Below are 55,351 nucleotides of genomic sequence, written 5' to 3'. Positions count from 1 at the left end.
GCGGGCTTGCTCCGCGAAGAGGCCGGCCTGGCCAGCCTCAGTTCCAGTCTGTTCCCCCTGGGCGCAAGGCCCGTGCATAGCAGAACAGAAACAGGTTCCGCACCAGCTCCTTGAGCACCACCGGCTCACTCGAATTCAGCCCGTACAGATCCAGGTCACCCTGGTCGCGCAGCTCGTCCAGTGCTTCTTCTTCGAGCACTGCGCACACCTCACCGGTTTCCCGATGGAGGATGCGCAGATAGGGGTGGGGGCGGTCCAGCCAGGCGTCGATCAGATAAGTCATGGCTATTCTCCTTGGAAAACATTTCCAATGAGAATAATTCTTATTATCGGAATAGCAAGCACCAATTGGCAGAATTTGTAATCAGACCTTACGCACGAATTCCGACTTCAGCTTCATGGCGCCGATGCCGTCAATCTTGCAGTCGATGTCGTGGTCGCCATCGCAAAGGCGGATGTTCTTGACCTTGGTACCGACCTTGACCACCAGCGAAGAGCCCTTGACCTTGAGGTCCTTGATCACGGTTACGGTGTCGCCATCCTGCAGGATGTTGCCGACCGAATCCTTCTTCACCACGTCATCGCTGGCCGCTTCGGCTTCACCGCTGGCAGACCACTCGTGGGCGCACTCGGGGCAAATCAGCTGGGTGCCATCCTCGTAGGTGTATTCGGAGTTGCATTTGGGGCAGGGTGGCAGCGTGCTCACTTCGGTTCCTTAATCAGACAGGCGGTTAAAGGCTCATATTGTATAAGGTTTTGCGGGTGAAGTGTTCCGTCCGCACAAAAGCTTCGCGGGGCAAGCCCGCTCCTACAGGGTGAGGTGTCTACCTGTAGAAGCGGGCTTGCCCCGCGAAGAAGATGTCTCGGTCTGTCAGTGAGTGCGCGCGACCGCAAACTCGCTCAGTTCGACCAGCGCATCGCGGTACTCACTGGCTGGCAGCACTTCCAGGCATCCGATGGCACGCTTGACGTAGTCACGCGCCAGCTCGGCGGTGTACTTCAGTGCGCCAGAGGCGTTGACGGCCTCGCGAATCTGCTCCAGGTCTTCCAGGCCACCCTTCTGGATCGCCTTGCGCACCAGTGCCGCCTGCTCTGGCGTACCTTCACGCATGGTGTAGATCAGCGGCAGGGTCGGCTTGCCTTCGGCCAGGTCGTCGCCGACGTTCTTGCCCAGGGCCTCGGCATCGCCTTCGTAGTCGAGCAGGTCGTCGACCAGTTGGAAGGCTACGCCCAGGTGGTCACCGAAGGTGCGCAGGGCTTCGCGCTGCGCTTCGCTGGCTCCGGCCAGTGCCGCGGCGCTGTGGGTCGAGGCTTCGAACAGCATGGCGGTCTTGCCGCGGATGACGTCCATGTAGACCTCTTCGGTGGTGCTGGCGTCGCGTACTCGCGACAGTTGCAGCACTTCGCCTTCGGCGATCACCCGGGTGGCCTTGGACAGGATCTGCATGACCGGCATCGAGCCCAGCTCGACCATCATCTCGAACGAACGCGAATAGAGGAAGTCGCCCACCAGCACGCTCGGCGCGTTGCCCCACAGGGCGTTGGCGGTGGAACGGCCACGGCGCATGCCGGACATGTCGACCACGTCATCGTGCAGCAGGGTGGCGGTGTGCAGGAACTCGATGGTCGCGGCCAGCAGGCGCAGGTCGGCGCCTTCACGGCCCAGGGCCTTGCCGCACAGCAGCACCAGCAGCGGACGCAGGCGCTTGCCACCGGCGGACGTGATATAGTCGCCGATCTTCGATACCAGCGGCACGCGCGAGGTCAGCTGCTTCTTGATGATCTCGTCGACGGCGCTGAAATCGTCAGCTACCGCGCGGTAGAAGGTTTGGGGTTGCATCGGCTGCTCCAGTGAGGTTGCGCGGCATGCTAGGTCGCGGGTCCCGGTGTGTCAAGGCGCGGTGCCCGCTGGCCGGGGGCGGGACTTGCAAGCAAAAGCGGGGTTGCGTACAATCGCGCACCCTAACTTCCTGGGCAGCACCTGCCTTACGCAATTGCACAGGGCCGTTCCAGCCCCATGCAGCCATGCCAGCCAATACTTATCTTATAAAGCGCTGGGTGAGCAGGATTATCGGAGAAATACCATGTCTTACGCAGTAATCGTTACCGGCGGCAAGCAGTACAAAGTCGCTGAAGGTGAATTCCTCAAGATCGAAAAACTGGAAGTCGCCACTGGCGAATCCGTGACCTTCGATCGCGTCCTGCTGGTTGCCAACGGTGAAGAAGTCACCATCGGCGCACCAGTCGTCGCTGGCGCTAAAGTGGTTGCCGAAGTCGTTTCGCAAGGCCGTCACGACAAGGTTCGCATCATCAAGTTCCGTCGTCGTAAGCACCACATGAAGCGTATGGGCCACCGCCAGTGGTTCACCGAGATCAAAATCACCGGTATCCAGGCTTAATCGCCTCGGTCCCCTGAATTTATTTGGAGAATTGAACCATGGCTCACAAGAAGGCTGGTGGTAGTACTCGTAACGGTCGCGACTCAGAATCGAAACGCCTTGGCGTGAAGATGTATGGCGGCCAGGTTATCAAGCCGGGCAACATCATCGTCCGTCAGCGCGGCACCGAATTCCACGCTGGCTACGGCGTTGGCATGGGCAAGGATCACACCTTGTTCGCCAAGATCGAAGGCGTGATCAAGTTCGAGAAGAAAGGCGAGTTCATGCGCCGTTACGTGAGCATCGTCGCCGCCTAATCGCGACGTCGCTCCAGAAGCCCCGTCATGCGACGGGGCTTTTTCGTTTGTGGTGAGCCTCTTGCAAAGCTGTTTGTATGGGCTGCCGGCGTGGGTTTCTACGGTCGTACGGGGCCGCCGCGCTCATTTTTGCAAGAGCCTCAGGTTTTTCAGTATTCAACTCGCCCGCAGGCGAGAGGCGGTTTTCAATGAAGTTTGTTGACGAAGTATCCATTCGGGTCAAAGCCGGTGACGGTGGTAACGGTTGCATGAGCTTCCGCCGCGAGAAGTTCATCGAGAACGGCGGCCCTAACGGCGGTGACGGTGGTGATGGTGGTTCGGTGTACATGGTTGCCGACGAAAACCTCAACACCCTGGTCGACTACCGCTACACCCGTCACCACGAAGCCCAGCGCGGCGCCAACGGTGGCAGCACCGACTGCACCGGCAAGAAGGGTGAAGACCTGTTCCTGCGCGTGCCGGTCGGCACCACCGTGATCGACGCCTCGACCCAGGAAGTGATCGGCGACCTGATCACTCCGGGCCAGAAGCTGATGGTCGCCCAGGGCGGCTGGCACGGCCTGGGTAACACCCGCTTCAAGTCCAGCACCAACCGTGCGCCGCGCCAGACCACCCCAGGCAAGCCGGGTGACCAGCGCGACCTGAAGATGGAAATGAAGGTATTGGCCGATGTTGGCCTGCTGGGCCTGCCGAACGCTGGCAAGAGCACCTTCATTCGTTCGGTCTCGGCTGCCAAGCCGAAAGTCGCCGACTATCCGTTCACCACCCTGGTGCCGAACCTGGGCGTGGTCAGCGTCGACCGCTGGAAGAGCTTCGTCATCGCCGACATCCCCGGCCTGATCGAAGGCGCGTCCGACGGTGCCGGCCTGGGCATCCGCTTCCTCAAGCACCTGGCGCGTACCCGCGTGCTGCTGCACCTGGTCGACATCGCGCCGCTGGACGAAAGCAGCCCGGCCGATGCCGCCGAAGTGATCGTCAATGAGCTGACCCGCTTCAGCCCGTCGCTGGCCGAGCGCGAGCGCTGGCTGGTGCTGAACAAGTCGGACATGGTCATGGACGACGAGCGCGATGAGCGCGTGCAGGAAGTGATCGACCGCCTGGAATGGGAAGGCCCGGTCTACGTGATCTCGGCCATCTCCAAGCAGGGCACCGACAAGCTCAGCCACGACCTGATGCGCTACCTCGAAGACCGCGCCGACCGCCTGGCCAACGACCCGGCCTACGCCGCAGAACTGGCCGACCTCGACCAGCGCATCGAAGACGAAGCCCGTGCCCAGCTGCAGGCCCTGGACGACGCCCGTACCCTGCGTCGCACCGGGGTCAAGAGCGTGCACGACATCGGCGACGACGACGATGGCTGGGATGATGATTTCGAGGACGACGAAGACGGCCCGGAAATCATTTACGTGCGCGACTGATCGGTTGCAGTACACTGAACGCCGCTCTCAGGAGCGGCGTTTTTGTATCCACGGTATCTACAGATTCGACATAGGTTGGAAGAAGATGCGAAGCAAGGTGACGGGCGCCAAGCGCTGGGTCGTGAAGATTGGCAGTGCCCTGCTGACCGCCGATGGCAAGGGCCTCGACCGCGGCGCCATGGCCGTATGGGTCGAGCAGATGGTCGCGCTGCGTGAAGCAGGCGTGGAGTTGGTACTGGTCTCCTCTGGGGCCGTGGCTGCCGGCATGAGCCAGCTGGGCTGGACTTCCCGACCGAGTGCGATGAACGAGTTGCAGGCGGCTGCCTCGATCGGCCAGATGCGCCTGGTTCAGGCCTGGGAAACGAGCTTCGGCGAGCACGGCAAGCACACCGCGCAGATCCTCCTGACCCACGACGACCTGTCCGACCGCAAGCGTTACCTGAATGCCCGCAGCACCCTGCGTACCCTGGTTGACCTGGGCGTGGTGCCGGTGATCAACGAGAACGACACCGTGGTCACCGACGAGATCCGCTTCGGCGACAACGACACCTTGGCCGCGCTGGTGGCCAACCTGGTGGAAGCCGACCTGCTGGTGATCCTCACCGACCGCGACGGCATGTTCGATGCCGACCCGCGCAACAACCCCGAAGCCCAGCTGATCTACGAAGCCCGCGCCGACGACCCGTCGCTCGACGCCGTTGCCGGTGGTACCGGCGGTGCCCTGGGCCGTGGCGGCATGCAGACCAAGCTGCGCGCCGCGCGCCTGGCAGCCCGCTCTGGCGCCCACACGATCATCATTGGGGGCCGCATCGAGCGCGTGCTGGACCGCCTGAAGGGCGGTGAGCGCCTGGGCACGCTGCTGTCGCCCGAGCGTGGCATGCTGGCGGCACGCAAGCAGTGGCTGGCTGGCCATCTGCAGACCCGTGGCACCCTGGTGCTCGACGCGGGCGCCGTGCAGGCGCTGCGTGAGGCGAACAAGAGCCTGCTGCCGGTCGGCGTGAAGACCGTGCAAGGCAGCTTCCGCCGTGGCGAGATGGTGGTCTGCGTCGGCCCGGATGGCGTCGAGGTGGCCCGTGGCCTGGCCAACTACAGCGCGCTGGAAGCGCAGAAGATCATCGGCCAGCCTTCCGATCAGATCGAGGCCGTGCTGGGCTACATCGCCGAGCCGGAGCTGGTGCACCGCGACAACCTGGTGCTGGTATGAAGCTGCTCAAGCGGGCGATGGCCCTGGCCGTCTTCGCCCTGCCAATGCTGGCCGGGGCCGAAGAGATTGGCCAGGTGTCCACCGTGTTCAAGTTCCTCGGGCCGAACGATCGCATCGTGGTCGAGGCCTTTGACGACCCTAAGGTCGAGGGTGTGACCTGCTACCTGTCGCGGGCCAAGACTGGCGGTGTGAAGGGTGGTTTGGGGTTGGCGGAAGATCGGGCGGAGGCTTCGATTGCCTGCCGTCAGGTCGGGCCGATCAGCTTCAAGGGTGACTTGAAGGACGGTGAGGAGGTGTTCAAGGAGCGCACCTCGCTGGTGTTCAAGACCATGCAGGTGGTGCGCTTCCTCGACAAGAAGCGCAATACGCTGGTGTATCTGGTGTATAGCGACCGCATGATCGAAGGCAGCCCGCAGAATGCGGTGACTGCGATTCCGATTCTGCCTTGGGCTCACTGATAGCCTGGTAGACCGCCGGGAGGCCTTCGCGGGTCAAGCCCGTTCCTGCAGGGGTATGCGATCCCTTGTAGGAGCGGGCTTGTCCCGCGAAGGGCCGCAAAGCGGCCCGAACTACCTCAGGCCAACTCTTCGGCCTGATCCTCACGCACAATCGCTTTCACTTCATCCAGCCGGCTGATGTACTTCCAGTCCGCCTCGTCGATGTAGATGCCATTAGGCCCGCTGCCACCTTCCAGGTCGATCGCCACGCGCGCCGACACCTGCGGCTTCACGCTCGCCAGAATCGGTACGAAGCCCAGCTGCAGGCTGGTCTCCAGCAGTGCCGCCTGGTTGCGTTCGTCGATGTCCGCCGCTTCGTCGAGGTAGTACGGCAGGCGAATGCGCCCGGCCAGGTCACGGTCCATCAGGTGCAGCAACAAGTACATGTTGGTCAGCGCCTTGATGGTCATGGTGGTGCCGTTGGACGCCGCGCCGTCGATGTCGGCGTGGATGATCGGCTGGCCGTTGACCTTGGTGATCTCGAACGCCAGCTCGAACAGGTCCTTCAGGCCCAGCTGGTTGTGGTTGGCCGCCACCAGCCGTGCCAGGTACTCCTTGGCCTCTTCGTTCTTGTTGTCCTGCTCGGCACTCTGGGTCAGGTCGAACACCGACAGGGTCTCGCCTTCCTCGTACTGGCCGGCGCTGTGGATGATCTGGTCAATGTGCTTGAGCGCTTCCTTGTTCGGCGCCAGCACCACGCGGAAGCTCTCCAGGTTGGACACCTGGCGCTTGTTGATCTCGCGGTTGAACAGGGCCAGTTGGTGCTCGAGGCTGTCGTAGTCGCTGCGGATGTTGCGCAGGGTCCTGGCGATGTCGGTGACCGCAGCGCGGCGCGCCTTGGCCAGGGTCAGGGCTTCGTCGGTGCGGTGCGCGTAGGCGTTGACCAGCAGCTGCAGGCGGCGCTCCATGTCGTCTTCGCTGTCGAACTTGGCCACGCCCTTGAGGCGCACCTGGGCGTACAGCGCCTCGATCTGGTTGTCGACGCGTTGCAGGGCCTGCCAGCTGTCCTGGTAGTCGTTGAGCATCGGCAGCAGGTTGTCCATGGAGTCGTCGACCGCTTCCATGAACGGCGTACCGTAGGGCAGGTCGGCCGGTAGCAGCTGGCGACGGCGCAGGGCGTCTTCCAGGGTGCGCTGCTTGGCTTCGAGGTCGCCGATCTGGCGGCCGACCAGCTGCAGCTTGGCCGACAGCTGCTGGACGCGCTCGGTGAAGGCGTCGCTGGAGCGCTTGAGCTCATCCTGGGCGGCTTCCAGCTGTGCCAGTTGCTCCATCTTCTCCGGCTCTTCGGCGCTCAGGGTTTCGCTGCGACGGAAGTCTTCAAGGGCCTTCTGGGCGTCCAGCACTTCCTGATACAGGGCTTCTGTCTGCGCCTTGGAGGCGGTGCGGTCGGCGGCGACCTGCTGCTGGGTCTTGAGCTGCTTCAGCTCCTTCTCAAGACGCTCCTTCTGGTCGCGCAGGGCTGCGCGGTCGGCCAGGGCCTGCAGGGCCGGCGGGTCGATGTTGGAGATGTCGATGGAAAGGCCTGGGGCCTCGAAGCGCTCGCCCTTGAAGCCGTCGAGCACCGCCTCCAGGGATTTCACCCACAGGTCGCTATCATCCAGCTCGATGCCGCGGTCGCCCAGCGGCAGGCTGAACAGCGCGCCGTTGAACAGGCGCATCAGGCGGTCCACGTCCTGCTGCGAGAATTCTTCGCGCAGGCGGGCGTAGCTGTTGTTGTCGGCGTGATCGAGCTGCTGCTTGACCTGCTTCAGGCGTTTTTCCAGGTCGCGCACGCGTTCGTCGAGGTCTTCGGCGCTGAACTGGCGCGACTGCGCCAGGGCGCCGGCCAGTTCGTCGTGGGCGTCCTTGGCGGCCAGCAGGCCCTGCTCCAGCACCTTGACGTCATCGACCAGGGCAAAGCGGTGCTTGAGCACCGACAGCTCGCCGAGCCAGCGCTGGATACCGGTGATTTCACGTTCCAGGCGCATCAGCTCCTGGGTGCCGCCACGCTGGTCGTTCTGCAGGCGGTCCTGCTCGCCACGGAAGTGCTCGGCCTGGATCACCAGCTCTTCCTTGCGCGCCATGGCGTATTCCTGCCAGGTGCCCAGCAGGTTGTCGAGCAGCGGCGAGAGACGGTGCAGCTTGCCGCGCAGGATGTCGCGCTGGGCCACGCCGCCGGCCAGGGCCTCGACCAGCGGTCCGGCTGCGACCAGGGCGTTGTAGTCCTGCTCCATTCGGCGCACGTCGCGGAAGGCTTCTTCGCAGGCGGCGATGTAGTCGACGCTGCCCGAGCGCAGGCTGTGCTCGAAGGCATCGAGGAACAGCTGCTTGAGTTTGGCAGCGGTGATCTCGCGCATGTGCAGCAGGTTGATGAACAGCGCACGGAAGGTTTTCAGGCTCTGTTCGCTGGTCGAGCGCAGCGGGATCAGGGTCAGGTCCAGCGGGCACGAGGTGTGGCCGCCGACCAGCAGCCGGCGCAGTTCATCGGGCTTGAGCTCATAGGCCTTCAGGCCCAGGCGCTCAAGGTTGGTGAACAGCTCTTTCTGGCGCAGGCAGGTGTCGTTCTTCTGGTAGTGGGCCAGGTCCAGCTCGCCCTTGTAGGCGAAGAACTGGTGGCCGAAACCGCCGCCCGGGCCGCGACCGACCACGCCGATCACGTGCGTGCCGTGGGGCAGGTTCAGTTCGCAGAGGATGTACGAGGTGTCGCTGGCGAAGTAGAAGCGGCGCGACTGCTCCAGGCTGTACTTGCCGAAGCTCATGTCGGACATGCGCGCCAGGATCGGGAACTGCAGGGCGTTGATCGACGCCGATTTACCCAGGTTGTTGGCACCGTACACCGACAGTGGGTGCTCCAGCGGGAACAGGCCGAGGCTGTAGCCAGCGGTGTTGAGCAGTGCGAAGCGGCGGATGCCGTAGCGTTCCTGGCTCATGCGTCAATCTCCTGTTGCTCTTCGCGGATGGCCCGGGCCAGGGCGTCCTCTTCGCTTTCCTCGCTGTCGAACGGGGTGAGGTCGAGCGGGTCGTCGGTGCGGTTGAGTTGTTCTGGCGTCTCTTCCACGACCAGTACCGGGACTGGCAGCGGCAGGTCACTGTGCAGTGTGGCGGCCAGGTCGCGGTCCTGTTGCACCGACAGGCACACGTCGAGGAAGCGGTGCATCGGCGGCAGGAAGCGGTAGATGCCGCCTTCTTCATGGGCAAAGCCGAGCTGGGTCATGCGGCGCATGATCTTTTCTTCCAGCTCGTCGACGGTCTGCACTTCGGCCTGCAGGAACAGGTCGCGGTACTTGTCCAGTAGCGAGGGCAGCTCGTCGCGGCCGATGCTGCCGCCATCGAGCACGGCCATCGGGTCGCGACCCTGGTCGGCCAGGTGCTCGACGATGATGAAGGTGAACAGCGACAGGCGCTGGGCGGTCTTGTTGACCTGCGCGGCGGCCTGCTCGGGGACGAAGTAGTAGAAGCCGCGGGTGTCGCACACCAGCTCGAAGCCCAGGGCCTTGAACAGGGTGCGGTACTGGTCCTGGAAGTTCGACAGCTGGGCGTACATTTCAGGGTCGCGGCGGCTGACGTGAAAGCCCTTGAACAGCTCGCGGAAGATCGGCGCGAGCTGGGACAGTTCGGAAAGATCAAGATGCATTGGCTGGGCTCGCGTTGGTTTCAGGTTGCGCTTCGCGGCTGGACGTCAGGGCGTACGAGCGCAGGCTGACCAGGTGTTCGTGGGTGGTGTACTCGCGCCGTTCCAGGCGTTCGCGCTTGAAGCGCTTCTCTCGCGACAGGCGCGAGAACCAGTACAACAGTTCGTCAGTGGCGCCTTCGGGCTCCTGGTCCAGCAGCCAGACCATGAGGTCTGGCAGCGGCAGGGCGTCTTCGCAGCGCTCGAGCATCTCTTTGACCGTGCGTGGTGCACGCGGCAGCGGGCCCTGCTGAGTCTTGTGCGCCTTGGGGAACTTGGCCGGCTTCGGCTCGAAGCGGGCCAAGGCATAGACGTAGGCCTCGACCTGGCTGGCACTGCCGAGGAAGGTGCTCTGCGGGCGGGTGAACAGCGGCATGGCCGCTTGCGGCACGGCGTCGATGCCTTTGCGCCGGATCACCGACAGCGCCAGCGCCGCACCGCGGGTCACGGCGTTGTGCCGGCGCGCTTCTTCACGCAGCGGCAGCAGCAGTTCGCGGGCGTGGCGCAGGGTCAGTTGGGCGCTGGTCTGCATTTCCAGGATGCGCGCGTGGGTGCGCAGCAGCATGTCGTCATCGACCAGGTGGCCCAGGCGAGCTTGCTCTCCGAGTAGTTTGAGCAGCACAGTCTCGACCTTGCGCACGCCCTGTTCGAAGGCGCCGTCAGCGTTGACCAGCTGGATCATCGGTTCGACGTATTCGTCCCAGGTCGCCAGCACTTCAGCATACCGCTGGCGCAGCGGGATCTGGCGATTGCTGGTCTTGGCCCGTTCGGCCACGGCGACCAGTGCCTGCTCGTCGTTGTCGAGCTTCTTGAGTACGTCGCGCACGCGCATGTCGAGCAGGCGCAGTTGGCGCGCCAGGTCGTCGCTGTCGCGGTTTTCAAAGGCGTCCTGGATGTGCCCGGCCAGGCGCTCCAGATGGCGCAGGTAGGCCTCGATCTCCAGGCACAGACCCAGCCGGTGTTCCCGGCGCAGATAGGCGAGGAAGTCGTGAATCTGGGCGTTGAGCTCGAAACGGTTCGGGCTTTTCGCCACGGGCACCAGGATATCCAGGCGGATCCATACATCGAGCAGCTGGGTGATGTCCTGCGGCGTGCTTTCGACCTGCTGGCGCCCTATGTGCTGGCGCAGTTCGACCAGGCTCAGGGTGCCTTGGTCAAAACGCTCACACAGTGGCTCGATCAGAGCCCAGTGTTCAGCTAGGGCGCGCAGGACGCGCTTTGGTTCGATCATTGGCGTCTACTCGTTGCCAAGTAAAAAAGGGGCGATTGTACTTCATCCGAGGGGGAGGATTTCACCCCTTGGTCTGTAATGTGAGATAACCTTGGCGCTTGTAGGGGATTCACTGGCTCGTTTGCAGGGCGCAGGCAGCAAATTTCCGCCGACCAGGTGCAGCACTGCCCGGCCAACAACGTTAGAATGTGCGACGTTTCGAACCCCGGACCCCGAGCCTTGCTGACCGAACCCCGCCGCCGCGCCTACCTTTCCGCCATGCAAGTGGTGCATTGGCTGCCGCGCGCCGAACTGCCGTTCGCCGCACCTTCGCGCCCCGAGCTGCTGTTGCCGCAAGCGCCGGTAGAGCAAGTCGACTTCGAGGTTCGGCCATCCGCCCCAGCGTCCAGCGAGGCCCTGGCCGCGCCCCAGGCGCGCTCCAGCGAGCGCCCGAAAATCGAGATTCCGCGTCCCGGCAGCACGCCCAAGGTCGCTGCCAAGCCAGTCGAAGCCGAGGAAGAGGCCCCCGCGCCGCGTCCGGCCCCGGTACCGCCACCGCGCTTCTCGTTGCAGTTGCTGCGTGCCGGCAGCTGCCTGTTGCTGGTCGAACTGGCAACCGGTCAGCCTTTCCAGAGTCGCGACCCCTCCTATCTGCTGCTCAAGGACATGCTGCGTGCTGCCGGCCTGCCCGACGCGCCGCAGATCATCGGCGAGCCCGTGCGCTGGCCGCTGCTGGTGCGCGGCAACATGGACCAGGGCCCGGATGCTGCACGCGACTTCGTCCAGGGCTTCATCCAGGCGCGCCTGGAAGAAACCCCCTGCAGCGTGCTGTGGCTCATCGGCTTGCCGGCCATGCGGTTCGCGGCCAGCGCCGACGATACAGCCTATTACCAAGTACTGAAGGTCGACGGCCTGGGCGATGCCTGGGCCTTGCCGGGCCTTGAACTGTTGATGGACGAGCCGCAGCGCAAGGCGGACGTCTGGCAAGCGATGCGCCAGCTGATGGCGCGCTGGAAGAGCGTTGAATGAGTGACTCGATCAGCTTCCGCCCGATGACCGAGGCGGATCTGGATGCCGTGCTTAAGATCGAATATGCCGCGTTCAGTCATCCCTGGACCCGCGGGATCTTTCAGGATGCGCTCAAATCCTACGAAGTGTGGCTGATGTTCGATGGCCAGCAACAAGTGGGGCATGGGGTGATCAATGTGATCATTGATGAGGCGCACCTGCTCAACATTACCGTCAAGCCCGAGAACCAGGGCTGTGGGCTGGGGCTGAAGCTGCTTGAGCACCTGATGGCGCGGGCCTATCAGCTTAATGGCCGTGAGTGCTTCCTTGAGGTGCGGGCCAGCAACCAGTCGGCCTATCGCTTGTACGAGCGTTACGGTTTCAATGAAATCGGCCGTCGCCGCGATTACTACCCGGTTGCCGGTGGGCGTGAAGATGCGTTGGTGATGGCTTGTACGCTGCTTGAGGACTGAGTAAACCTGTACCGGCCTCTTCGCGGGGCAAGCCCGCTCCTACAGCGATCGCCTCAGATTTGAAGGCCGGTGTTGAACCTGTAGGAACGGGCTTGTCCCGCGAAAGGGCCTGCAAGTCGCTCAAAGCTCTCGCGGCATTACCTCGACCGGCTTGCGCAGGTCCCGCAGGCTTCTGGTCATCTCCCCGGTATTGCACTTCGCCGCCGCCTGTTCCGGCGTGTAATTGCGCACGGTGCGGAAGAACAGCTCACAGGTCTGCTTCTTCTGTGTCACCTGCCACTTGGTAGAGCAGGCTTCCAGGGTCATCTTCGGTTCGGCCCCAGGGTTACGCCCCATCCCCGCCTGCCAGCAGGCCGCAGTCAAGTCCTGCCCCATCATCTTCAGCCCCGCCGCATCGGCTGCATCCTGATCGCCGCCATGGCTGTCCTTGTTCGCCGCGTACCAGATCGCACTCGGGTGGTTGGCGCCAAGCACCGGTACCTGGGCGCCCGCTTGCGGGCTGATGCTGACCAGGCCCAGCACATTCACCTGTGGCCCGTACTGTTGCTTGATCCAGCTGCGCACCGGTGCGCCGAAGGCGACCATGGGCAAGGGTTTGGCGGTGTTCTGCAGGGTCATCTCCTTGACCATGCGCAGCTGGTAGTCCTTGAAGTAGCCGTAGGTACCGGTCAGGGCATCGCCCGCACTGGCCGGGGCGGCGATCGGGGCGATGTCGATGATGGTCTGGTAGGCCGGGGTCTGGCTGGCGTCGACGCCGTTGAAGGTCAGCAGTTCGGCCCAGCGGTCGGTGGTATTGGAGCGCAGGTAGTCCTGGGCCTGGGTCAGCGAATAGTCTGGCGGGAAGTGCAGCAGCTCGATGCTGCGACGGTTCTGCAAGGCCATGCCCAGCGGCAGGAACAGGTACCAGTCGTAGGACCATTTGCCGTCCTTGCTCAGCTGGGTGGCACCGTTGTAGGCCAGCTCGCCACTGTCGAGCAGCTTGCGCAGGGGTTCGGCATAGTTGGCGGGCACTTCGCTGATGGTGGCATGCAGCCGGTCGTGCTCGCGGCTGACGTGCACCTGGGCGTTGGCATGGCCGTCACGGCGTACGCTTTGGGTCAGGTAGTGCTCCACGGTCTGCTCCAGCGTCCAGTCGCGGTAGCAGATCACGTGGCAATTGTTGGGGAAGGCGAACAGGCGGGTGACGCGCTGGGCATCGCCCAGGTCGATGCGTGCGTCGGCCAGGGCCAGGCCGCTGAAGGCGAGGGCGGCGAGGCTCGGTAAGGCAGTCTTGTGCATGCTTAACTCCTTGTCAGTGGCCTCCCGGGTTGGCGGCCGTGCTCATACTGAGGCAGGGAGCGTGGGGATGAGAAGAGCAAGCGGGCTGCTGCTGGCTGCAGGTGTGCTGTGGAGCACAATGGCACTGGCGGACGAGCGCGACGTGTGGATGTTCGCGCAGTGGGCGGGTGACCACCAGGCCCGGCCGTTTCGCGAGATGCTGGTGGATGCGCGTCTGTATGGAGTTGTGCCTATCCATCAGCTGCTGCGTTCGGCGTCGGACTGGAAGTTGTGTCATGCCTCGCCGTTTGCGGTACCGCCGGCCAGCAACTGGCCGGCGGTGCGTTCCACGTTGTCGTTGCTCAATACCCTCGACGGGCAAGGCATCTTGCGCCAGTTTGAAGTGGTGTCGGCCTATCGCAGCCCCGAGCTCAATCACTGCGCGGGCGGCGCCGTGGGCAGCGCCCATACCCACGCCTTTGCGGTCGATATCCTGCTGCCGGCCTGGGCCGACCCCAATCCACTTTGCCGCTTCTGGCAGCAGCATGGCCAGGCCTGGAACATGGGCTTGGGGCGCTACCCGAGCGGGCGCATCCACATCGATACTGCGGGTTATCGCACCTGGGGTGGTGATGGCGGTTCAAGCTCGTCGTTCTGCAGCAAGCCCAGGTGAGTGAGGCAGGCCTGGCATTCACTCATCACCCATTCGGCAAAGCGTTGGCGCTTGTCACCATCGCTCAGTGGCTGCGGGCTGAGCAGGTAATAGCCAGAGCCATCGCGCAGGAAGCCGAACGGGGCGCGCAACTGGCCGCTGTCGAGTTCGTCACGCACCATCAATGCCGAGGCGATGGCCAGGCCCAGGCCGGCGCTGGCGGCCTGTAGCGATAGGTAGAAGTGTTCGAAGTCGCTGCGTTCGCTGTGGGTTGCCTGCCGTTCACTCAGACGCAGCCAGGTGGGCCAGGCGTTGGGGCGGGTGCTGCTGTGCAGCAGGCGTTGGCCGTCCAGGTTGTCGCTGTTGGTGCGGCTGACCGGGCCAATCCACTCATCGCAGATTTTCATGCTGTGCAGCGCCGGTGGCCAATGGAAGTCATCCCGGCGTAGTGCCAGGTCGACCCCGCTCCGGGCAAAGTCCACCGGCCCGCCGGCAGCCACCAGATGCAGTTGCAGGTCCGGGTGCGCGGCATGGAAGCGTGGCAGGCGCGGGATCAGCCAGCGCATGGCGATGGTCGGCTCGCAGGACAGCACCAGTACGTTGTCGCGTTCCTGCTGTTGCAGGCGCTGCACAGAGCCTTCGAGCTGTTCGAAGATCGCCTGGGTGGTGCCGTGCAATGCCCGGCCAGCGGGTGTGAGGAAGATTGCCCGGTTGCGCCGTTCGAACAGTTCGATGCCCAGGCTTTCCTCGAGCAGGCGTACCTGGCGGCTGACGGCGCCGTGGGTGACATGCAGGCGCTCGGCGGCACGGACGAAGCTTTCGGTTTCGGCGGCGATGTCGAAGTAACGGAAGGCGGTGAGGGCTGGCAGTTTCATGGGGGTCCCTGTTTGCCCGCGAAGAAGCCGGAGCGGGTTTAGATATCTGTCAGGAAAACTATCAGATCTGCTTCACTTTAAATCGTTTTTTCCCCGCCAGGCAGCTCTCGATAATAGGTGTATCTGTGCTTTCTCATCGTCTATCGAGGCATTTCCCTTGACCGAACTCATTGCTGTCGCTCTGTTCACCCTCCTGGCCGTCATCAGCCCTGGCGCCGACTTCGCCCTGGTCACTCGCAGCAGTTACGCTCAGGGCCGCAAGGCCGGACTGGCTGCTGCGGTGGGGATCGCCTTGGGCGTCCAGGTGCATGTGCTGTACACGGTACTGGGGATCGCCGTGATCATCAGTCAGAGCCCGGTGCTATTCCTGGCCATGAAAGTGCTCGGTGCGGGCTATCTGATCTACCTGGGCTACCAGTTATTGACCAATACAAGCCGTATCAGCCTGGAAGGGGAGGTGGCACAATCCGGCGTGCTGGCAGCGTTGCGCACAGGCTTCATGACCAATGCCCTCAACCCCAAGACCATGCTCTTCGTCGTCAGTGCCTACACTCAGGTGGTGCGGCCGGGCAGTTCATTGGGCGTGGATTTCGCCTACGGGGCATTCATGTCGTTCGCTCACTGGGCCTGGTTCAGCCTTGTGGCGTTGTTCTTTTCCCGTGCGGGGTTGCGTGCGCTGATGATCGCAAGGCAGCAGCTGGTCGATCGGGTAATCGGCTTGGCGCTGATCGGCCTGGGACTGGCCGTGGCGGTCGCCGGGATGCGTTGATAGGGCGGGATTTTTTTGCAGGCAAAGAAAAAGGGCCTACCTTGCGGTAAGCCCTTTTACTTGTTTGGTGGCTACACAGGGACTTGAACCCCGGACCCCAGCATTATGAATGCTATGCTCTAACCAACTGAGCTATGTAGCCGATGGGGCGCATTATTCCCTTGTGATGGGCCTGTGTCAACACTCATTTCAAAAAAAATTGCACGCCTTTCAAAAACTTAGCGACCGACCCGGTTTCAGCGGACGATCAGCCACTGCCCGAGTACCCCGTACAGCTGCAAATGCTGCTCGGCAGCCAGTGCCGCCAAGGTTTCGCCTGGGCGGTCGAGGTTGAAGTCGCCACTTACGCGTCGGTAGGCGGTCTGCTCATCCATCAGCCAGACCCGGCGACCCTGATAGCTGGCCAGGCGCTCAATCACCTGTCCCAAGGGCAGGTCGCTGGCGCGGAGGAGGCCGGTGCGCCAGGCATCCGCCGTCTTCGCGTCGGCTTTCTGCACCGGGTTGATCCGTGCCTCGCTGAAGGTCACTCGCTCACCCGCCGACACCATGCGCTGGTCGCCGCCCTGGATGACCATGGCCTTGCCATTGAGCACCACCAGTTCACCTTGATCGGCATGGCGCGCCACCATCAGACGGGTGCCGTACACCTGGATACGGGTATCGTCGACTTGAACTTCCATGGCGCGGCCATCGAGCACCACCTCCAGGTACACCTGGCCTTGCACCAGATGCAATTGGCGCGTGCGGCCGCGCAGGTCGACGTTCATCGCGCTGGCGCTGTCCAGGTGCAGCGTTGAACCGTCAGCCAGGCGCACGCTGCGCCGCTCACCCACATCAGTAGCCAGTTCGCTGGCCAGGCGTTGTATCAGTGGCCAGTAAAGATATGCAACAGCGCCGAGCAACAGCAGGAACAGCACGGCCAATACCTTGCCCAGGTAGCTACGGCGGACCTTGAGCAAACGCGGCCGTGGCCGGGCGGGGGGCACCTGAAGTTGCTGCCAGCACGCTTCCAGTTCGGCATAGGCGTGCGCATTACGCGGCTTCTGGCACCAACGGCCGAATGCCTGGCGTTCACCATCATCACAGCCGGGCTGGCGCAGGCGGGAAAACCACTCCAGCGCTTCCTGCTGAGGATCGGCCTGAATCTGCGTGGCGGGCATCGGGCTCATGGGGCGGTGTGCTCGCGTGAGGGCGGTTTCGCCCAACGATTACGGGGAAGGAAGGTCGAGGATGCTAAATATATTGAGAACCATTTACAAGTGCGCAATTGCGCGTTAAACAAAAAGGTAGCTATGTATCTATTTGTTTCCCGATAATCGGATCCCAAACCTGCGGACGGAATTCAAGCTCATGGCCATCAGCAGCACCCCCACCGCCAGCACCGGTTCGGCGAACCAAGCCAATCCGCTGGTGATGCGCATCATCGCCTTCTGCGCCTTGGCGCACCTGATAAACGACCTTATCCAGTCGGTGCTGCCAGCGATATACCCGATGCTCAAGGCCAACTACGACCTGAGCTTCGCCCAGATCGGCATGATCACCTTGACTTTCCAGATCACCGCCTCGCTGCTGCAACCGTGGGTCGGCTTCTTCACCGACCGCAGGCCGACGCCCAACCTGTTGCCGCTGGGCACCCTGTGCACCTTGGTGGGGATCGTCATGCTGGCCTTCGTCGGCAGCTTCCCGATGATTCTGCTGGCCTCGGCACTGGTTGGCATCGGTTCGTCGACCTTCCACCCGGAGACTTCGCGGATCGCGCGGCTGGCCTCGGGAGGCCGTTTCGGCCTGGCGCAGTCGACCTTCCAGGTTGGCGGCAACACCGGTTCTGCCTTCGGCCCGTTGCTGGCGGCGGCCATCGTGATTCCATTTGGCCAGACGCATGTGGCCTGGTTCGGCGTGGCGGCGCTGTTGTTCTTTGCCGTGACCCTGATGCTGCGCCGCTGGTACAAGGAGCACCTGAACCAGGCCAAGGCGCGCAAGGCGGTGCAAGCCACCCACGGCATCTCGCGCGGGCGGGTGATAGCGGCGCTGGTTGTGCTCGGCCTGCTGGTGTTTTCCAAGTACTTCTACATGGCCAGCTTCACCAGTTACTTCACCTTCTACCTGATCGAGAAGTTCAGCCTGTCGGTAGCCAGCTCGCAGCTGCACCTGTTCCTGTTCCTTGGCGCGGTGGCGGCGGGTACCTTCTTCGGCGGGCCGATCGGTGACCGCATCGGGCGCAAGGCGGTGATCTGGTTCTCAATCCTTGGCGTGGCGCCGTTCACCCTGGCGCTGCCATATGCCGACCTGTTCTGGACCACGGTGCTCAGTGTGGTGATCGGTTTCATCCTGGCCTCGGCGTTCTCTGCGATCGTGGTGTATGCCCAGGAGCTGGTGCCGGGCAGTGTGGGCATGATTGCCGGGGTGTTCTTCGGGTTGATGTTCGGCTTTGGCGGCATTGGTGCGGCGCTGCTGGGGTACCTGGCTGATTTGCGCGGGATCGAGTATGTGTATGGATTGTGCTCGTTCCTGCCGCTGTTTGGCTTGTTGGCGGTGTTTCTGCCAAATACCGGTAAGCGCTGATACCGCTGGGGGCTGCTTCACAGCCCATTCGCAAGACAAGCCCGCCCCTACAGGTATTGCACATCGTTGGGTTACGCGGTCTTCTGTAGGAGCGGGCTTGTTCCGCGAATGGGCCTCGCAGAGGCCCCAGCGGCAATTGACGACTTGGTCAGGCTTGGCCTAGAGTGCCGCCTCTGTTTTCGACACCTGCGTAGTAGCCACAGCAATGCGCCGTATCCAATCCCTCCCACACGCCCGCCAGCCTGCCCTCCAGGCCATGCGTCGTGCGTGGCCGAGCGATACGGTGCTCAAGCGTCGCCGCAGCGTGCTATTCGCCTTCACCTTCTCGCCACACCAAGCCCTGAACTGACACCCCGCGCCTTTGCGTCGCCCGCCTTTCCGGCGAGCGAGTGGGCGCCTGTATCTGCGCGTCTTTTCAGTTTTGCTTGGAGTGGTACATGAACATGCGTTTGCTGGCGGGCCTTCTGTTCGCCGTATCGGTGGTGGGCTTCAGCCTGGGGGCCAGCCTGCCGCTGGTGTCGTTGCGCTTGCACGAGGCCGGTGCCGGCACCCTGGAAATCGGTGTCATCTCGGCCATCCCGGCCGCGGGCATGATGCTCTCGGCGTTCATGGTCGACGCCTGCTGCCGGCACCTGACCCGGCGCACCATCTACCTGCTGTGCTTCAGCCTGTGCACCGTGAGCATCGCCTTGCTCGATTCGGCGTTCGATACGCTGTGGCTGCTGGCCGTGCTGCGCCTGGGCCTGGGCATCGGCATGGGTATCGCGATCATCCTCGGCGAGTCCTGGGTCAACGAGCTGTGCCCGGACCACAACCGCGGCAAGATCATGGCCCTGTACGCCACCAGCTTCACCGGCTTCCAGGTGCTTGGGCCGGCGCTGATCGCGATGATGGGTGCCGACAGCCCGTGGATCATCGGCGTGGTCACCATCGGTTATGGCCTGGCCCTGCTGTGCATCCTCCTGACCGTGCCCAACGACCATGTCGAGCATGGCGAAGAAAGCGAGAAAAGCTTCGGCCTGGCGGGCTTCTTCCGTGTGGCGCCGGCGCTATGCGTGGCGGTGCTGTTCTTCTCGTTCTTCGATGCCGTGGTGCTGTCGCTGCTGCCGGTGTATGCCAGCAGCCATGGTTTTGCCGTGGCCGTGGCGGCGCTGATGGTGACCGTGGTGTTTGCCGGCGACATGGTGTTCCAGCTGCCGTTGGGCTGGCTGGCTGACCGCGTCGAGCGCACCGGGCTGCACCTGGTGTGCGGGCTGGTGGCAATGGCCATCGGCATCGCCCTGCCATGGCTGCTGCAGGTGACCTGGCTGCTGTGGCCGATGCTGGTGCTGCTGGGCGCAGTGGCGGGCGGCATCTACACCCTGGCGCTGGTGCTGATCGGGCAGCGCTTCAAGGGGCAGGACCTGGTCACGGCGAACGCCAGCGTGGGCCTGCTTTGGGGCGTCGGCAGCCTGGTCGGGCCGCTGGTGAGCGGGGCTGCGATGGATGTGGCGCCGCATGGCCTGCCGATGGCGCTGGCGCTGATGGCGGGGCTGTTCGTGTGCTTTGCCCGGCAATCGTACCGCCGGGTGGGGAAGTTGCGAGCCGTTGCCGACTGAGGAATTGGCGGCGCAAGATCCGGCGTTTGCCCGGTCAGCGGCTGGGCTAAGCTGGATCTGCCTTGAACCCACAGGAGCTATGGATGATCCTCGCCGACCTCTCGCCTGGCGCTTACCGCGAAGCCACTGAGTACCTGGCTGCGCTGGACCCGGACTGGGCGCGGCATATCGAGGTGACCGGGCCCTGTCTGCATCAGGCTACGCCCGGGCGTGAACCTTATGAAGCGTTGGTGCGGGCGATTGCCTATCAGCAACTGCATGCGCGGGCGGCGGAGGCGATCCTCGGGCGGTTGCTGGCGCTGTTCCCCGGGCAGGTGTTTCCGGCGCCAGAACAACTGCTGTCAGTCAGCCCCGAAGTCATGCGCGGGTGCGGTTTTTCGGCGAGCAAGCTGGCGACCATTCAGGGTATCGCCCAGGCAAGCCTGGAGGGCATGGTACCGAGCCGGGCGGAGGCTTTGGCCCTTGCCGATGATGTGTTGATAGAGCGCCTGGTGCCCTTGCGTGGGGTGGGCCGTTGGACCGTGGAAATGCTGTTGATCTACAGCCTGGAGCGTTCGGATATCCTGCCCGTGGACGATTTTGGCGTGCGTGAGGGGTATCGCCGGCTCAAGGGGCTGGACAAGGCACCGACGCCCGCGCAGATGCGCTCGCTCGGTGGTAGCTGGAGCCCATATCGGACGGTGGCTGCCTGGTACCTTTGGCGGGCCTGATTTTTTGCATGGGCTTGCCCGGCGAAAGGGCCGTAACAGACGAAAGAGATAGTCGAGGTAGACTGCGATGAATGCCTTCACCACTGACACCCAGCGCTGGCAAGCCGTGCAGACCCGCGACCCGTCTGCCGCCGGCCTCTTCGTCTACGCCGTGCGCACCACCGGCGTGTACTGTCATCCCGGCTGCAAATCACGCATGGCCAAGCGCGAGAACGTCGAGTTCTTCAACGATGCCAGCAGCGCCGAAGCTGCCGGCTATCGTGCCTGCCGCCGCTGCATGGCCAAACCAGACGCCAACCGTCGCTCCGATCTGGTCGCCCGCGCCTGCCGTCTGCTGGAAAGCAGCGACGCCCCGCCCAGCCTCGACCAGCTCGGCGCGCAACTGGCCGTCAGTCCTTTCCACCTGCACCGCCTGTTCAAGGCCGAAACCGGGCTCACCCCCAAGGCCTACGCCAGCGCTTTCCGTGCCCGACGCCTGCGCGAGCGGCTGGCAGACGGGCACAGCTCGGTGACCGATGCCATCTACGACGCCGGCTACAACTCCAACAGCCGCTTCTACGAAAGTGCCGACCAGCGACTGGGCATGCGCCCCCGTGAGTTTCGGTCAGGCGGCGCCGGGGCGAGCATCCACTTCGCCATTGGCCAATGTTTTCTGGGGGCGATTCTGGTGGCCCAGAGTGACAAGGGGATCTGCGCGATTCTGCTGGGCGATGATCCTGAGTTATTGCTCGAACAGCTACAGGACCAGTTCCCCAAAGCCCGGCTGATCGGCGGCGATGCCGATTATGAGCGCCTGGTCGCCGAAGTTGTCGGCTTTATCGAGGCGCCGGCTCTGGGCCTGGACCTGCCGCTGGATGTCCAGGGTACCGCCTTCCAGGAGCGTGTCTGGCAGGCCTTGCGCGAGGTACCGGTGGGCAGCCGGGTCAGCTATACCGACATCGCCGAGCGCATCGGTGCCCCCAAGGCCGTGCGTGCCGTGGCCATGGCTTGCGCGGCCAATCACATTGCCGTGGCCATCCCTTGCCACCGGGTGGTGCGCCGCGACGGCGACATCAGCGGCTATCGCTGGGGCGTGGAGCGCAAGCGGCAGCTGTTGGCGCGAGAAACGGCACTCTCCTGATTGGCGGAAGCCGCGTAGAATCCCCCGCCAAATCGATGTGTAAAGAGGAACATTCGATGAGGCGTGTCAGCCTTGCCCGATTCTACCTGGGTGTCATGGCCCTGATGCTGTCGCTGGCCACTCCGGCCTGGTCGGCACCGGCCACGCCGGTATCCAGCCTGGCGGCGGCGGAAGTACCGGTGCTGGAGGAAAATGCCAGCTACGAGCAACTGAGCGATCGGCTCGACCAGATCCGCCAGGGCGTCACCAGCAATGCCAACGACGACCTGCTGTCGCAGCTGCGCCTGTCGGCCGTGCAGGTGCAGCGCCAGGCCGAGGCGCTGAGCGCCTTGCGCACCGCCGATGTGGAAAAGCTCGACGACAAGCTCAAGGTGCTTGGCCCGGTGCAGCCGGAAGAAGCCGAAATACTGACTCGCCAGCGCCAGCAGTTGGATGCCGAAAAGAAGGCAGCGGTTGCCGAGCAGGAGCAGGCTGTCAAGCTGACCCAGTCGGCCCGCGACCTGTCCACGCAGATCGTCAACCTGCGCCGCAGCCAGTTCAACTCGCAGATCCTCAGCCGGGCGACCACGCCGCTGAGCCCGGCGTTCTGGCAGAGCCTGATCCGTCCTACGTCAGATGACGTATCGCGCCTGCGTGATCTGCGCGAGGAGGCCACCGACGCTGTCGCCAGCGCCTTCAGTGCCGAACATCGCTGGCTCTTCATCACCAGCCTGGTGGCAGCCATCCTGGTCTGGACCGTGGTCCGCGGCCTGCTCGAGCGCCTGCTGGCCAGTGTCATGGTGCACCGCCTGCCGGAGGGTCGCCTGCGCCGCAGCGCCCTGGCCTTGAGCGTGAGCCTGGCCACCCTGGGCACCATCTCCGGCTCGGTGTCGCTGCTGCGCTGGGGCCTGGAAAGCAGCTCCGAGCTGGGCTCCGATGTCGCCAGCCTGACCAATCACTTCCTCACCCTGGTGGTGTTCAGCGCCTTCATCACCGGCCTGGGCCGCGCCATGCTGATGCTGCAACGGCCATCCTGGCGCCTGCCGCCGATTCACGACGAAGTGGCCAACGCGCTGGGCTGGTTCCCCAAGCTGCTGGCCCTGGCGCTGATGGTCATGCTGACCATCGAGCGCATCAACAGCGTGATTGGCACCGGCCTGGCGCTGACCGTGGCCACCAACGGCCTGACCGCGCTGGTAGTGGCGGTGATCTTCTCGGTGGCACTGCTGCGTTATCGCCGCACCCTGCGCAAGCATGAGCTGGAGCGCCCGACAGGTTGGGTCGGGCTGATCCCGTTCGTGATCGTGGTGTGGGTCGGGCTGATCGTGCTGGCGCTGCTCGCCGGTTACCTGACCTTGGCCTACTTCCTCACCGCCAAGCTGCTGTGGATCAGTGTGGTGGCGGTGTGCGCCTACCTGCTCACCACCTTCCTCAGCGACCTGTGCGAAGCCCTGCTGTCGCCACGCCAACCTGGCGGCCTGGCGCTGGCCTCGACCCTGGGCCTGGCGCCGCGCCACCAGGCCCAGGCCAGCACCATCCTGGTCGGCATCAGCCGCACGGTGCTGCTGTTCCTGGCGATCCTGCTGGCGCTGATGCCCTCGGGCACCAGCCCCGGCGAGCTGCTGCTGAGCCTGGGTGACTGGGACGGTACCGGCGGCAAGCTGCTCGGCAACCTCAACATCGTGCCGCAGGACATCTTGCTGGCGGTGCTGATCTTCTTCGGCGGCCTGTTCGCCATCCGTGTGGTCAAGCGCTGGCTGAGCGAGCGCCTGCTCCCGGAAACCGACATGGACGCCGGCATGCGCGCCTCGCTGGTGACCCTGGTCGGTTACCTCGGCTTCCTGTTCCTGGCCATGCTGGTGATGTCGACCCTGCGCATCAACCTGACCAGCCTGACCTGGGTGGTCAGTGCGCTGTCGGTCGGTATCGGTTTCGGCTTGCAGCAGATCGTGCAGAACTTCATCTCCGGCCTGATCCTGCTCACCGAGCGCCCGGTCAAGGTGGGCGACTGGGTGAGCCTGGCCGGGGTCGAGGGGGATATCCGCCGGATCAACGTGCGCGCCACCGAAATCCAGATGTCCGACCGCTCCACGGTGATCGTGCCCAACTCGCAGTTCATCTCGCAGAACGTGCGCAACGTGACCATGGGTAATGCCTTGGGCGTGGTGGGTATCACCCTGACCTTGCCGCTGGAAACCGATGCCAACCACGTGCGCGAGCTGCTGCTGGCGGCCTATCACGAGCATGAGGCGATTCTTGATGCGCCGGCCTGTTCGGTGACCTTCAAGGACCTGACTTCAGCAGGTATGGTCATTGGTGTCAGTGGTTACGTGGCGGGGCCACGGCAGGTGTCGGGTACCCGCAGCGACTTGCTGTTCACCATTCTTGGCCGCTTGCGCGATGAAGGCATTGCCCTGTCATCGCCGCAGAGCATGGTGCTGGTGCAGGAGGGCTCGCGTCCTGCCGACGAATCGGCGTGATGCGGGGGAGGGGCGCGCAGCGCCCCTCGATCTCCCAGGCGCTAAAGATGTCACGGCGGACACCCCTCAGCCATCACCCCAAACACCGGGTCACATGCTTCACCGACTGATACCCCGACAACCCCCAAGGTCCCAGCTCACGGCCAATCCCGCTGCCCTTGGTGCCGCCCCACGAGGTCTCGACGAACACCGCCTGCACCGAGTTGATCCACACATGCCCGACCTCCAGCGCATCGGCCACGCGCTCGGCGCGCTCAAGGTCGGCGGAGCAGACCGTGGCAACCAGCCCGAAGCGGCTGTCGTTGGCCTCGGCAATCGCCTGTTCTTCCGTGGCAAAGCGACGTGCGCACAGCACCGGGCCAAAGATCTCTTCAGTCCACAGGCGGCTGTCCTTCGGCACATCGGCATACAGCGTCGGGCTCACGAACCAGCCTTCACGGTCCAGCGCCTGGCCACCGGCCAGACATTGCAGGCCCTCTTCACGCGCTGTCGCGAAGTAGCTGGCAACCTTCAGCCACTGCGCCTGGCTGGTCAGTGGCCCCATGTCGATTTCTTCGGTCAGCGGGTTACCGACCCGCAGCTTTTCCAGTGCGGCCTGCAGGCGCGGCAGCAGCGTGTCGGCAATGCCGTCCTGCACCAGCAGGCGCGAGGTGGCCGAGCACATCTGCCCGGCGTTCCAGGTGATGCCGGCGACGATCCATTCCACTGCCTGGTCCGCGTCGCAGTCGTCGAACACCATGATCGCCGACTTGCCACCCAGCTCCAGGGTCACCGGCCGGCACTGCGCCGAAGCGCTGCGCATGACCTGGCTGCCTACGCTATTGCTGCCGGTGAACGATAGTTTGTCGAGGCCGTTGTGGCTGCTCAACGCAGCGCCTGTTTCGGCCTTGCCGTTGACGATGTTCAGTACACCGGCTGGCAGGCCCAGGGTGTCGGCGATCTGGCCGTAGGTCTGCTCGATCAGTGGGGTCACTTCCGACGGCTTTAGCACCACGGTGCAACCGGCCGCCAGGGCCGGGGCGAGCTTCCAGGCGCTGGTTACCAGCGGGAAGTTCCACGGCACGATCAGGCCGACCACGCCCACCGGCTCCAGCCGCGTGCGAGCGGTGAAGCCCGCCGCAGCCAACGGTACGTCACGGTTTTTCGAGGGCAGTTGTTCGGCCAGTTCTGCGTAGTAGGCGAAGGTGGCAACCGCATCATCCAGGTCGATCTCGGCCTCGTGGCGCGGCTTGCCGTTGTTGCGCATCTGCAGCGTGATGAGTGCTTCGCGGCGCTGGCCGAGCTGTTCGGCAAAGCCGCGCAGGAAGGCCGCGCGCGTGCTGGCGCTGACCTTTTTCCAGGTAGGCAGGGCGTCACGGGCGGCGGCCACGGCCTGGTCGACCTGGGCCACGCTGGCGGCCATCAGTTCGGCGAAGGGCAGGCCCAACGCAGGCTCGCTGACGCTGATGCAGTCGCTGCCCTGGCCTTCGACCCAGCGGCCGGCAATATAGTGGGAAGTGGTCATGGTCGGTATCCAGTCAGGCCATTTCGGCGGTGTTCACCGGCGTGCGCTGGGTGCTTTTGCAGCGCACCCAGCGCGGGCCATTCGGGCCATACACGCCAGCAGGTTCAGGGAACAGGTTGAGCAGCAGCAGATACAGCACGCCGGCCAGGCCCAGGGTCACCGGCAGGCTCAGGTCGATGCCACCGGCCAGGTCACCCAGCGGGCCGACGAACTGCCCTGGCAGGTTGACGAAGCACAGGCCGACCATCGCGCTGGGGATCCACGCGCCCATGCCGCGCCAGTTCCAGCCATGCAGGAACCAGTAGTGGCCGCCACGCTGGCCGCGGGTGAACACCTGCAGGTCGTCAGCGTGGTAGAAGCCGCGGCGGGTGATCAGGCCAAGAATCATGATCACCATCCATGGGCTGGTGCAGGTGATGATCAGCACGGCGAAGGTCGACACGCTCTGCACCAGGTTGAAGGTGAAGCGGCCGATGAAAATGAAGCCGATTGCCAGCACGCCGATCAGCAAGGTGGCGCCAGCGCGGCTGAGCAGGCGCGGGAACACGCTGGACATGTCCAGGCCGGTGCCATACAGCGCGGTGGTGCCGGTGGACATGCCGCCGATCACCGCAATCAGGCATACCGGCAGGAAAAACCAGCTCGGTGCTACGGCCAGCAGGCCGCCGACGTAGTTGTTGGCGGCAATATAGTCAGGCGCCTGGGTGGCCACCAGGGTGGCGGTGCACAGGCCGAACAGGAACGGGATCAGCGTGGCGACCTGGGCGGCGATCACCGCCAGCATGATGCGCGACTTCGGCGTTTGCCGCGGGATATAGCGCGACCAGTCGCCGAGGAAGGCGCCGAACGACACCGGGTTGCTCATGGCCAGGATCGCCGCGCCGACGAAGGCTGCCCAGAAGCCCGGCTGGCTGAGGTTGACGCTACCGGCAAAGCCGGCGTCGAACGGCCCGGCAAAGGCGAAGATACCCAGCAGGAACAGCAGGCTCGAAGCCCACACGGCGATCTTGTTGACCCACAGCATGAAGCGGAAGCCGAAGATGCACACCACCAGCACCAGTACCGCGAACAGGCCGTAGGCCAGGCCCAGGGTCAGGTCGGTTTCCGGCAGTCCGGCCAGGCGCTTGGCGCCGCCGACCAGGGCATCACCCGAGCTCCACACCGACAGCGAGAAGAATGCCACGGCGGTGAGCAGCGACAGGAACGAGCCGACGATACGCCCGTGCACGCCAAAGTGCGCGCCCGACGATACAGCGTTGTTGGTGCCGTTGAGTGCTCCGAACAGGCCCATCGGTGCCAGGATCAGCGCGCCCACGCCGACGCCGAGCAGGATCGCCCAGACCCCGGCCTGGAACGACAGCCCGAACAGCACCGGGAAGCTGCCCAGCACGGCAGTGGCGAAGGTGTTGGCACCGCCGAAGATCAGGCGGAACAGGTCCAGCGGGGAGGCGTCGCGTTGATCGTCGGGGATCTGTTCGACGCCATTGGTCTCGATACCGGTCGAGTTGCTCATGGTGATGCTCCAGCGCGTTGTTATAGGCCCGTCGCGGTGCGCGGGCTCTCTTGTGGGTGCGATGGCAGTGCGGCAAGGCCGCGTAAGTTCGGATCAGGCTGCGGTGACGACCGACAGGTGCTCGTGGCACGCCAGCCATTGCTCGCCATGGCGGCGGAAGATGATGGTCTCGCGCTCGGCCAGTGGGTGCTCCTCACCGGCAGTGCGGATGTGCGTGGCCACGTCGTGCATGAAGATCGCCACGTCGCCCTGCAGGCTCACCTGCACGTTGCTCGATTCACAGCCAAGCACGGCAAAACCCTCGGCCTGCCATTGGGCCCAGAGGTCTTCATAGGCACGGCGCGACAGCAGCGGTTGCGCCAAGGTGTGGAAGAGGAAGGTGGCGTCGTCGCTGAAGCAGGCGAAGTAGCGGGCGGTGTCGTTGCTGGCAAAGGCGGCGACGAGCTCAGCGGCAGCTTGCCGTACCTGGAGTGTCTGGTCCACGGGAGTGGCCTCACGGTTATTGTGATTGTGGTGAAGCGATTCTGGTGGGGGCGGGCGAGGGGAAAAATCGCTGGAGGGAAATAATTAGTTCAGGAATTTGTGAAGTGATGTCTATCGATCAAGTAACCGATCAAGTAATGCCGTCATCGAACTGCAATCTGGAGCGCGCACCATCATCGCCGGTTTCCTCGGCATGAACGTCGGCCGCGTGCCGCTCTCGGACGACCCGAACGGCTTCTGGCTGCTGGTGGCACTGGTGGCGACCTTTACTTTCCTGGCGGGCCGCTGAGCTTTCAGTAAGCGTCGGGAGTATTGAAGCTGTACCGGCCCCCTCAAGCGAACCGACTGACGGTCCCTTGCCCCCCACATTCTTGCCTACGCTGATAGTCCCAACCTGTCAGAGCAAGGAGTTGCGCCATGGCCTTCCAATACAAGCGTCTGGACAAGAACAACGCCGCCGTCCTGCTGGTCGATCACCAGGCAGGCCTGCTTTCACTGGTGCGCGACATCGACCCCGACCGCTTCAAGAACAACGTGCTGGCCCTTGCCGACCTGGCCAAGTACTTCAAGCTGCCGACCATCCTCACTACCAGCTTCGAAACCGGCCCCAACGGCCCGCTGGTGCCCGAACTCAAGCAACAGTTCCCCGACGCCCCTTATATCGCCCGCCCCGGCAACATCAATGCCTGGGACAACGAAGACTTCGTCAAGGCCGTGAAAGCCACCGGCAAGAAGCAGCTGCTGATCGCCGGGGTGGTCACCGAAGTCTGCGTAGCCTTCCCGGCTTTGTCGGCGTTGGAGGAGGGCTTCGAGGTGTTCGTGGTCACCGACGCCTCTGGCACGTTCAACGAACTGACCCGTGATTCGGCCTGGCGGCGCATGGAGGCAGCCGGTGCCCAGCTGATGACCTGGTTCGGCGTGGCCTGCGAGTTGCACCGTGATTGGCGCAACGATATCGAAGGCCTGGGCACCCTGTTCGCCAACCATATCCCGGATTATCGCAACCTGATGACCAGCTACAACAAGCTGGCTAAATAAGGGCTGCCGGGGCGCGGCAATTTGCCTTAACAAGCGAAACGGCAAAATGTCATGAATCGACCATACTGACTCTTCATTCGCCCTCGGGAGAGCGCCATGGCCAAGCCGTCCAAGAAGAAAGATGTGAAACAGCAGATAGAGAAACTGGGCGGCAAAGCCTACGAGCAGGAACTCAAGAAACTGCACGTGGAGCTCGTTAAATTACAGGAGTGGGTGGTGGCCAAGGGCCTTAAGGTATGTGTCGTTTTCGAGGGCCGTGATGGTGCCGGCAAGGGGGGCACCATCAAGGCCATCACCGAGCGGGTCAGCCCGCGGGTGTTCCGCGTGGTGGCGCTGCCAGCACCCACCGAGCGGGAAAAGACCCAGATGTACGTACAACGCTACCTGCGCCATCTGCCTGCCGCCGGCGAGGTCGTGATCTTCGACCGTAGCTGGTACAACCGCGCCGGCGTCGAACGGGTGATGGGATTCTGCAGTGAAGAGCAGAGCGCCAAGTTCCTCTCCGTGGTGCCGCTGTTCGAGAAGATGATGATCGAGTCGGGGATCATTCTCATCAAGTACTGGCTCGAAGTCAGCGCAGAAGAGCAGACCCGCCGCCTGCAGGACCGCATCAGCGACGGGCGCAAGTTGTGGAAGCTGTCACCCATGGACCTCAAGTCGTACACCCGCTGGGACGACTACACCCGGGCCCGTGACGAAATGTTCGCGGCCTCCGATTCGTCCTGGGCGCCGTGGTTCATGGCGCACTCCAACGACAAGCGGCGCGCCCGGCTGAACATCATCAGCCACATGCTGACGCGCATTCCCTACAAGGACCTCACCCGCGATGAGGTGGTGAAGCTGCCCAAGCGCGGCAAGATCGGCAAATACAAGGCCGTGCCCTATCCCTTCAAAGTGGTCGAAGAACATTTCTGATCTCTCCCGCAGGGGGTAGCAAGGGTGCGAATCTATGCCTCATGACGGCAGCCTCCTACAGGCGACTGTAGTATTTCTTCTGGCCGTGGTGCTGCTGGTACCACTGGCGCAGCGTTTGAAAATGGGTGCGGTGCCCGGCTATCTGCTGGCCGGCATCCTGATCGGGCCGTCGGTGCTGGGGCTGCTGGGTAACCCCGACAATGTCGCTCGCCTGTCGGAGATGGGCGTGGTGATGCTGTTGTTCGTCATTGGTCTGGAGCTGTCGCCACGGCGGCTGTGGACCATGCGCAAGGCGTTGTTCGGCATCGGCTCGCTGCAAGTAGGTTTGACGGCAGTGGTGCTCGGCCTGCTGGCGTACTTCCTGTTTGACCAATCGAAGGCGGCGGCGATCGTGCTCGGTCTGGGGCTGGCGCTATCGTCGACGGCGTTCAGCCTGCAAGTGCTGGCCGAACGCAAGGACCTGGGCAAGCCACACGGTCGCCTGGCCGTGGCCATCCTGTTGTTCCAGGACATCGCTGCGATTCCCTTGATTGCCGTGGTGCCGCTGCTCGGTGGTGATGTCAGTACCGCCGACGAAGGTTCCTGGCCGGTGCTGGCGGTGGCTGCGGGCATTGGTGTGGTGATCATTTTTGGCCGCTACCTGTTGACCCCGGTATTCAAGTGGACAGTCGGTTCGGGTTTGCCCGAGTTGTCCACCGCTACCGCCTTGTTGGTAGTACTGGGTACCGCCTGGGTGATGGAGCATGTCGGCATCTCCATGGCTCTTGGCGCCTTCCTTGCCGGTGTGCTGATGGCCGACTCGCCGTTCCGGCATGAGCTGGAAAGCCAGATCGAACCGCTCAAGGGCCTGCTCCTCGGGCTGTTCTTTGTCGGCGTCGGCATGAGTGCCGACTTGCAGTTGTTGTTCGGCATGCCCCTGATCGTGCTGGGGCTGACGTTGCTGCTGGTGGTGATCAAGATGCCTCTGTTGCTCGTGCTTGGGCGCAGGGCCGGCGGGCTTGACCGCGCCGAGGCGTTGTGCCTGGCGATTGTGCTGGCGTCCGGGGGGGAGTTTGCTTTCGTGGTGTTCAAGCTGGCGCTGGAGCACCAGGTATTGACGCAACAGGTTCACGATTTGCTGGTGCTCGCCATCACGCTGTCGATGGCCGTGGTACCGCTGGTGATGATGGCCCTGGCGCGGCGATTACCTGACGAGGACCGCCCGGTTGCCGAGACGGGTCACTGAATCGCGCCTTGTTGGCGTGGCTAACTTCGGAGGTGAAACATGCAGCCGAGTTTGAAGCTGGACAGCGCCCTGTCGCGGGGTTTGCTCGACGTGCTGATCAAGGCAGGCTTGGTGGCCGCCCTGGTGATGTTCTCCTTCCAGGTTTTCCAGCCGTTTCTGGAGCTGATGCTGTGGTCGGTGATTCTCGCGGTTACCTTGTATCCGTTGCATGGCCGCATTCACCGGGGTACCGGCCTCAAGCAGGGCTTTGCGGCAACCTTGGTGGTGGTGCTGGTGCTGGTGGTGCTGATCGTACCGATCTACCTGGTGGTGATGTCCATCGGCGAATCGGTCGACAACCTGGTGACCTTGCTCAAAAGCGGCGCCTGGAGCGTGCCGCCGCCGCCTGAATCGGTGGCGGGCTGGCCGCTGATCGGGCCGAAGGTGCATGCGTTGTGGCTTAGCGCCTCGGAAAACATGGCCCATGTGCTCAACCAGTGGATGCCCCAGCTCAAGGGCGCCGGGCGCACGGTGCTGGGCGCTGCGGCCAGTGCCGGTGGTGCGTTCCTGATGTTTGTCGCGGCGATCATCGTTTCGGGCATCATCATGGCCTTCGGTGAACGGGGGGAGATTGCCGCGCAGCGAATCGCCATGCGCGTGTCCGGCGAGGACCGTGGCAAACCGCTGGCCAACCTGTGCACCGCCACCATTCGCGCGGTGGCCCAGGGCGTGATCGGTATTGCCTTCATCCAGATGCTGCTGATTGGCGTTGGCTTCGTCGTCAAAGGGGTGCCTGGCGCGGGCATGCTGGCCATCGTCATCCTGATGCTGGGCATTGCCCAGGCGCCGGCGACCTTGATCACGGTGCCGGTGATCATCTACGTGTTCAATGCCGAAGGTTTCACCGTGGCGACCATCATCTTCGCCATCTACACCTTCGTCGCCGGGCTCGCCGACAACGTGCTCAAACCGTTGCTGCTCGGGCGCGGGGTGGACGTGCCGATGCCGGTGGTGCTGATTGGTGCGTTGGGCGGCATGGTGGTCAAGGGCATCATCGGCCTGTTCATTGGCCCGGTGATCCTAGGCGTGACCTACGTGCTGTTCTGGCAATGGGTTGCGCTGCAGGTGCCGGAGCAACCGACCCCGCCTGCGGACTGAGCCATGCCCAACCGCTGCTATGGCCTGGGGCTGCTGATGATTCTGGCTGGCTGTACCCAGGTCGGCCCAGACTTCGAAAAGCCCCAGGACCCATGGCTGGACAGCTGGAACACGCCTCTGCTGGAGCAGGCCGCGCGCTCTGCGCCAGCACCGGACCTGCGTCAGTGGTGGCGGGTGTTCGCCGACCCGACGCTCGAAGGCCTGATCGCCGAAGCCGACGCCAACAACACCAGCGTGCGTGTGGCCGGCCTGCGCATTGCCGAGGCGCGGGCGCAGCTGGCCATCGTGCAGACCGGGCGTTATCCACAGCTGCAGCAACTACGTGCGCAGAGCCTGTACCTGAAGCAGGACCAGTCCGGCACCTCCACCGCGCGCGACTCGGTGTTCTGGCAGTCCAGCGTGGGCTTCGACATCGGTTGGGAGATCGACTTCTGGGGCCGTTTCAGCCGCGCCATCGAGAGCGCCGATGCGGTCTATTTCGCCTCCCAGGCCAACTACGCCGATGCCATGCTGCTGCTACGTGCGCAGATGGCCGATACCTACTTCGCCCTGCGCACCGCCGAGGCGCGGCTGGATATTGCGCAAGACAACGCCAAGCGCCAGGAACGCAGCCTGCAGATCACCGAGCGGCTGTTCCGCCACGGCGAGAACGACGAGCTTGACTGGCAGCAGGCGCGAACTCAGTACCTGGCGACCCTGGCCACCATCCCCGAGTTCGAGAACCAGCTCAATGCCTTACGCAACGTGCTCTGCTCGCTGCTTGGCCGGCCACCGGGCCCGTTGCCCGAACTGGAGGCGCGCCACGGGCAGTTGCCGCTGCCGGACCGTGCGGTGTTGCAGGACGTGCCGGCCAGCCTGCTGCAACGGCGCCCGGACATCCGCGCCGCCGAACAGGCGGTGGCGGCGCAATCAGCGCTGGTGGGTGTGGCCGAGGCGGATCTTTATCCACAGCTGAGCCTGCTGGGTAGCATTGGCTGGACCTTCCTGTCGGCCAGCCACCTGCCCAATACCTTCGACCTGGCGGCGGGGCCGAGCCTGATCTGGAACCCGTTCGACTACGGCCGGCGCAAGAATGCCGTGCGGGTCGAGGACGCCCGCCTGCAGCAGTTGATCGAGCTGTATCACCAGAGCGTGCGCGAAGCCGCACACGAAGCCGACGATGCCGCCAGCGGCCTGGTGCGCTCGCTGCAGAGCGCCAGCATTCGCCAGGATGCCTCCCAGGCCGCCCAGCGTTCGCTGACCTTGGCCAGCTCGCAGTACCAGGAAGGCTTTGCCGACTTCCAGCGCGTGCTCGACGCCCAGCAACTGCTGTTGCAGCAGCAGGATGGCTACCTGGTCAGCCGTGGCAATGCGGTGAGCAGCCTGGTGAGCTTGTACAAGGCGCTGGGTGGCGGCTGGGACAACAGCCGCAAACCTATCGACCCTGCCACCCGCCAGCAGATGAAAAACCGTACCGATTGGGGCGATTTGCTCGACGAACCTGCCCCCGCCGACCCCGAACAAGGTGAGCCGAAATGAGTGACGCCGCGCACGCCCCGCCAGCCCCCGATCGTGGCATGCGCTGGGTGCTGATACTGATCGTCGTCAGCCTGGTCTGGTACCTGCTGGCCGACCGCTTCACGCCCTACACCCAACAAGCCCGGCTGCAGGCCTACGTGGTGCCGGTGGCCGCCGAAGTGGCCGGCCAGATCAAGCGCGTGGCCGTGGGCAACAACCAGGAAGTGCGCCAGGGCGATGTGCTGTTCGAACTGGACCGGGAGCAGTACCGCATCGCCCTGGCCCGCGCCGAAGCCGACCTGGAAACCGTGCGCCGGCAGATCGGTGCCAGCACCGCCGGCATCGACTCAGCCCAGGCCGCGCTGGTGGCGGCCCAGGCCAACGAGCGCAAGGCGCGCCAGGATGCCGAACGGCTCAAGCGCTTGATCGACGAAGACCCGGGAACGGTATCGGTGCGCCGTCTGGAAGGCGCCCAGGCCACTCGCGACCAAGCCATCAGCCAAGTGGTCGCCGCCCGCGCCGAGGTGCAACGGGCCCGTGAGCAGCAGGGCGGGGCCGATGCCGACAACGCGCAACTGCGCAGCGCCGCGGCCAATGTGGAAAAAGCCCGCCTGGACCTGGCGCGCACCGTGGTCCGCGCCGACACCAACGGCCTGATTACCGACCTGCGGACCGACGTGGGCCATTACGTCGGTGCCGGCAGCCCGATGATGACCCTGATCGCCATCCATGACGTGTGGATAAGTGCCGACATGACCGAGAACAACCTCGGCCGCCTGCGCCCCGGCGCCCCGGTGCTGGTGGTACTCGATGCCATGCCCGGCACGGTGCTGAAGGGGCAGATCCGCAGCATCGGCTATGGCGTGAGCGTCGGCCAGCCTGCGCCCCCAGGGAGCTTGCCGACCGTGCAGAACAGCCGCGACTGGTTGCGTTCGGCACAGCGCTTCCCGGTGATCGTCGAACTTGACCGTGATCAACTGACAGACAGGTCCGGCTTGCGTGTGGGTGGCCAGGCCGAAGTCATGGCACTGCCCGGCGAAGGCAATCCGCTGAACCTGCTGGGCCGTGTGTTCATGTGGCTGATGAGCTGGCTGTCGTATGCCTATTGAGCTGCGTCGCTTGCGCGCGCTGCGCCTGGCCTGGGGCGTGGCGTTGTGCCTGGCGACCAGTTTCGGCCTGGGCTTGCCGGTGCCGATCCTGGCGCCGGTATTCGCGGTGCTGTTGCTGGCCATGCGCAGCGAGGCGCTGCCGATCAAGGCGGCACCAGCGCTGGCGATATTGGTGATGCTCAGTTGCGGCAGCGGCCTGCTGCTGATTCCGCTGCTGCGCCATGCTCCGCTGAGCGGCGTGCTGCTGGTCGGTGTGGGCGTGTTCCTGGTCTTGCGCTATGCGCTCAAGGGCGGCAATGGCCTGCTGGCCAACCTGCTGGTGATCGGCCTGACCATGATCGCGGCGGCCGGCACCAGCGATTTCAGCCTGGCGCTGTCGGTGGTCGAGGCGTTGGCCAAGGGCATGCTCTTGGCGGTGCTGGGCACGGCGCTGGCCCATGTGCTGTTTCCTGAACCGGCTGGCGCGCCTGCGCAGTCTTCGCCGCCCTTGCTCGACAGCGCGGATGTCAGCTGGGTTGCCCTGCGCGCCACGCTTATCGTCATGCCGGCCTTCCTCTTGGCGCTGATCGCTCCGGACCAGTTCATGCCGCTGATCATGAAGGCGGTGAGCCTGGGGCAGCAGGCAGGGGAGACGCGGGCGCGGCATGCCAGTCGCGAGTTGATCGGCTCGACCTTGCTGGCCGGGGTGTTGGCGATGCTGGTGTGGGGCGCGTTGAGCCTGTTCGTGCACCTGTGGATGTTCTTCCTGTGGGTACTGCTGTTCGTCCTCTGGCAGGCGCGCAGGCTCTACCGTGCGGTGGATACCCGGCAAAGCCCGGCTTATTGGGTGAGCTGCCTGACAACCATGCTGATCCTGCTTGGGCAGTCTGTGCAGGACAGCGCCGGTGGGCAGGATGTGTACAAGGCGTTTGCGGTGCGTATGGCGCTGTTCGTGGCCGTGTCAGTGTATGCCAGTGCCATGTTGATCTGGATCGACCGGCGTCGGGTTCGGGCTGCCTAGCACTCCTGTACCGGCCTCTTCGCGGGGCAAGCCCGCTCCTACAGGTATCGTATGATCACTGGCGATACGCAATTCCTGTAGGAGCGGGCTTGCCCCGCGAAGAGGCCGGTGCAGGCGACCTACGGCTTCCAGTCGATTCCTGTATCTGCCAGGTAGGCATCCACCGCCGCCCCGACCGTAGGGTGAAACGCCCGCTCACCCATATGCTCGAACAACTCGAAGCGCTTCATCTTGTCCTTCACCGGGTCTTTCATCTCGGCAAACTGCAGCTCCACTCCCCGAGCCTCCAGCGCCCGATCCAGCTCGGCGAGCATGTCCGCCGACGTGATATCGATGCTGGTCACCGGCTCCGCCGCAATCACCAGCCGTTGCACCTGGGTGGGTGATTCATCCACCGCCGCGAGCACCGTGCCCTGGAACTGCTCGGCGTTGGCGAAGAACAGCGGTGCATCCCAGCGCAGCAGCACCAGCCCAGGGATCCGCCGCGCCTGTGGATAACGTTTCACGTCATGGTAGCCACGGGTGCCGTCGACGCGCCCGAGTACGGCGTAATGTGGCCGCCAGCCGTCCCACAGGAATTCGATCACCGATATCGCTACTGCAATGCAGATACCTGGGATGGCGCCGAACACTGCGACGCCGACGAAGCAGGTAAACGACAGCCAGAACTCCCATTGCTGCATGCGGAAGATGCGCTTGAGGTCGGCGAACTCGAACAACCCCAAAGCTGCGGCGATCACCACGGCAGCCAAGGCGCTGTTGGGCAGGTGCTGCATCAAGTTGGGCGCGACCAGCAGCAACAGGGTCACTGCCAGCGCACCAATGATGCCGGTCAATTGGGTTTTCGAGCCGGCCGCCTCGGCCACTGGCGTACGCGACGAGCTGCTGCTGATCGGGATGCCTTGGAACAGGCCGGAGGCCAGGTTGGCCACGCCCAGGCCGAACATTTCCTGGTTCGGGTTGACGGGCGTTTTAAGGCGCGCGGCATAGGAGCGCGACAGCACGCTGGTATCGGCGAACGACACCAGCGCCACGGCAATCCCGCCCAGTACCACTTCGACCAGGTCGATGTCGCTCACCCATGGGAAGACGAAGCTGGGCAGACCCTGAGGCAACTGGCCGAGTACTTTGACGCCCATCTGGTCGAGGTTGAACAAGCTTACGGCAAGCGTTGCCAGCACCACGGCGATGAGGATGCCCGGCAGGCGCTTGAAGGGTTTGAGCAGCAGGATCAGCACCAGGCATGCGGCACCGACGATGAAACTTGGCCAGTGTCCCTGGCCGGCAAACAGTGCCTGGCCAAGGTGCCAGAGGTCGCGCAAGGGCCCCTCGCTATCGACTTTGATACCGAACAGCTTGGGTAGCTGGCTGATCAGTACGGTGAGGGCGATACCGTTCATGTAGCCGTAGCGGATCGGTTTGGACAGCAGTTCAGTGATGAAGCCCAGGCGCAGCAGCCCGGCAATCACGCAGAAGGCGCCGGCCACCAGAGCCATCAGGCTGGCAATGGCGATGGCGCGCTGCGGGTCGCTGGCGGCGTATTGCACCACCACCGCCAGGATCGGCGCGGCCAGCGCCGAGTCCGGGCCGAGCACCAGGATGCGGCTGGGGCCGAACAGGGCGTAGGCCAGCAGCGGGATGATGGTGGCATAGAGGCCGTAGATGCCCGGTACCCCGGAGGCTTCGGCGTAGGCGATGCCGACCGGCACCAGCATGGTGGTCAGCACCAGGCCGGCGGCGATGTCCTTGGGCAGCCAGGCGGGCTGGTAGTGCAGCAGGGTGGCCAGGCCGGGGAGCCAGCGCTGCCAGTCGAAGCCCGAGCGGGGAGGCGTTTTATGCATGGTCGAGGCTCTTGGGAGGAGGGCGGAGGCCCTTCAGAGACTCAGCTTAGATGCAGAAAGTTGGCTCCGCAGAGCGGCCCCGGCAATTCCCAACGCGTAAGACAATTCCTGGGCGCTACGCAAAGGCATATATGCCCCACAAAACAAAACCCCTTGAAGCCATAGGCCTCAAGGGGTTTGTCAGTACTGCAGACTGCCGCTTAGACGTTGAAGCGGAAGTGCATCACGTCGCCGTCTTTGACGATGTAGTCCTTGCCTTCCAGGCGCCATTTACCGGCTTCCTTGGCACCGCCTTCACCCTTGAACTGGATGAAGTCGTCATAGGCCACCACTTCGGCGCGGATGAAGCCTTTTTCGAAGTCGGTGTGGATCACGCCAGCGGCCTGCGGGGCGGTGGCGCCGACACGTACGGTCCAGGCGCGGACTTCCTGCACGCCGGCAGTGAAGTAGGTCTGCAGGTTGAGCAGCTCGTAACCGGCGCGGATCACACGGTTCAGGCCAGGCTCTTCCAGGCCCAGGGCCTCGAGGAACATGTCTTTCTCTTCACCGTCGTCCAGCTCGGCGATTTCCGCTTCGATCTTGTTGCACACCGGCACCACGACCGCGCCTTCTTCTTCGGCAATGGCCTTGACCACGTCCAGGTGCGGGTTATCTTCGAAGCCGTCTTCGGCAACGTTGGCGATGTACATCACCGGCTTGCTGGTCAGCAGGTGGAAGCCACGGATGACAGCCTTCTCGTCGTCAGCCATGTTCTTCATCAGGCTGCGCGCAGGCTTGCCTTCGGTGAAGTGCGGGATCAGTTTCTCCAGGATCGCCTTTTGTGCCAGGGCGTCCTTGTCGCCGCCCTTGGCGTTGCGGGCAACCTTCTGCAGTTGCTTCTCGCAGCTGTCGAGGTCGGCGAAGATCAGTTCGAGGTCGATGATCTCGATGTCGCGCTTGGGGTCGACGCTGTTGGAAACGTGGATCACGTTTTCGTCTTCGAAGCAGCGCACCACGTGGGCAATGGCGTCGGTCTCGCGGATGTTGGCGAGGAACTTGTTGCCCAGGCCTTCACCTTTCGACGCACCGGCCACCAGGCCCGCGATGTCGACGAACTCCATGGTGGTCGGCAGGATGCGGTTAGGCTTGACGATTTCCGCCAGCGCCGCCAGGCGCGCATCGGGCATCGGCACGATGCCGCTGTTCGGCTCGATGGTGCAGAAAGGGAAGTTCTCCGCCGCGATGCCAGACTTGGTCAGGGCGTTGAACAGGGTGGACTTGCCGACGTTGGGCAGGCCGACGATGCCGCAATTGAAACCCATGGGTATTCCCCTCTCTAGGAAATCAGGCCTTCTGGCTGTGCAGCTCGCGCATGGCCTTGGCGAAGTCGCCAGCCAGTACGTCCGGCAGCACGCCGAGGGCAAAATCGATGCTGGCGTCGAGCTTCTCCTGCTCGGCGCGCGGCGCGCGGCCCAGGACGAAGTTGGAGACCAGTTTGGCGTCGCCCGGGTGGCCAATGCCAAGCCGCAGGCGGTGGAAGTCGTTCTGGTTGCCGAGCTGCGCGATGATGTCGCGCAGGCCGTTGTGCCCCCCATGGCCGCCGCCGCGCTTGAGCTTGGCAACGCCCGGAGGCAGGTCGAGTTCGTCGTGTGCCACCAGGATCGCTTCCGGCTTGATGCGGAAGAAATTGGCCAATGCCGCCACGGCCTGGCCGCTACGGTTCATGTAGGTGGTGGGGATCAACAAGCGAACGTCGTTGCCCTGATGGCTGAACTTAGCCGTCAGGCCGAAATATTTCTTGTCAGCGGTCAGCGATACACGCTGGGCGCTGGCAATGCGTTCAACGAAAAGAGCCCCTGCGTTATGCCGGGTCTGTTCGTATTCGGGGCCGGGGTTACCCAGGCCAACGATCAACTGGATGGCGGTCACGTCAGGGGCTCTTCCTTGGAGTTGGTGGGTTACAGGGCGCGGGGCGCACTGTAACCCGATCAACACCGGCGCGCGAGTGGATTACTCGGCAGCGCCTTCTGCTTCTGGAGCAACGCGTGGAGCGTGAACGTTGGCAACAGCTTTGTCGTCACCGTGGGCCAGAGCTACGAACTCAACGCCTTTCGGAGCTTTCAGGTCCGACAGGTGGATGATGGCGCCGATTTCGGCCTTGGACAGGTCGACTTCGATGAACTCAGGCAGGTCTTTGGCTTCGCAGGAAACTTCGATCTCGGAAACAACGTGCGAGATTTCGCCGCCTTTCTTGACCGGAGCTTCTTCACCAACGAAGTGAACTGGAACCTTGGCGGTCAGCTTCTGGCCAGCAACGACGCGAACGAAGTCGGCGTGCATGATGAAGCCTTTGGCTGGGTGACGCTGCATGGCCTTGACCACGACGTTCTGCTTGGCGCCGTCGACGTTCAGTTCGATAACGTGGCTGAAGGCCGCTTCGTTTTCGAACAGCTTGGCGATTTCCTTGGCCACGATGGTCAGGGATTGGGCTTCTTTATCGCCACCGTATACAACGGCTGGGATGCTCAGCGAGTGACGCAGGCGGCGGCTCGCACCTTTCCCCAGGTCAGTACGCGCTTGGGCGTTCAGGATGAAATCAGTCATTTTGCTTCTCCAAAATAGCCTCCCGAAAGGCGTTTGCGACCAGCGCCAGACGGGGATGGCAAAAAAGCCCCGCCCCAACAAATGCTGGGGCGGGGCGCTTCACATCAACACGAGTTCCGCTTAGCGGAACATCGCGCTGATCGATTCTTCGTTGCTGATGCGGCGGACCGCTTCAGCGACAACCGGTGCGATATCCAGCTGGCGGATACGGTCACAGGCTTGAGCAGCGGCGGACAGCGGAACGGTGTTGGTCACCACCAGCTCATCCAGTACCGACTTCTCGATGTTCTCGATCGCGCGGCCCGACAGGACAGGGTGCGTGCAGTAGGCGTAAACCTTGGCAGCGCCGTGTTCTTTCAGGGCTTTGGCCGCGTGGCACAGGGTGCCGGCGGTGTCGACCATGTCGTCTACCAGGATGCAGGTGCGCCCTTCGACGTCGCCGATGATGTGCATAACCTCGGAGTGGTTAGCCTTTTCGCGGCGTTTGTCGATGATACCGAGATCGACGCCCAGGGACTTGGCAACGGCGCGTGCGCGCACAACGCCACCGATGTCCGGGGAAACGATCATCAGGTTCTCGAAACGCTGGTCTTCGATATCGTCGACCAGTACGGGCGAGCCGTAGATGTTATCGACTGGGATATCGAAGAAGCCTTGGATCTGGTCAGCGTGCAGGTCGACGGTGAGAACACGGTCGATACCCACGACAGTGAGCATGTCAGCGACGACTTTGGCGCTGATGGCTACACGTGCCGAACGCGGACGGCGGTCCTGGCGGGCATATCCGAAGTAAGGAATCACGGCGGTGATTCGGGATGCTGAGGAGCGGCGGAAGGCGTCGGCCATCACTACCAGTTCCATCAGGTTATCGTTGGTCGGGGCACAGGTCGGCTGGATAATGAAAACGTCTTTACCGCGAACATTTTCATTGATCTCAGTGCTGATCTCGCCGTCGGAGAACTTACCGACAGAGACGTCACCGAGAGGGATATGCAGCTGACGTACGACACGCCGAGCCAGATCGGGGTTAGCGTTCCCCGTAAAGACCATCATCTTGGACACGCGCAGTACCTGAAGGCTGAGGGTATACCTGGATGAGTATAAGGAAAATGGCAGGGGCGGCTGGATTCGAACCAACGCATGGCAGGATCAAAACCTGCTGCCTTACCGCTTGGCGACGCCCCTGTATCTGTTGCTGCGAACGCTATGCGCTCGACTTCTTGATCAGACTTTGCAGCTTGCGATGCAACATCGAAACATTGCTTCCTTTCGCCACAAACCCTGTTTGGGTCGCTGAAAGAAGGGCCAGAACTTTATCAGCTTCGGCTTTGCTTGGGAAGGCCCCAAACACACAACTTCCAGTGCCGGTAAGTCGAGCCTCTGTGAATTTCCCCAGTGAATTCAGCGCGTTGCGAACTTCTGGGTAATTCTGCTCTACCACCGGTTGGCAGTCATTTCGACTGTTTCCCTCGGGAACGGGGCGCATCTTAAGGGGGAGGGAATCACGTGTCAACTGTGGATGTGAAAAAATTTCTACTGTGCTGACAGACACTTGCGGCACCAGTACGACATACCAGGGCTCTTCGGGGTCGACCGGGGTCAGTTGCTCGCCGACACCCTGGGCAAATGCGGCATGGCCACGGACGAACACCGGCACGTCGGCGCCCAGGCTCAAGCCCAGCGAGGCCAGGCGGTCTTCGTCCCAGTCCAGCTGCCACAGGTGTGCCAGCGCCAGCAGCGTGGTCGCCGCATCCGAACTGCCGCCGCCGATGCCGCCGCCCATGGGCAGCACTTTGGTCAGCCAGATATCGGCGCCCAGCCGACTGCCGGATTGTTCCTGCAATTTACGCGCGGCGCGCACGATCAGGTTGCTGTCGTGGGGCACGGCTTCGATTTCGGTGTGCAGGCGGATCACGCCGTCTTCGCGCAAGGCGAAGCTCAGCTCGTCGCCATGGTCGAGAAACTGGAATACGGTTTCCAGCTCGTGGTAGCCATCGGGGCGGCGACCGATGATGTGCAGCCACAGGTTGAGCTTGGCCGGGGCGGGCAGGGTGAGCGTGTGCATGCGATCAGTGCCCCAGCTGGCGTGGCTGCCAGTCCTTGACTACCAGGGTCACGTCGAGGTCTTTACCATGCAGCTTCATGCGCTCCGGCAACCAGTAGCCGTTCTGCTCGGTATAGCTCAGGTACTGAACCTGCCAGCCATCCTGCTCGAGGCTGGCCAGGCGGCTGTCGCCATCGAGGGTGAGCTTGCTCTTGCTGTCGGGTGCGGGCAGGCCACGGACCCACCAGACCAGGTGCGAGACCGGCAGTTGCCAGCCAAGCTGTTCTTCCAGCAGGGCCTCGGGGCTGGCGGCTTCATAGCGGCCCTGGTTGGCCACTTCCAGCACCACGCCGCCGGGGCGGCCAGTCAAGCGAGCCGCGCCGCGGCCGAGCGGGCCGGCCAGGCGGATGTCGTAGTAATCCTGGCGTTGCAGCCAGAACAGCGTGCCGCTGCCGGAGTCGCGCGGGGCGCGGATGCCGACCTTGCCGTTGATCTGCCAGCCGTCGAGCCTGCTCAGCTGCTCTTTATGGGCGCGCCACTGCTGTGGGTCGCCGTGACCCTGCAGGGCCTCGCGGCTCCCGAAGCCGGCACAGCCGGCCAGCATGGCGATCAGGGTGAAGGTGATGCAATGGCGCAGAAACATGGCGTTAAAGGGTCTCGGATCCGGTCAGGCGCAGAATGGTTTTGCGCAGGATGGGGCTGTCGGCCTGGGCTTCGAAGCCCTTGGCCCAGACCTGGCGGGCTTCGCGGCGCTTGCCGTTGGCCCACAGGACTTCGCCCAGGTGAGCGGCCACTTCGTGGTCGGGGAAGCGGGCGAAGGCCTGGCGCAGGTAGTTTTCAGCCTCGTCGAGGTGGCCCAGGCGGTAGTTGATCCAGCCCAGGCTGTCGAGCACGGCAGGGTCGTCCGGGGTCAGCTGGTGGGCCTTGTCGATCAGAGCCTTGGCTTCGCTGTAGCGGGTGGTGCGGTCGGCCAGGGTGTAGCCGAGGGCGTTCAGCGCCATGGCGTTGTCCGGCTCGCGGGCGATGATGGCGCGCAGGTCTTTTTCCATCAGCGGCAGGTCATCGCGCTTTTCGGCCAGCATGGCGCGGGTATAAAGCAGGTTGAGGTCGTCCGGGTAGCGGTTGAGGGCTTGCTGCAGGACCTGGTCGGCCTGGGCGTCCTTGTTGTTGTTGCTGTAGCTTTCCGATTCGATCAGGTACAGCTGCACGGCGTAGTCAGGCTGCGACTCGCGGGCCTCGGCGAGCAGGCGCGAAGCCTCGGTGCCGCGACCGTTGGCGATGAGGATGTCGGCCTGGCGCAGTTGCGCCGGCAGGTAGTCCGGGCCGTTGCCGACCAGGGCGTACTCGCGCAGGGCACCTGCCGGGTCATGGCGCTCCTCGGCGATGCGGCCCAGGTTCAGGTGGGCGGCATCGACGTTGCTGGCGCGCTCGATCAGCTCGCGCAGGTACACCTCGGCTTCGTCCCAGTCTTTCATCTCCAGGCACACCAGGGCCAGGGAGTAACGCGATTCGTCGTCATCCGGGTACTGCTGGACCAGGCTGAGGAATTCGGCCTTGGCGTCGGCCATGCGGTCCTGTTCGACCAAGGTGCGCGCGTAGGTCAGGCGCAGGCGCTTGTCTTCCGGATTGTCACGGATAGCACCACGCAGCAGCGGCAGCGCTTCAGGGCCACGGTCCAGGCTCTGGAGCAGGCGGGCACGCAGCAGGATCGGGGCGATTTCGCCATTCTGCGTCGGGTGCGCTTCGAGCAGGTCAAGGGCTTCCTTAGCCTTGCCGTCCTGGTTCAGCAGCAGCGCCTTGCCGAACACCAGCTGGCTGTTGTCCGGGTATTTGACCAGCAGGCGGTCGAAGCTCTGCATCAGGCCGTCGCGGGTGCTCTGGTCGGTTTCGGCGGCGGACAGGGCGAGGAAGTCGAAGTGGGTGTCACCCTGGCCTTGCAGCACCTTCTCCATATACGTCATGGAGTCGTCGTAGCGACCGGCTCGGGCCAGCTGGATGGCGGCGGCGCGCTGGGCGTCGAGGTTCTGCGGGTCGTTCTTGGCCCAGATCAGCGCGCTGTCCAGCGCCGGCTCGTCGGCGCCGAGGTACTCGGCAATCCGGTAGGCGCGCTCGGAGACGGCCGGGTCCTGGGTCTTCTCGGCCTGGTCGGCGTAGTTGGCCAAGGCGATGTCGAAACGGTTTCGTTGCCCGGCCAGTTCCGCTACCAGCAGGCTATAAAGGGTGTCTTGCGTGAATGACCCATACACCACGGGCTTCTTCGCCTCGGCCTCGGCGGCAGGAGGCTCGGCATTGTGCGGGGCCAGGCTCTGGCAGCCCTGGAGCAGGGCGAAGGCAAGCAGCAGTGCGTAGGGTCTGTTCATAGAGAGGCTTAAAAAGACTAACCGGCGGTCGGAGCATGATGACACAAGCGCGGGGGCAAACCCACCTGCGAAGGTCGTGGTTTACAGCTTGGGTGATGCTAGCTCGGACATCGGGGTAGGTGAGAGGTTCGGTGGTGGAGGTCGCCCCTTTTATTCGGTTATTGAACTGGAAAGAGGAAGTGGGAGAGCACGAGCGCAGAGAGCTGCGTGAGATGTAAGACCAGTAGGCAAACTAGAATGCGTCGATGCTTTGGGGGGAAAGCCTCGACCTCCTTCGCGTCAGCGATCTCGACGAACTGCGCTCTGCTGCATTCATCCTCTCGCCCCAAGGTGCAGGCCTTCTGAATTTCGAGCCCCGTAGCCCCCACTCCGAGTGCAACGCCGATATAGCTGCCATTCTTGATCAGGCGCGCTGCTTTGCCCACTCTTGCAACCTTATCCGCGTACCCCGCTATTTCCCCTGTATGCAAATAGCTTTTCGTGGAAATGCCTAGGGTTCTTTTGATCGACCCTTTGTTTTCGCGCGCGACACAGTGCGAGTTTACTTCCTTGAGGTGCAGACCTGCACAACTGGCCTCCATCAGTTTGCAACTGGCGCTGTCGAGAAACTTGGTGAATCTGAAATTGCTGACGGCAGTGCGGCCTGACGTAGCCCCGCCAGCGGAGCTAGCAGTGGCTGAAGTGCTTTGGCTTACGCCAAAGTCGTAGCCGGTGACTTCAATCCATTTGTTGTATTTTTCATCCAGTGCTTCGCCCGCGATTGCGTCGATTTGTATATATGCGTCAAATGCCATGCTTACCTCTCCTTGGCAATCATTAAAGGGATTGAATTTCTGGCGAGGAACTTGAACCGGTCAGTGATTGGCAAGGCTAGGCATCGATATTGAGCATCGCAATAGAGGGGGCTATATTTGGGAAATGGACTACAAGATTGTGGATAACTTCGCTGTGGATATGTCGAAAGATTTCATTGAAAGGTGTTTTTGTGGAAAATATTACCCGCAAGCTGTGCAATCGTTCGGGGCGAGCAGCCTGGTGAGGGAGGAGGCTCAAAAGATTTTGGCTTGGTCTGCTCTGGCCTCTTCGCGGGCAAGCCCGCTCCCACAGGTTTCGTGCTTGCCTCAGCCATGGCAGGGAGGGCCTCCGGGGCCGGGCCGGCCTGGTCTATCGCGACAATAGCGAACGGTGGTTGTTCTAAAACCTGCGAAAGAGGACAATTATCGGCTTCTTGTCACAACCAGCGACCTTGCATGGCCTTTCTTGCACTTGGTATCAACCATAAGACTGCCTCGGTAGACGTACGCGAGCGCGTGGCGTTTACCCCAGAGCAGCTGGTAGACGCCCTGCAGCAGCTCTGCCGACTGACCGCCAGCCGTGAGGCGGCGATCCTGTCGACCTGCAACCGTAGCGAGCTTTATATAGAGCAGGACCACCTGTCCGCCGACGCCGTCCTGCAATGGCTGGCCGCGTATCACCGGCTGAGCCTGGATGAGCTGCGCGCCAGTGCCTACGTCCATGAAGAGCACGATGCAGTGAAGCACATGATGCGGGTGGCCTCCGGGCTCGATTCGCTGGTGCTTGGCGAACCGCAGATCCTCGGCCAGATGAAGTCCGCCTACGCGGTGGCGCGTGAGGCCGGCACCATCGGCCCGCTGCTCGGGCGCCTGTTCCAGGCGACCTTCAGCGCCGCCAAGCAGGTGCGCACCGACACCGCGATCGGCGAAAACCCGGTTTCCGTGGCATTCGCCGCGGTCAGCCTGGCCAAGCAGATCTTCAGTGACCTGGGCCGCAGTCAGGCCCTGCTGATCGGCGCCGGCGAAACCATCACCCTGGTCGCCCGCCACCTGCATGAACAAGGTGTGCGCCGCATCGTCGTGGCCAACCGCACCCTGGAGCGGGCGAGCATTCTCGCCGAGCAGTTCGGGGCCCATGCCGTGCTGCTGGCCGACATCCCGCAGGAGCTGGCCAACAGCGACATCGTCATCAGCTCCACCGCCAGCCAGCTGCCGATCCTCGGCAAGGGCGCAGTGGAAAGCGCGCTGAAGCAACGCCGGCACAAACCGATCTTCATGGTCGATATCGCCGTGCCGCGCGACATCGAGCCGCAAGTGAGCGAACTCGACGACGTCTACCTGTACACCGTCGATGACCTGCACGAAGTGGTCGCGGAAAACCTCAAGAGCCGCCAGGGCGCAGCCCAGGCCGCCGAGGAGCTGGTTTCGGTGGGCGCCGAAGACTTCATGCTGCGCCTGCGCGAACTGGCCGCCGTCGATGTGCTGCGTGCCTACCGCCAGCAAAGCGAGCGCCTGCGTGACGAAGAACTGCAAAAGGCCCAACGCCTGCTGGCCAATGGCGGCAACCCCGAGGATGTACTGGCGCAACTGGCCCGGGGCCTGACCAACAAACTCCTGCATGCCCCTAGCGTGCAGCTGAAAAAGCTCTCGGCCGAGGGCCGCCTCGATGCGCTGGCCATGGCCCAGGAACTCTTTGCCCTCAACGAGGGCTCGACGGACAAATCCCCGCAATGAAAGCGTCGCTGCTGAACAAACTGGAGATTCTCCAGGACCGCTTCGAGGAACTCACCGCGCTGCTTGGTGACGCCGAAGTCATATCCGACCAGACCCGCTTCCGCGCCTATTCCCGCGAATACGCCGAAGTCGAGCCGGTTTACGCCGCCTATAAAGAGTGGCGCAAGGTGCAGGACGACCTCGAAGGCGCCCAGGCGCTGCTCAAGGACGCCGACCCCGACCTGCGCGAGATGGCCGTCGAGGAAGTACGCGAAGCCAAGGAGCAGCTGGTCGAGCTGGAGTCCCACTTGCAGCGCATGCTGCTGCCCAAGGACCCCAACGATGGTCGCAACGTGTTCCTCGAAATCCGCGCTGGCACTGGTGGTGACGAGGCGGCAATCTTCTCTGGCGACCTGTTCCGCATGTACTCGCGCTATGCCGAGAAGCGCGGCTGGCGCCTGGAGATCCTCTCCGAGAACGAGGGCGAGCACGGCGGCTATAAAGAGATCATTGCCCGTGTCGAAGGCGATAACGTGTACGCCAAGCTCAAATTCGAGTCTGGTGCGCACCGTGTTCAGCGTGTGCCGGAAACCGAATCCCAGGGCCGTATCCATACCTCGGCCTGTACCGTGGCCGTGCTGCCCGAGCCCGATGAACAAGCGGCAATCGAGATCAATCCGGCCGACCTGCGCGTCGACACCTACCGCGCCTCGGGCGCCGGCGGTCAGCACGTGAACAAGACCGACTCGGCGATCCGCATCACCCACTTGCCCACCGGCATCGTGGTCGAGTGCCAGGAAGAGCGCTCGCAGCACAAGAACCGCGCCCGCGCCATGTCCTGGCTGTCCGCCAAGCTCAACGACATGCAGACCAGCGCCGCGCAGAACGCCATAGCCAGCGAGCGCAAGCTGCTGGTCGGTTCCGGCGACCGCTCCGAACGCATCCGTACCTACAATTATCCACAGGGGCGGGTGACTGATCACCGCATCAACCTGACTCTGTACTCCCTCGACGACATCCTTGCCGGTGGCGTGGAGGCCGTGATCGAACCGTTGCTGGCCGAATACCAAGCCGACCAACTGGCTGCCCTGGGGGACTGATGACCATCATTGCCAGCCTCTTGCGCAACGCGCAGCTGCCAGACTCGCCCAGCGAGCGCCTGGACGCCGAACTGCTGCTGGCTGCCGCCATTGGCAAGTCGCGCAGCTTCCTGCACACCTGGCCCGAGCGCATCGTCAGCAGCGAAGATGCCGAGACCTACGCCAGCTACCTGCAGCGCCGCCGTGCCGGCGAGCCGGTGGCCTACATCCTGGGGCAGCAGGGCTTCTGGAAGCTCGATCTGGAAGTGGCGCCACATACACTCATACCGCGCCCGGATACCGAACTGCTGGTCGAAACTGCGTTGGAGCTGCAGCCTGCATCGTCAGCCAAGGTCCTCGACCTGGGTACCGGCACCGGCGCCATTGCCCTGGCCTTGGCCAGCGATTGCCCGGCCTGGCAGGTGACGGCCGTGGACCGCGTCGAGGAAGCCGTGGCGCTGGCCGAGCGCAATCGCCAGCGTCTGGGCCTGGGCAACGTCCAGGTGCTTGCCAGCCATTGGTTTGGCAGCCTGGCCGGGCAGCGTTTCGACCTGATTCTCAGCAACCCGCCATACATCCGCGCCGAAGACCCACACCTGGTCGAAGGCGACGTGCGTTTTGAGCCCAGCAGTGCCCTGGTGGCGGGTACCGATGGACTCGATGACCTGCGGGTGATCGTCGCCCATGCGCCAGAACATCTGTTGCCAGGTGGCTGGCTGCTGCTCGAGCATGGTTACGACCAGGCTACGGACGTGCGTGCTCTGCTGAGCGCGCAAGGCTTCACCGAAGTGGCCAGCCGCAAGGACCTAGGCGGCCACGAGCGTATTTCACTGGGGCGCCTGCCATGCTGAGCGATCAGGAACTGTTGCGTTACAGCCGGCAGATTCTGCTGGCCCAGGTGGACATCGACGGCCAGCTGCGGCTCAAGCACAGCAAGGCATTGATCGTCGGCCTCGGCGGCCTCGGCTCGCCGGTGGCGCTGTACCTGGCGGCTGCGGGCGTGGGGGAGCTGCACCTGGCCGACTTCGACACCGTCGACCTGACCAACCTGCAACGGCAGGTCATCCATGACAGCGACAGCGTCGGCATGAGCAAGGTGGATTCGGCGTTGCAGCGGCTGCAGGCGATCAACCCCGAGATCGCGCTGGTCGCCCACCGCCAGGCACTGGACGAAGACTGCCTGGCCGCCGCAGTGGCTGCAGTCGACCTGGTGCTGGACTGCTCCGACAACTTCGGTACGCGGGAGGCGGTCAATGCGGCCTGCTTCGCGGCGGGTAAACCGCTGGTGAGCGGCGCGGCGATCCGCCTGGAAGGCCAGTTGTCGGTGTTCGACCCGCGCCGTGACTACAGCCCTTGCTACCACTGCCTGTACGGCCACGGCAGCGAAGACGAGCTGACCTGCAGCGAAGCCGGCGTGATCGGCCCGCTGGTGGGGCTGGTCGGTAGCCTGCAGGCACTGGAGGCGATGAAGCTGCTGGCCGGCTTTGGCGAACCGCTGATTGGCCGTTTGCTGTTGATCGATGCCCTAGGCACGCGGCTGCGTGAGCTGCGGGTCAAGCGTGACCCGGCTTGTGCCGTGTGTGGCAAGCGCGATGGCTGAGCGCTCGGCGCCGGTCGGCGTGATGGACTCGGGGGTGGGCGGCTTGTCGGTACTCGCCGAGATCCAGCGCCTGCTGCCAGACGAGTCACTCCTGTACGTGGCTGATTGTGGTCATGTGCCCTATGGCGAGAAGTCCCCGGACTACATCCGCCAGCGCTGCCGGCGCATCGCCGAGTTCTTCCAGGCACAAGGTGCCAAGGCAATGGTCCTGGCCTGCAATACCGCGACTGTGGCTGCGGTTGCCGACCTGCGCGAGTTGTACCCCGACTGGCCCTTGGTCGGTATGGAGCCGGCGGTCAAGCCTGCCGCTGCCGCCACCCGCTCGGGCGTGGTCGGCGTGCTGGCTACCACCGGTACCTTGCAAAGTGCCAAGTTTGCTGCCTTGCTTGACCGCTTCGCTAACGACGTGCAAGTGGTCACCCAGCCCTGCCCGGGGCTGGTCGAGCTGATCGAAACCGGTGACCTCGGCAGCCCGCAGTTGCGCCAGTTGCTGCAGGGGTATGTGCAGCCGCTGTTGGCCGCTGGCTGCGATACGTTGATCCTCGGCTGCACCCATTACCCGTTTCTGCGCCCGCTGCTGGCGCAGATGGTGCCTGCCGATGTGGCCATCATCGATACCGGTGCCGCCGTGGCGCGCCAGCTGCAACGCCTGCTGGCCGCGCGGGACCTGCTGGCCGACGGGCCTGCCCGCGACGCGGCGTTCTGGAGCAGCGCCGAACCGCAGTCCCTGAGAAAAATCCTGCCAGTGCTGTGGCATAAGTCGGACAGTGTGCAAAGCTTTCAGTTGTAAAAAAAACGTGAAATACAGCTGAACTATCTTTGCATTACCGATTTCTACCGATTTGCCTGCTACAAGGTGAACACTAATAACAGCATCAGGAATAAGGAAGTTTCCCATGAAGAAACGGCTCGGTTTGGCGGCAGTTGCCGCCTTTACCCTGGGGCACGTGATGGCAGCGCAAGCGGCCGATGTATCGTTTTCGGTGGGGCAGACCGGTGATTCCACCATGGTCTACCGGCTGGGCCTGCAGTCCAACTGGGATGCAAGCTGGTGGCAGACCAGCGTTGGCCGGCTGACGGGCTATTGGGACGGCGCCTATACCTACTGGGAGGGTGATGAGACGTCGAGCAACCACAGCCTGTCCTTTGCGCCAGTGTTCGTCTATGAGTTCGCCGGGAATTCGGTGAAGCCCTATATCGAAGCGGGGATTGGTGTGGCGGCGTTTGCCAATACCGAGGTCGAGAGCAACGAGCTTGGCTCGGCTTTCCAGTTCGAAGACAGGATTGGTTTCGGCCTGCGTTTTGCTGGTGGGCATGAGATCGGGGTAAGGGCGATTCACTATTCCAATGCCGGGCTCAAGAACCCTAACGACGGTGTCGAGAGCTACAGCCTGCATTACCGCATGGCGCTGTGACTTCTCCTGTGCCGGCCTCTTCGCGGGACGAGCCCGCTCCTGCAGGTACAGCGCTGGGCTTGCAGGAGCGGGCTTGTCCCGCGAAGAGGCCAGGCCAGGAGATACAGAGCTCAGCGAGGCAGCGGCCACAGAGTGCTGATATCCAGCACCTCCAATACCAACTCGGGCTCGCGCAACGCCAAGCGAGAGATCAGCTCCTGCGCCGCACTCTGCGGCGTCCAGGCATCTGGTACAGCCTGCGCGGAAGTCACTGGAGTCTTCAGCGACTGCGGTGCCACCACGGTGAGGTCGATCCCCTGGTCCTTCAACGCCTGGCGCTGTTCACGCGCCCACTGCGGCACATTGTTCCAGCCCGCCGACACTTGCGTCGGTGAGTAGAGCTGCAAGGCTGAATAACGGTTGAAAATCGCCATGGCCTGCGGCCTATGCCCCTGTGCCAACAACGGTTGCGCGCTGGCCAGGCAATGCTCGCCAGCCAGTTGGTTGTCATTGACGATGGCCTCGAACACATCGCTGTCCGCCACGTCATCGGCCAGGTAGTCACTGGTCCCGGCGTTGATGATCAATACATCCAGCGAGCACCAGGCATGGCATATCTGCTCTGCCGCGCTGGTAGCCTCGCCTTCCTCATGCAATTGCCAAGGCAAGATCAACAGCCGGCTGCCATGGCGCACGGCCAGTGCCTTCAGCTCCTCGCCTTCCTTGCTACTTGCGGCAACCCGGTGCCCTTGCTCGAGCAATCGCTCCACCAGGGCCAGACCCAGTCCATTGCTGGCCCCCGTAACCCAGAAACTACGCGAGTGATTCAAGATACTGCCCTCTGATCCTGCCGGCGTGGTAGGCCCTTGAAGGCTTCCAGCGCACGTTGGCGGCTACTACTGAGATCGACTATTGGACTGTGATAGGAATTATTAGCAAAAAGATCAGCAGACTTCACCGGCTGATGGATAGATTTTTCATCCAGGCCGCGCAATTCCGGTAGCCAGTGGCGGATGAAGCGTCCTTCGGGGTCGAACCGCTGCGACTGCGAAACCGGATTGAAGATACGGAAATAGGGCACTGCGTCGGTGCCGGTGGAGGCACTCCACTGCCAACCACCATTATTGGCGGCCAGATCGCCGTCTATCAGATGGCGCATGAAGTGGCGTTCGCCCAGGCGCCAGTCGATCAGCAGGTTCTTGCTGAGGAACATGGCGACGATCATGCGCAGGCGGTTGTGCATCCAGCCGGTGTGCAGCAGTTGGCGCATCGCTGCGTCGATGATCGGGAAGCCGGTACGTCCCTCCTGCCAGGCCTGGAAGTCGTCCGGCGCATCGCGCCAGGGCAGGGCTTCGGTCTGCGCGCGGAAGGCCCGATGCCGTGAGACCTGTGGATAACCGGTCAGGATATGCTTGTAGAACTCGCGCCAGAGCAGCTCGTTGATCCATGTCTGGACGCCGCTGCTGCCACTGTCGAATTCGCCACGGTTGCTGGCGAGGGCGGCATGCAGGCATTGGCGGGGCGAGATCACGCCTGCGGCCAGGTAGGCTGAAAGCTGGCTGGTGCCAGGCTTGGCCGGGAGGTCGCGCAGGTACCCATAGTCCTTGACCGTTTCATCGAGAAAGCGGGCCAGCCGCGCTTGCGCTTCGTCTTCACCGGCGGGCCAGTGTTCGCTCAGTGTGCGGGCAGGCTTGTCGAAGCCCTCGATATGCTGGGGGATCGGGTCGCTGGTGATAGCCAGCGGCTGCTGGCGTGTCACCCGTTGGGCCAGTGACGGCAGGCTGCGGTGCAGGTGTTCGAGGCAGACTTTCTTGAACTGGGAAAAGACCTGGAAGTAGTCGCCGCTGCGGGTCAGGATGGTGCCGGGGCGGAAGAACAGCTGGTCGAGGTAGCTGTGGGTGCGGACACCGTAATCCTCCAGCAGCTTGCGCGTGGCTGCATCGCGACGTTCTTCATTGACGCCGTATTCATCGTTCCAGTGCACCGCCTCGATAGCATGCTGGCGGCAGACTTCGAGCAAGGTGGCCGGTGCCTGCTCCCAAGTGTCGACCTTGCGCACCAGCAGCGGGATATTCAGCAGGTCCAGCGACTGGCGCAGCTGGCGCAGGTTGCGCAGCCAGAAGTCGACCTTGCAGGCGGCGTCGTCGTGGGCCTGCCATTGGCCGGGGCTAACCAGCCACAAAGCCACGGTCGGGCCGCGTTCGCAGGCGACGCTGAGGGCGGAGTTGTCATTGATGCGCAGGTCGCTGCGCAGCCAGATCAGTTGCATGGGGCACTCGTCTCTCCAGGCCGGCGGACATTGCCTTGCAGCAAACGCAATGCCGCCTGCGGGGTATCGAACAGGAAAAGGTCGGGCAGATCGAACGCGTGCAGCTGGGCCTGGTGCAGGGCGAGGGTGGCGCCGCCCAGCAGCTTGGTCCCGGCGATGCCCTGCAAGGTGCGCAGCAGGGCGCTGGCGTCGATGCGTGGGCCAAGGTGCATCAGTACTGCCCTCGGTTGCAGGGTGATCACGGCGCGTTGCAGCTGCGTGCCGCCCATCGGTTGCTCAAACACCTCTACGGGGATGCCGTTGCTGCTCAACAGCCAGGCGCACAGCCACAGGCTGGGGTCGAACGGGCGCTCGCTGTCTTCACAGAGCAGCACCGCTGGCCCTTGCAACGATTGATTGTCGTGGTACACCCGCGCCCCTAGCTTGCTGCGCAGCCAGGTGTGGAAGAACACCTGTTCAAGGCGCGCGTTGAAGTGGCTGCGCCAGCGAACGGCGAGGGATTCCAGCAGCGGCAGTAGCAACTGTTCGCACAGTGTCACGGCGGGGTACAAGGCCATGACCTGGTTCAGTTGCTGATCGAGGCTGCGTTGGGAAAGATGGGCGATGGCTTCGAGCAGCTGCTGCTGGCGCGGTTGCCAGTCGCCCATCGGTGCCCGCTCTACTGGCTGTTCGATTAGTTCGCGTACCTGGCCGACCGAAGCACCGCGTTCAAGCCAGGCGAGAATTGCCAGCACCCGCTCGAATTGGTCTTGCCCGTACAAACGATGCCCCTTGGCGGTGCGTTGCGGCTTGAGCAGGCCATAGCGGCGCTCCCAGGCACGCAAGGTGACTGGGTGGACGCCGGTGCGCCGGGCCAGTTCGCCAATCGGCATCAGTGTTTCAGACAGCATTGCGCAGGCCCAGGCTGTCGGGGTGCGGCTGCAGGTAGGTCTGTTGCTGCAGATAGGGATCAGGGTGCTTGCGCAGGTGATGCTTGAGCAGGGTCAGTGGCACCACCAAGGGTACCTCGCCTTGTTGGTACTGGCCGATGAGGTGCTGCAGTTCGGCCTTGTCCTGCTGCGTCAGCGAGTCCTTGAAGTAGCCGCTCAGGTGCTGCAGGACGTTGCAGTGGGTACCCCGGCTGGCGCAACGACGCAGAGCCTGCATCAGCTGGCTGAAATAGCGAGGCCCGATCTGTTCGGGGTCATCCTCCCGGCTCATGCTGCCCAGCAGGCGGCCGAGCTGGCGATAGGCCTGGGGGTTGTTCGCCATCAGCAGGTACTTGTAGCGTGAATGGAAGCGTACCAAAGCGCCTCGGCTCAAGCCTTGCGCCCGCAATTGCTGCCAGTCGGCGTAGGCATAGACGCGGCTGATGAAGTTTTCGCGCAGCACTGGGTCGTGCAGGCGACCTTCCTCTTCGACAGGCAAGTCGGGGCGACGGGCGCAGAAGGCAGCGGCGTAGGCGCCCGTGCCACCTTGCGGCGCAGGGTAACCGTTGTCCTGATAGACCTTGACCCGCTCCAGGCCACAGGAAGGGGACTTCTGCATGAAGATGTAGCCACAGATGTCATCGAGCTCATCGGCCATCTGCTCGCCATAGTTGCGCAGAGGGCCGGTCAGGTCCATGCCTGGGTTGCGCGTGCCGACCACGGCTGGCTGCGCGGGGTCACCCACCAAACGTATCGGATCGCGTGGTACGCCCAGGCCAATGGCAACCTCAGGGCATACCGGTAGCCAATCGAAATGCGCTTGCAGTTGTTCACGGCACAGATCGGAAGCCTTGTGCCCGCCGTTGTAGCGCACACTATGACCGGTCAGGCAGGCGCTGATGGCGATACGGTGCTTATGTGCGGGGGCGGGTTGGTGCATGGCTGTCTCCTAGAAACTTGTACATGGAAGCAAGCGCGTACAAGTTCATTCCAGCACAGCCAGAAACTTATGCAAACTAGTATTTTTGTATAGCTTTCCCGAATGATGTTATTCGAGATGTTCCAGCAGCCGTCGCGCGGCTTCCTGGCCACTGAGCCAGGCGCCTTCGACGCGGCCTGATAGGCACCAGTCGCCACAGGCATACAGGCCTTGATCGGCATCGGCCAGTGCGCCCCATTCATGATTGCT

The 55,351-nt window shown here is 63.5% G+C and carries 52 protein-coding genes, 2 tRNA genes and 3 pseudogenes (1 of these 57 cut by a window edge); 28 read left to right on the top strand and 29 right to left on the bottom strand.

Translation table 11 applies throughout. From position 1 onward, the window contains the following. Positions 1-37: 37 nt before the first annotated feature. The 3 genes from BGP85_RS25845 to BGP85_RS25835 all read right to left on the bottom strand — a co-directional run bounded on the left by BGP85_RS25845 (position 38) and on the right by BGP85_RS25835 (position 1,840). Positions 38-283, bottom strand: coding sequence for a PA4570 family protein (locus BGP85_RS25845; protein WP_060512530.1), 246 nt, complete (start codon positions 281-283; stop codon positions 38-40). An 81-nt stretch (positions 284-364) separates the two neighbouring features. Continuing rightward, a complete protein-coding gene (locus BGP85_RS25840; protein ID WP_103445748.1) occupies positions 365-706 on the bottom strand; it encodes a zinc ribbon domain-containing protein YjdM in 342 nt (113 codons plus the stop codon). Positions 707-871: 165 nt separating this feature from the next. Beyond that, the gene (locus BGP85_RS25835; RefSeq protein ID WP_103445747.1) at positions 872-1,840 is read right to left on the bottom strand and encodes a polyprenyl synthetase family protein; all 969 of its coding nucleotides are present in this window, start codon (positions 1,838-1,840) and stop codon (positions 872-874) included. Positions 1,841-2,084: 244 nt separating this feature from the next. Here BGP85_RS25835 and rplU point away from each other — a divergent pair, with 244 nt between their 5' ends. From rplU to BGP85_RS25810, 5 genes are all read left to right on the top strand, one after another. Next, positions 2,085-2,399: a 50S ribosomal protein L21 gene (gene rplU, locus BGP85_RS25830; protein WP_003247466.1), complete on the top strand. Its 315-nt coding sequence runs from the start codon at positions 2,085-2,087 to the stop codon at positions 2,397-2,399. A gap of 38 nt (positions 2,400-2,437) precedes the next feature. Continuing rightward, positions 2,438-2,695 (top strand): 50S ribosomal protein L27, encoded by a 258-nt coding sequence (gene rpmA / locus BGP85_RS25825; RefSeq protein WP_003247464.1) that lies wholly within the window; start codon positions 2,438-2,440, stop codon positions 2,693-2,695. Positions 2,696-2,883: 188 nt separating this feature from the next. Beyond that, positions 2,884-4,113: an Obg family GTPase CgtA gene (gene cgtA / locus BGP85_RS25820; protein ID WP_103445746.1), complete on the top strand. Its 1,230-nt coding sequence runs from the start codon at positions 2,884-2,886 to the stop codon at positions 4,111-4,113. Between the two features lie 85 nt (positions 4,114-4,198). Next, entirely contained in the window at positions 4,199-5,317 is a 1,119-nt protein-coding gene (gene proB, locus BGP85_RS25815; RefSeq protein WP_103445745.1) for a glutamate 5-kinase, read from the top strand. Between the two features lie 17 nt (positions 5,318-5,334). Beyond that, complete coding sequence (locus tag BGP85_RS25810) at positions 5,335-5,775, top strand: CreA family protein (protein WP_181004451.1); 441 nt, start codon at positions 5,335-5,337, stop codon at positions 5,773-5,775. A 116-nt stretch (positions 5,776-5,891) separates the two neighbouring features. On the opposite strand, the gene mksF is transcribed toward BGP85_RS25810, so the two are convergent. The 3 genes from mksF to mksB are packed head-to-tail and all read right to left on the bottom strand — an operon-like array spanning position 5,892 to position 10,694. Then, on the bottom strand, positions 5,892-8,723 hold the full coding sequence (gene mksF, locus BGP85_RS25805) for an Mks condensin complex protein MksF (protein ID WP_103445743.1): 2,832 nt from the start codon (positions 8,721-8,723) through the stop codon (positions 5,892-5,894). Beyond that, positions 8,720-9,427, bottom strand: coding sequence for an Mks condensin complex protein MksE (mksE, locus tag BGP85_RS25800; RefSeq protein ID WP_103445742.1), 708 nt, complete (start codon positions 9,425-9,427; stop codon positions 8,720-8,722). Before mksE ends, mksF begins: the two co-directional genes overlap by 4 nt. Then, on the bottom strand, positions 9,417-10,694 hold the full coding sequence (mksB, locus tag BGP85_RS25795; RefSeq protein WP_103445741.1) for an Mks condensin complex protein MksB: 1,278 nt from the start codon (positions 10,692-10,694) through the stop codon (positions 9,417-9,419). The genes mksE and mksB overlap by 11 nt, the downstream gene beginning before the upstream one ends. 219 nt (positions 10,695-10,913) lie before the next feature. On the opposite strand from mksB, the gene BGP85_RS25790 reads away from it, so the two are divergent. Together BGP85_RS25790 and rimI are read left to right on the top strand one after the other, a co-directional pair. Beyond that, the gene (locus BGP85_RS25790) at positions 10,914-11,702 is read left to right on the top strand and encodes an energy transducer TonB (protein ID WP_103445740.1); all 789 of its coding nucleotides are present in this window, start codon (positions 10,914-10,916) and stop codon (positions 11,700-11,702) included. Further along, positions 11,699-12,154 carry a ribosomal protein S18-alanine N-acetyltransferase gene (gene rimI / locus BGP85_RS25785; RefSeq protein ID WP_060512520.1) on the top strand — a complete coding sequence of 152 codons (456 nt, stop codon included), beginning with the start codon at positions 11,699-11,701 and terminating at the stop codon, positions 12,152-12,154. Before BGP85_RS25790 ends, rimI begins: the two co-directional genes overlap by 4 nt. Before the next feature lie 120 nt (positions 12,155-12,274). On the opposite strand, the gene BGP85_RS25780 is transcribed toward rimI, so the two are convergent. After that, entirely contained in the window at positions 12,275-13,432 is a 1,158-nt protein-coding gene (locus tag BGP85_RS25780) for a hypothetical protein (protein WP_103445739.1), read from the bottom strand. A 67-nt stretch (positions 13,433-13,499) separates the two neighbouring features. Between BGP85_RS25780 and BGP85_RS25775 the strand changes: the two genes are divergently transcribed. After that, positions 13,500-14,084: a D-Ala-D-Ala carboxypeptidase family metallohydrolase gene (locus tag BGP85_RS25775; protein ID WP_103445738.1), complete on the top strand. Its 585-nt coding sequence runs from the start codon at positions 13,500-13,502 to the stop codon at positions 14,082-14,084. On the opposite strand, the gene BGP85_RS25770 is transcribed toward BGP85_RS25775, so the two are convergent. Continuing rightward, positions 14,024-14,938: a LysR substrate-binding domain-containing protein gene (locus BGP85_RS25770; RefSeq protein ID WP_103445737.1), complete on the bottom strand. Its 915-nt coding sequence runs from the start codon at positions 14,936-14,938 to the stop codon at positions 14,024-14,026. The two genes, BGP85_RS25775 and BGP85_RS25770, sit on opposite strands and share 61 nt — an antisense overlap. A 157-nt stretch (positions 14,939-15,095) precedes the next feature. Between BGP85_RS25770 and BGP85_RS25765 the strand changes: the two genes are divergently transcribed. After that, entirely contained in the window at positions 15,096-15,707 is a 612-nt protein-coding gene (locus BGP85_RS25765; RefSeq protein ID WP_103445736.1) for a LysE family translocator, read from the top strand. A 65-nt stretch (positions 15,708-15,772) separates the two neighbouring features. On the opposite strand, the gene BGP85_RS25760 is transcribed toward BGP85_RS25765, so the two are convergent. Both BGP85_RS25760 and BGP85_RS25755 read right to left on the bottom strand, forming a co-directional pair. After that, positions 15,773-15,849: transfer RNA gene (locus tag BGP85_RS25760), tRNA-Met, on the bottom strand. A gap of 94 nt (positions 15,850-15,943) precedes the next feature. Further along, entirely contained in the window at positions 15,944-16,876 is a 933-nt protein-coding gene (locus tag BGP85_RS25755; protein WP_258035828.1) for a FecR family protein, read from the bottom strand. Positions 16,877-17,057: 181 nt separating this feature from the next. On the opposite strand from BGP85_RS25755, the gene BGP85_RS25750 reads away from it, so the two are divergent. The 5 genes from BGP85_RS25750 to BGP85_RS25730 all read left to right on the top strand — a co-directional run bounded on the left by BGP85_RS25750 (position 17,058) and on the right by BGP85_RS25730 (position 24,156). Beyond that, a complete protein-coding gene (locus BGP85_RS25750; protein ID WP_103445734.1) occupies positions 17,058-18,269 on the top strand; it encodes an MFS transporter in 1,212 nt (403 codons plus the stop codon). 437 nt (positions 18,270-18,706) lie between these two features. Next, a complete protein-coding gene (locus BGP85_RS25745; protein ID WP_103445733.1) occupies positions 18,707-19,867 on the top strand; it encodes an MFS transporter in 1,161 nt (386 codons plus the stop codon). 83 nt (positions 19,868-19,950) lie between these two features. Further along, positions 19,951-20,577 (top strand): DNA-3-methyladenine glycosylase family protein, encoded by a 627-nt coding sequence (locus BGP85_RS25740; protein WP_103445732.1) that lies wholly within the window; start codon positions 19,951-19,953, stop codon positions 20,575-20,577. A gap of 67 nt (positions 20,578-20,644) precedes the next feature. After that, positions 20,645-21,697, top strand: coding sequence for a bifunctional DNA-binding transcriptional regulator/O6-methylguanine-DNA methyltransferase Ada (gene ada / locus BGP85_RS25735; RefSeq protein WP_103445731.1), 1,053 nt, complete (start codon positions 20,645-20,647; stop codon positions 21,695-21,697). Positions 21,698-21,753: 56 nt separating this feature from the next. Further along, entirely contained in the window at positions 21,754-24,156 is a 2,403-nt protein-coding gene (locus BGP85_RS25730; RefSeq protein ID WP_103445730.1) for a DUF3772 domain-containing protein, read from the top strand. 73 nt (positions 24,157-24,229) lie between these two features. Here BGP85_RS25730 and BGP85_RS25725 read toward each other — a convergent pair whose 3' ends face one another. The 3 genes from BGP85_RS25725 to BGP85_RS25715 form a co-directional block, all read right to left on the bottom strand. Next, positions 24,230-25,660, bottom strand: coding sequence for an aldehyde dehydrogenase family protein (locus tag BGP85_RS25725; protein ID WP_103445729.1), 1,431 nt, complete (start codon positions 25,658-25,660; stop codon positions 24,230-24,232). Between the two features lie 13 nt (positions 25,661-25,673). Further along, on the bottom strand, positions 25,674-27,173 hold the full coding sequence (locus tag BGP85_RS25720) for a purine-cytosine permease family protein (RefSeq protein ID WP_103445728.1): 1,500 nt from the start codon (positions 27,171-27,173) through the stop codon (positions 25,674-25,676). Between the two features lie 93 nt (positions 27,174-27,266). After that, the gene (locus tag BGP85_RS25715) at positions 27,267-27,656 is read right to left on the bottom strand and encodes a YybH family protein (RefSeq protein ID WP_103445727.1); all 390 of its coding nucleotides are present in this window, start codon (positions 27,654-27,656) and stop codon (positions 27,267-27,269) included. A 172-nt stretch (positions 27,657-27,828) separates the two neighbouring features. Between BGP85_RS25715 and BGP85_RS25710 the strand changes: the two are divergent. The 8 genes and pseudogenes from BGP85_RS25710 to BGP85_RS25675 form a co-directional block, all read left to right on the top strand. Further along, positions 27,829-27,945: pseudogene (locus BGP85_RS25710) on the top strand (CorA family divalent cation transporter); the annotation flags it as partial. 128 nt (positions 27,946-28,073) lie between these two features. Beyond that, positions 28,074-28,694 (top strand): isochorismate family cysteine hydrolase YcaC, encoded by a 621-nt coding sequence (gene ycaC / locus BGP85_RS25705; protein ID WP_103445726.1) that lies wholly within the window; start codon positions 28,074-28,076, stop codon positions 28,692-28,694. Positions 28,695-28,790: 96 nt separating this feature from the next. Then, complete coding sequence (gene ppk2 / locus BGP85_RS25700) at positions 28,791-29,609, top strand: polyphosphate kinase 2 (protein WP_103445725.1); 819 nt, start codon at positions 28,791-28,793, stop codon at positions 29,607-29,609. 34 nt (positions 29,610-29,643) lie between these two features. Then, the gene (locus BGP85_RS25695; RefSeq protein WP_103445724.1) at positions 29,644-30,834 is read left to right on the top strand and encodes a monovalent cation:proton antiporter-2 (CPA2) family protein; all 1,191 of its coding nucleotides are present in this window, start codon (positions 29,644-29,646) and stop codon (positions 30,832-30,834) included. 39 nt (positions 30,835-30,873) lie between these two features. Continuing rightward, positions 30,874-31,971, top strand: a complete 1,098-nt coding sequence (locus BGP85_RS25690) for an AI-2E family transporter (RefSeq protein WP_103445723.1) — start codon at positions 30,874-30,876, stop codon at positions 31,969-31,971. Positions 31,972-31,974: 3 nt separating this feature from the next. Then, the gene (locus tag BGP85_RS25685) at positions 31,975-33,489 is read left to right on the top strand and encodes an efflux transporter outer membrane subunit (RefSeq protein WP_103445722.1); all 1,515 of its coding nucleotides are present in this window, start codon (positions 31,975-31,977) and stop codon (positions 33,487-33,489) included. Then, positions 33,486-34,577 carry an HlyD family secretion protein gene (locus tag BGP85_RS25680; RefSeq protein WP_103445721.1) on the top strand — a complete coding sequence of 364 codons (1,092 nt, stop codon included), beginning with the start codon at positions 33,486-33,488 and terminating at the stop codon, positions 34,575-34,577. Before BGP85_RS25685 ends, BGP85_RS25680 begins: the two co-directional genes overlap by 4 nt. Next, positions 34,567-35,577 carry a DUF2955 domain-containing protein gene (locus BGP85_RS25675; protein ID WP_103445720.1) on the top strand — a complete coding sequence of 337 codons (1,011 nt, stop codon included), beginning with the start codon at positions 34,567-34,569 and terminating at the stop codon, positions 35,575-35,577. The genes BGP85_RS25680 and BGP85_RS25675 overlap by 11 nt, the downstream gene beginning before the upstream one ends. Positions 35,578-35,696: 119 nt before the next feature. Here BGP85_RS25675 and BGP85_RS25670 read toward each other — a convergent pair whose 3' ends face one another. The 11 genes and pseudogenes from BGP85_RS25670 to BGP85_RS25620 form a co-directional block, all read right to left on the bottom strand. Continuing rightward, on the bottom strand, positions 35,697-37,418 hold the full coding sequence (locus BGP85_RS25670) for a SulP family inorganic anion transporter (protein WP_103445719.1): 1,722 nt from the start codon (positions 37,416-37,418) through the stop codon (positions 35,697-35,699). A gap of 200 nt (positions 37,419-37,618) precedes the next feature. Beyond that, positions 37,619-38,719, bottom strand: a complete 1,101-nt coding sequence (gene ychF, locus BGP85_RS25665; RefSeq protein WP_103445718.1) for a redox-regulated ATPase YchF — start codon at positions 38,717-38,719, stop codon at positions 37,619-37,621. A gap of 22 nt (positions 38,720-38,741) precedes the next feature. Continuing rightward, positions 38,742-39,326 (bottom strand): aminoacyl-tRNA hydrolase, encoded by a 585-nt coding sequence (gene pth / locus BGP85_RS25660; RefSeq protein WP_009686183.1) that lies wholly within the window; start codon positions 39,324-39,326, stop codon positions 38,742-38,744. 81 nt (positions 39,327-39,407) lie between these two features. Next, entirely contained in the window at positions 39,408-40,001 is a 594-nt protein-coding gene (locus tag BGP85_RS25655) for a 50S ribosomal protein L25/general stress protein Ctc (RefSeq protein WP_103445717.1), read from the bottom strand. A 120-nt stretch (positions 40,002-40,121) separates the two neighbouring features. Then, on the bottom strand, positions 40,122-41,063 hold the full coding sequence (locus tag BGP85_RS25650; RefSeq protein ID WP_003247410.1) for a ribose-phosphate pyrophosphokinase: 942 nt from the start codon (positions 41,061-41,063) through the stop codon (positions 40,122-40,124). A 48-nt stretch (positions 41,064-41,111) separates the two neighbouring features. Beyond that, positions 41,112-41,186: transfer RNA gene (locus BGP85_RS25645), tRNA-Gln, on the bottom strand. Positions 41,187-41,205: 19 nt separating this feature from the next. Next, positions 41,206-42,066, bottom strand: a complete 861-nt coding sequence (gene ispE / locus BGP85_RS25640) for a 4-(cytidine 5'-diphospho)-2-C-methyl-D-erythritol kinase (protein ID WP_103445716.1) — start codon at positions 42,064-42,066, stop codon at positions 41,206-41,208. A 4-nt stretch (positions 42,067-42,070) separates the two neighbouring features. Beyond that, complete coding sequence (lolB, locus tag BGP85_RS25635; RefSeq protein WP_103445715.1) at positions 42,071-42,688, bottom strand: lipoprotein insertase outer membrane protein LolB; 618 nt, start codon at positions 42,686-42,688, stop codon at positions 42,071-42,073. A gap of 4 nt (positions 42,689-42,692) precedes the next feature. Beyond that, on the bottom strand, positions 42,693-44,405 hold the full coding sequence (locus tag BGP85_RS25630) for a tetratricopeptide repeat protein (protein ID WP_103445714.1): 1,713 nt from the start codon (positions 44,403-44,405) through the stop codon (positions 42,693-42,695). 287 nt (positions 44,406-44,692) lie between these two features. Continuing rightward, positions 44,693-44,923 (bottom strand): annotated as a pseudogene (locus tag BGP85_RS25625) (hypothetical protein); the annotation flags it as partial. A gap of 4 nt (positions 44,924-44,927) precedes the next feature. Further along, positions 44,928-45,199 (bottom strand): annotated as a pseudogene (locus BGP85_RS25620) (Hcp family type VI secretion system effector); the annotation flags it as partial. Between the two features lie 456 nt (positions 45,200-45,655). Here BGP85_RS25620 and hemA point away from each other — a divergent pair. The 6 genes from hemA to BGP85_RS25590 all read left to right on the top strand — a co-directional run bounded on the left by hemA (position 45,656) and on the right by BGP85_RS25590 (position 51,006). Beyond that, on the top strand, positions 45,656-46,933 hold the full coding sequence (gene hemA, locus BGP85_RS25615) for a glutamyl-tRNA reductase (protein ID WP_103445713.1): 1,278 nt from the start codon (positions 45,656-45,658) through the stop codon (positions 46,931-46,933). After that, a complete protein-coding gene (prfA, locus tag BGP85_RS25610; protein WP_103445712.1) occupies positions 46,930-48,012 on the top strand; it encodes a peptide chain release factor 1 in 1,083 nt (360 codons plus the stop codon). The genes hemA and prfA overlap by 4 nt, the downstream gene beginning before the upstream one ends. Next, on the top strand, positions 48,012-48,842 hold the full coding sequence (prmC, locus tag BGP85_RS25605) for a peptide chain release factor N(5)-glutamine methyltransferase (protein WP_103445711.1): 831 nt from the start codon (positions 48,012-48,014) through the stop codon (positions 48,840-48,842). Before prfA ends, prmC begins: the two co-directional genes overlap by 1 nt. Continuing rightward, positions 48,836-49,591, top strand: a complete 756-nt coding sequence (locus BGP85_RS25600) for a molybdopterin-synthase adenylyltransferase MoeB (RefSeq protein WP_103445710.1) — start codon at positions 48,836-48,838, stop codon at positions 49,589-49,591. Before prmC ends, BGP85_RS25600 begins: the two co-directional genes overlap by 7 nt. Further along, positions 49,584-50,381 (top strand): glutamate racemase, encoded by a 798-nt coding sequence (gene murI, locus BGP85_RS25595; protein ID WP_103445709.1) that lies wholly within the window; start codon positions 49,584-49,586, stop codon positions 50,379-50,381. The genes BGP85_RS25600 and murI overlap by 8 nt, the downstream gene beginning before the upstream one ends. Before the next feature lie 106 nt (positions 50,382-50,487). Continuing rightward, on the top strand, positions 50,488-51,006 hold the full coding sequence (locus BGP85_RS25590; RefSeq protein ID WP_103445708.1) for an acyloxyacyl hydrolase: 519 nt from the start codon (positions 50,488-50,490) through the stop codon (positions 51,004-51,006). A gap of 110 nt (positions 51,007-51,116) precedes the next feature. Here BGP85_RS25590 and BGP85_RS25585 read toward each other — a convergent pair whose 3' ends face one another. The 5 genes from BGP85_RS25585 to BGP85_RS25565 form a co-directional block, all read right to left on the bottom strand. Next, entirely contained in the window at positions 51,117-51,815 is a 699-nt protein-coding gene (locus BGP85_RS25585) for an SDR family oxidoreductase (protein WP_103445707.1), read from the bottom strand. Beyond that, positions 51,812-53,254: a deoxyribodipyrimidine photo-lyase gene (gene phrB / locus BGP85_RS25580; RefSeq protein WP_103445706.1), complete on the bottom strand. Its 1,443-nt coding sequence runs from the start codon at positions 53,252-53,254 to the stop codon at positions 51,812-51,814. Before phrB ends, BGP85_RS25585 begins: the two co-directional genes overlap by 4 nt. After that, positions 53,245-54,144, bottom strand: a complete 900-nt coding sequence (locus BGP85_RS25575) for a MerR family transcriptional regulator (RefSeq protein WP_103445705.1) — start codon at positions 54,142-54,144, stop codon at positions 53,245-53,247. Before BGP85_RS25575 ends, phrB begins: the two co-directional genes overlap by 10 nt. Further along, positions 54,134-55,102, bottom strand: coding sequence for a YbgA family protein (locus BGP85_RS25570; RefSeq protein ID WP_103445704.1), 969 nt, complete (start codon positions 55,100-55,102; stop codon positions 54,134-54,136). Before BGP85_RS25570 ends, BGP85_RS25575 begins: the two co-directional genes overlap by 11 nt. Positions 55,103-55,210: 108 nt before the next feature. Continuing rightward, a protein-coding gene (locus BGP85_RS25565) for an NAD(P)/FAD-dependent oxidoreductase (protein WP_103445703.1) crosses the window boundary here: on the bottom strand, positions 55,211-55,351 show its 3' portion. Its footprint extends 846 nt past the window's final position; only the last 141 of its 987 coding nucleotides appear in the window; its start codon lies beyond the right edge, outside the window — the gene reads right to left on this strand; it ends in the stop codon at positions 55,211-55,213.

The sequence above is a fragment of the Pseudomonas putida genome (assembly GCF_002906855.1).
Taxonomy (GTDB): domain Bacteria; phylum Pseudomonadota; class Gammaproteobacteria; order Pseudomonadales; family Pseudomonadaceae; genus Aquipseudomonas; species Aquipseudomonas putida_N.
The sequence above is the reverse complement of the archived record's forward strand: the minus strand, read 5'-3'. Positions and strand labels throughout refer to the sequence as shown.

What these genes read in the sequence shown, in the direction of transcription:
- prmC (WP_103445711.1), top strand. Translation starts at nt 48,012, where the DNA reads ATGACCATCATTGCCAGCCTCTTGCGCAACGCGCAGCTGCCAGACTCG.
- BGP85_RS25775 (WP_103445738.1), top strand. Translation starts at nt 13,500, where the DNA reads ATGAGAAGAGCAAGCGGGCTGCTGCTGGCTGCAGGTGTGCTGTGGAGC.
- ada (WP_103445731.1), top strand. Translation starts at nt 20,645, where the DNA reads ATGAATGCCTTCACCACTGACACCCAGCGCTGGCAAGCCGTGCAGACC.
- BGP85_RS25755 (WP_258035828.1), bottom strand. Translation starts at nt 16,876, where the DNA reads ATGAGCCCGATGCCCGCCACGCAGATTCAGGCCGATCCTCAGCAGGAA.
- BGP85_RS25740 (WP_103445732.1), top strand. Translation starts at nt 19,951, where the DNA reads ATGATCCTCGCCGACCTCTCGCCTGGCGCTTACCGCGAAGCCACTGAG.
- BGP85_RS25745 (WP_103445733.1), top strand. Translation starts at nt 18,707, where the DNA reads ATGAACATGCGTTTGCTGGCGGGCCTTCTGTTCGCCGTATCGGTGGTG.
- BGP85_RS25590 (WP_103445708.1), top strand. Translation starts at nt 50,488, where the DNA reads ATGAAGAAACGGCTCGGTTTGGCGGCAGTTGCCGCCTTTACCCTGGGG.
- BGP85_RS25675 (WP_103445720.1), top strand. Translation starts at nt 34,567, where the DNA reads ATGCCTATTGAGCTGCGTCGCTTGCGCGCGCTGCGCCTGGCCTGGGGC.
- ppk2 (WP_103445725.1), top strand. Translation starts at nt 28,791, where the DNA reads ATGGCCAAGCCGTCCAAGAAGAAAGATGTGAAACAGCAGATAGAGAAA.
- BGP85_RS25720 (WP_103445728.1), bottom strand. Translation starts at nt 27,173, where the DNA reads ATGAGCAACTCGACCGGTATCGAGACCAATGGCGTCGAACAGATCCCC.
- BGP85_RS25630 (WP_103445714.1), bottom strand. Translation starts at nt 44,405, where the DNA reads ATGAACAGACCCTACGCACTGCTGCTTGCCTTCGCCCTGCTCCAGGGC.
- BGP85_RS25570 (WP_103445704.1), bottom strand. Translation starts at nt 55,102, where the DNA reads ATGCACCAACCCGCCCCCGCACATAAGCACCGTATCGCCATCAGCGCC.
- BGP85_RS25680 (WP_103445721.1), top strand. Translation starts at nt 33,486, where the DNA reads ATGAGTGACGCCGCGCACGCCCCGCCAGCCCCCGATCGTGGCATGCGC.
- BGP85_RS25575 (WP_103445705.1), bottom strand. Translation starts at nt 54,144, where the DNA reads ATGCTGTCTGAAACACTGATGCCGATTGGCGAACTGGCCCGGCGCACC.
- BGP85_RS25730 (WP_103445730.1), top strand. Translation starts at nt 21,754, where the DNA reads ATGAGGCGTGTCAGCCTTGCCCGATTCTACCTGGGTGTCATGGCCCTG.
- rpmA (WP_003247464.1), top strand. Translation starts at nt 2,438, where the DNA reads ATGGCTCACAAGAAGGCTGGTGGTAGTACTCGTAACGGTCGCGACTCA.
- ispE (WP_103445716.1), bottom strand. Translation starts at nt 42,066, where the DNA reads ATGCACACGCTCACCCTGCCCGCCCCGGCCAAGCTCAACCTGTGGCTG.
- BGP85_RS25770 (WP_103445737.1), bottom strand. Translation starts at nt 14,938, where the DNA reads ATGAAACTGCCAGCCCTCACCGCCTTCCGTTACTTCGACATCGCCGCC.
- BGP85_RS25670 (WP_103445719.1), bottom strand. Translation starts at nt 37,418, where the DNA reads ATGCATAAAACGCCTCCCCGCTCGGGCTTCGACTGGCAGCGCTGGCTC.
- proB (WP_103445745.1), top strand. Translation starts at nt 4,199, where the DNA reads ATGCGAAGCAAGGTGACGGGCGCCAAGCGCTGGGTCGTGAAGATTGGC.
- ychF (WP_103445718.1), bottom strand. Translation starts at nt 38,719, where the DNA reads ATGGGTTTCAATTGCGGCATCGTCGGCCTGCCCAACGTCGGCAAGTCC.
- prfA (WP_103445712.1), top strand. Translation starts at nt 46,930, where the DNA reads ATGAAAGCGTCGCTGCTGAACAAACTGGAGATTCTCCAGGACCGCTTC.
- hemA (WP_103445713.1), top strand. Translation starts at nt 45,656, where the DNA reads ATGGCCTTTCTTGCACTTGGTATCAACCATAAGACTGCCTCGGTAGAC.
- phrB (WP_103445706.1), bottom strand. Translation starts at nt 53,254, where the DNA reads ATGCAACTGATCTGGCTGCGCAGCGACCTGCGCATCAATGACAACTCC.
- BGP85_RS25810 (WP_181004451.1), top strand. Translation starts at nt 5,335, where the DNA reads ATGGCCCTGGCCGTCTTCGCCCTGCCAATGCTGGCCGGGGCCGAAGAG.
- BGP85_RS25750 (WP_103445734.1), top strand. Translation starts at nt 17,058, where the DNA reads ATGGCCATCAGCAGCACCCCCACCGCCAGCACCGGTTCGGCGAACCAA.
- BGP85_RS25695 (WP_103445724.1), top strand. Translation starts at nt 29,644, where the DNA reads ATGCCTCATGACGGCAGCCTCCTACAGGCGACTGTAGTATTTCTTCTG.
- BGP85_RS25780 (WP_103445739.1), bottom strand. Translation starts at nt 13,432, where the DNA reads ATGCACAAGACTGCCTTACCGAGCCTCGCCGCCCTCGCCTTCAGCGGC.
- ycaC (WP_103445726.1), top strand. Translation starts at nt 28,074, where the DNA reads ATGGCCTTCCAATACAAGCGTCTGGACAAGAACAACGCCGCCGTCCTG.
- cgtA (WP_103445746.1), top strand. Translation starts at nt 2,884, where the DNA reads ATGAAGTTTGTTGACGAAGTATCCATTCGGGTCAAAGCCGGTGACGGT.
- mksF (WP_103445743.1), bottom strand. Translation starts at nt 8,723, where the DNA reads ATGAGCCAGGAACGCTACGGCATCCGCCGCTTCGCACTGCTCAACACC.
- BGP85_RS25600 (WP_103445710.1), top strand. Translation starts at nt 48,836, where the DNA reads ATGCTGAGCGATCAGGAACTGTTGCGTTACAGCCGGCAGATTCTGCTG.
- BGP85_RS25835 (WP_103445747.1), bottom strand. Translation starts at nt 1,840, where the DNA reads ATGCAACCCCAAACCTTCTACCGCGCGGTAGCTGACGATTTCAGCGCC.
- mksE (WP_103445742.1), bottom strand. Translation starts at nt 9,427, where the DNA reads ATGCATCTTGATCTTTCCGAACTGTCCCAGCTCGCGCCGATCTTCCGC.
- rimI (WP_060512520.1), top strand. Translation starts at nt 11,699, where the DNA reads ATGAGTGACTCGATCAGCTTCCGCCCGATGACCGAGGCGGATCTGGAT.
- lolB (WP_103445715.1), bottom strand. Translation starts at nt 42,688, where the DNA reads ATGTTTCTGCGCCATTGCATCACCTTCACCCTGATCGCCATGCTGGCC.
- BGP85_RS25845 (WP_060512530.1), bottom strand. Translation starts at nt 283, where the DNA reads ATGACTTATCTGATCGACGCCTGGCTGGACCGCCCCCACCCCTATCTG.
- murI (WP_103445709.1), top strand. Translation starts at nt 49,584, where the DNA reads ATGGCTGAGCGCTCGGCGCCGGTCGGCGTGATGGACTCGGGGGTGGGC.
- BGP85_RS25655 (WP_103445717.1), bottom strand. Translation starts at nt 40,001, where the DNA reads ATGACTGATTTCATCCTGAACGCCCAAGCGCGTACTGACCTGGGGAAA.
- BGP85_RS25690 (WP_103445723.1), top strand. Translation starts at nt 30,874, where the DNA reads ATGCAGCCGAGTTTGAAGCTGGACAGCGCCCTGTCGCGGGGTTTGCTC.
- rplU (WP_003247466.1), top strand. Translation starts at nt 2,085, where the DNA reads ATGTCTTACGCAGTAATCGTTACCGGCGGCAAGCAGTACAAAGTCGCT.
- mksB (WP_103445741.1), bottom strand. Translation starts at nt 10,694, where the DNA reads ATGATCGAACCAAAGCGCGTCCTGCGCGCCCTAGCTGAACACTGGGCT.
- BGP85_RS25685 (WP_103445722.1), top strand. Translation starts at nt 31,975, where the DNA reads ATGCCCAACCGCTGCTATGGCCTGGGGCTGCTGATGATTCTGGCTGGC.
- BGP85_RS25725 (WP_103445729.1), bottom strand. Translation starts at nt 25,660, where the DNA reads ATGACCACTTCCCACTATATTGCCGGCCGCTGGGTCGAAGGCCAGGGC.